Annotated in this window: 60 protein-coding genes, 1 tRNA gene and 1 other RNA gene (1 of these 62 cut by a window edge); 31 read left to right on the plus strand and 31 right to left on the minus strand. The window is 67.8% G+C overall.

All coding sequences use genetic code 11. The annotated features are described in order from the left end of the window. The coding region (locus tag A5624_RS29100) for a hypothetical protein (protein ID WP_232002268.1) at nucleotides 1-85 on the plus strand (85 nt) is incomplete at its 5' end. 67 nt (nucleotides 86-152) lie between these two features. On the opposite strand, the gene A5624_RS16465 is transcribed toward A5624_RS29100, so the two are convergent. Next, nucleotides 153-1,232 carry an ATP-dependent DNA ligase gene (locus A5624_RS16465; RefSeq protein WP_066868247.1) on the minus strand — a complete coding sequence of 360 codons (1,080 nt, stop codon included), beginning with the start codon at nucleotides 1,230-1,232 and terminating at the stop codon, nucleotides 153-155. A gap of 26 nt (nucleotides 1,233-1,258) precedes the next feature. Here A5624_RS16465 and ligD point away from each other — a divergent pair, with 26 nt between their 5' ends. The 3 genes from ligD (at nucleotide 1,259) to A5624_RS16480 (ending at nucleotide 5,362) form a co-directional block, all read left to right on the plus strand. Continuing rightward, entirely contained in the window at nucleotides 1,259-2,290 is a 1,032-nt protein-coding gene (gene ligD / locus A5624_RS16470) for a non-homologous end-joining DNA ligase (RefSeq protein ID WP_066868249.1), read from the plus strand. Between the two features lie 516 nt (nucleotides 2,291-2,806). Beyond that, nucleotides 2,807-2,989 carry a hypothetical protein gene (locus tag A5624_RS16475; RefSeq protein ID WP_156749049.1) on the plus strand — a complete coding sequence of 61 codons (183 nt, stop codon included), beginning with the start codon at nucleotides 2,807-2,809 and terminating at the stop codon, nucleotides 2,987-2,989. A 330-nt stretch (nucleotides 2,990-3,319) separates the two neighbouring features. Further along, nucleotides 3,320-5,362, plus strand: a complete 2,043-nt coding sequence (locus A5624_RS16480; RefSeq protein ID WP_066868253.1) for a glycoside hydrolase family 172 protein — start codon at nucleotides 3,320-3,322, stop codon at nucleotides 5,360-5,362. Here the strand turns inward: A5624_RS16480 and A5624_RS16485 are convergent. The 4 genes from A5624_RS16485 to A5624_RS16500 form a co-directional block, all read right to left on the minus strand. Continuing rightward, complete coding sequence (locus A5624_RS16485) at nucleotides 5,303-6,133, minus strand: rhomboid-like protein (protein WP_082984730.1); 831 nt, start codon at nucleotides 6,131-6,133, stop codon at nucleotides 5,303-5,305. The two genes, A5624_RS16480 and A5624_RS16485, sit on opposite strands and share 60 nt — an antisense overlap. Nucleotides 6,134-6,237: 104 nt before the next feature. Next, nucleotides 6,238-6,897, minus strand: coding sequence for a cysteine hydrolase family protein (locus A5624_RS16490; RefSeq protein WP_066868256.1), 660 nt, complete (start codon nucleotides 6,895-6,897; stop codon nucleotides 6,238-6,240). Further along, complete coding sequence (locus A5624_RS16495) at nucleotides 6,863-7,627, minus strand: SDR family oxidoreductase (RefSeq protein ID WP_066868258.1); 765 nt, start codon at nucleotides 7,625-7,627, stop codon at nucleotides 6,863-6,865. Before A5624_RS16495 ends, A5624_RS16490 begins: the two co-directional genes overlap by 35 nt. Before the next feature lie 15 nt (nucleotides 7,628-7,642). Then, nucleotides 7,643-8,230, minus strand: a complete 588-nt coding sequence (locus tag A5624_RS16500) for a PaaI family thioesterase (RefSeq protein WP_082990591.1) — start codon at nucleotides 8,228-8,230, stop codon at nucleotides 7,643-7,645. A gap of 100 nt (nucleotides 8,231-8,330) precedes the next feature. Here A5624_RS16500 and A5624_RS16505 point away from each other — a divergent pair, with 100 nt between their 5' ends. From A5624_RS16505 to A5624_RS16515, 3 genes are all read left to right on the plus strand, one after another. Continuing rightward, complete coding sequence (locus tag A5624_RS16505; protein WP_066868262.1) at nucleotides 8,331-8,918, plus strand: TetR/AcrR family transcriptional regulator; 588 nt, start codon at nucleotides 8,331-8,333, stop codon at nucleotides 8,916-8,918. An 80-nt stretch (nucleotides 8,919-8,998) separates the two neighbouring features. Then, nucleotides 8,999-9,832, plus strand: a complete 834-nt coding sequence (locus A5624_RS16510) for a mycofactocin-coupled SDR family oxidoreductase (RefSeq protein ID WP_066868264.1) — start codon at nucleotides 8,999-9,001, stop codon at nucleotides 9,830-9,832. Between the two features lie 10 nt (nucleotides 9,833-9,842). Then, nucleotides 9,843-11,045: a cytochrome P450 gene (locus A5624_RS16515; protein ID WP_066868266.1), complete on the plus strand. Its 1,203-nt coding sequence runs from the start codon at nucleotides 9,843-9,845 to the stop codon at nucleotides 11,043-11,045. Between the two features lie 26 nt (nucleotides 11,046-11,071). On the opposite strand, the gene A5624_RS16520 is transcribed toward A5624_RS16515, so the two are convergent. The 5 genes from A5624_RS16520 to A5624_RS16540 form a co-directional block, all read right to left on the minus strand. Next, nucleotides 11,072-11,629 carry a TetR/AcrR family transcriptional regulator gene (locus tag A5624_RS16520; protein WP_066868267.1) on the minus strand — a complete coding sequence of 186 codons (558 nt, stop codon included), beginning with the start codon at nucleotides 11,627-11,629 and terminating at the stop codon, nucleotides 11,072-11,074. 72 nt (nucleotides 11,630-11,701) lie between these two features. Then, nucleotides 11,702-12,028 carry a hypothetical protein gene (locus A5624_RS16525; RefSeq protein ID WP_066868269.1) on the minus strand — a complete coding sequence of 109 codons (327 nt, stop codon included), beginning with the start codon at nucleotides 12,026-12,028 and terminating at the stop codon, nucleotides 11,702-11,704. Then, the gene (locus A5624_RS16530; RefSeq protein ID WP_066868271.1) at nucleotides 12,025-13,341 is read right to left on the minus strand and encodes an aromatic ring-hydroxylating dioxygenase subunit alpha; all 1,317 of its coding nucleotides are present in this window, start codon (nucleotides 13,339-13,341) and stop codon (nucleotides 12,025-12,027) included. The genes A5624_RS16525 and A5624_RS16530 overlap by 4 nt, the downstream gene beginning before the upstream one ends. Beyond that, nucleotides 13,338-14,219, minus strand: coding sequence for an enoyl-CoA hydratase/isomerase family protein (locus tag A5624_RS16535; RefSeq protein WP_066868273.1), 882 nt, complete (start codon nucleotides 14,217-14,219; stop codon nucleotides 13,338-13,340). The genes A5624_RS16530 and A5624_RS16535 overlap by 4 nt, the downstream gene beginning before the upstream one ends. A 102-nt stretch (nucleotides 14,220-14,321) precedes the next feature. Next, on the minus strand, nucleotides 14,322-15,287 hold the full coding sequence (locus tag A5624_RS16540; protein WP_066868275.1) for a TIGR03621 family F420-dependent LLM class oxidoreductase: 966 nt from the start codon (nucleotides 15,285-15,287) through the stop codon (nucleotides 14,322-14,324). Nucleotides 15,288-15,426: 139 nt separating this feature from the next. Between A5624_RS16540 and A5624_RS16545 the strand changes: the two genes are divergently transcribed. Both A5624_RS16545 and A5624_RS16550 read left to right on the plus strand, forming a co-directional pair. Beyond that, on the plus strand, nucleotides 15,427-16,131 hold the full coding sequence (locus A5624_RS16545; protein ID WP_066868278.1) for an SDR family NAD(P)-dependent oxidoreductase: 705 nt from the start codon (nucleotides 15,427-15,429) through the stop codon (nucleotides 16,129-16,131). Between the two features lie 143 nt (nucleotides 16,132-16,274). Then, nucleotides 16,275-16,664, plus strand: a complete 390-nt coding sequence (locus A5624_RS16550; protein ID WP_066868280.1) for a PPOX class F420-dependent oxidoreductase — start codon at nucleotides 16,275-16,277, stop codon at nucleotides 16,662-16,664. Nucleotides 16,665-16,676: 12 nt separating this feature from the next. Here the strand turns inward: A5624_RS16550 and A5624_RS16555 are convergent, their stop codons facing one another. Genes A5624_RS16555 through A5624_RS16565 form a run of 3 tightly spaced genes read right to left on the minus strand, consistent with a single transcriptional unit; the run spans nucleotide 16,677 to nucleotide 18,585 of the window. Then, complete coding sequence (locus tag A5624_RS16555) at nucleotides 16,677-17,663, minus strand: SDR family NAD(P)-dependent oxidoreductase (protein ID WP_066868282.1); 987 nt, start codon at nucleotides 17,661-17,663, stop codon at nucleotides 16,677-16,679. 26 nt (nucleotides 17,664-17,689) lie between these two features. Next, nucleotides 17,690-18,385 (minus strand): cutinase family protein, encoded by a 696-nt coding sequence (locus A5624_RS16560; protein ID WP_066868368.1) that lies wholly within the window; start codon nucleotides 18,383-18,385, stop codon nucleotides 17,690-17,692. Between the two features lie 26 nt (nucleotides 18,386-18,411). Further along, a complete protein-coding gene (locus tag A5624_RS16565) occupies nucleotides 18,412-18,585 on the minus strand; it encodes a CsbD family protein (protein ID WP_066868284.1) in 174 nt (57 codons plus the stop codon). Between the two features lie 61 nt (nucleotides 18,586-18,646). Here A5624_RS16565 and A5624_RS28650 point away from each other — a divergent pair, with 61 nt between their 5' ends. Continuing rightward, entirely contained in the window at nucleotides 18,647-18,811 is a 165-nt protein-coding gene (locus tag A5624_RS28650; protein WP_197498103.1) for a hypothetical protein, read from the plus strand. Nucleotides 18,812-18,826: 15 nt separating this feature from the next. On the opposite strand, the gene A5624_RS16575 is transcribed toward A5624_RS28650, so the two are convergent. After that, the gene (locus tag A5624_RS16575) at nucleotides 18,827-19,846 is read right to left on the minus strand and encodes a phosphotransferase (protein ID WP_066868370.1); all 1,020 of its coding nucleotides are present in this window, start codon (nucleotides 19,844-19,846) and stop codon (nucleotides 18,827-18,829) included. A 188-nt stretch (nucleotides 19,847-20,034) separates the two neighbouring features. Here A5624_RS16575 and A5624_RS16580 point away from each other — a divergent pair, with 188 nt between their 5' ends. Continuing rightward, entirely contained in the window at nucleotides 20,035-20,628 is a 594-nt protein-coding gene (locus A5624_RS16580) for a TetR/AcrR family transcriptional regulator (RefSeq protein WP_066868288.1), read from the plus strand. Between the two features lie 52 nt (nucleotides 20,629-20,680). Here A5624_RS16580 and A5624_RS16585 read toward each other — a convergent pair whose 3' ends face one another. From A5624_RS16585 to A5624_RS16595, 3 genes are read right to left on the minus strand one after another with little or no spacing between them, the layout of a single operon-like run. Beyond that, nucleotides 20,681-21,736 (minus strand): dihydrodipicolinate reductase, encoded by a 1,056-nt coding sequence (locus tag A5624_RS16585; RefSeq protein WP_066868290.1) that lies wholly within the window; start codon nucleotides 21,734-21,736, stop codon nucleotides 20,681-20,683. A 38-nt stretch (nucleotides 21,737-21,774) separates the two neighbouring features. Next, nucleotides 21,775-22,914, minus strand: a complete 1,140-nt coding sequence (locus A5624_RS16590; protein WP_066868292.1) for a hypothetical protein — start codon at nucleotides 22,912-22,914, stop codon at nucleotides 21,775-21,777. Continuing rightward, on the minus strand, nucleotides 22,911-24,239 hold the full coding sequence (locus tag A5624_RS16595) for a hypothetical protein (RefSeq protein ID WP_066868294.1): 1,329 nt from the start codon (nucleotides 24,237-24,239) through the stop codon (nucleotides 22,911-22,913). The genes A5624_RS16590 and A5624_RS16595 overlap by 4 nt, the downstream gene beginning before the upstream one ends. A 44-nt stretch (nucleotides 24,240-24,283) precedes the next feature. Here A5624_RS16595 and A5624_RS16600 point away from each other — a divergent pair, with 44 nt between their 5' ends. Continuing rightward, nucleotides 24,284-24,622: a hypothetical protein gene (locus tag A5624_RS16600; RefSeq protein ID WP_066868296.1), complete on the plus strand. Its 339-nt coding sequence runs from the start codon at nucleotides 24,284-24,286 to the stop codon at nucleotides 24,620-24,622. Between the two features lie 3 nt (nucleotides 24,623-24,625). Here A5624_RS16600 and A5624_RS16605 read toward each other — a convergent pair whose 3' ends face one another. The 3 genes from A5624_RS16605 to A5624_RS16615 all read right to left on the minus strand — a co-directional run bounded on the left by A5624_RS16605 (nucleotide 24,626) and on the right by A5624_RS16615 (nucleotide 28,297). Then, nucleotides 24,626-26,011, minus strand: a complete 1,386-nt coding sequence (locus A5624_RS16605; RefSeq protein ID WP_066868298.1) for a CHAT domain-containing protein — start codon at nucleotides 26,009-26,011, stop codon at nucleotides 24,626-24,628. Further along, entirely contained in the window at nucleotides 26,008-27,741 is a 1,734-nt protein-coding gene (locus A5624_RS16610; RefSeq protein WP_066868300.1) for a hypothetical protein, read from the minus strand. The genes A5624_RS16605 and A5624_RS16610 overlap by 4 nt, the downstream gene beginning before the upstream one ends. A 97-nt stretch (nucleotides 27,742-27,838) precedes the next feature. Continuing rightward, complete coding sequence (locus A5624_RS16615; protein WP_197498105.1) at nucleotides 27,839-28,297, minus strand: lipoprotein LpqH; 459 nt, start codon at nucleotides 28,295-28,297, stop codon at nucleotides 27,839-27,841. 175 nt (nucleotides 28,298-28,472) lie between these two features. Here A5624_RS16615 and A5624_RS16620 point away from each other — a divergent pair, with 175 nt between their 5' ends. Together A5624_RS16620 and A5624_RS16625 are read left to right on the plus strand one after the other, a co-directional pair. After that, nucleotides 28,473-28,853, plus strand: a complete 381-nt coding sequence (locus A5624_RS16620; RefSeq protein WP_066868304.1) for a hypothetical protein — start codon at nucleotides 28,473-28,475, stop codon at nucleotides 28,851-28,853. Nucleotides 28,854-28,861: 8 nt separating this feature from the next. After that, the gene (locus tag A5624_RS16625) at nucleotides 28,862-29,608 is read left to right on the plus strand and encodes an enoyl-CoA hydratase/isomerase family protein (protein ID WP_066868305.1); all 747 of its coding nucleotides are present in this window, start codon (nucleotides 28,862-28,864) and stop codon (nucleotides 29,606-29,608) included. On the opposite strand, the gene A5624_RS16630 is transcribed toward A5624_RS16625, so the two are convergent. Together A5624_RS16630 and A5624_RS16635 are read right to left on the minus strand one after the other, a co-directional pair. Further along, nucleotides 29,609-30,433 (minus strand): hypothetical protein, encoded by an 825-nt coding sequence (locus tag A5624_RS16630; protein WP_066868307.1) that lies wholly within the window; start codon nucleotides 30,431-30,433, stop codon nucleotides 29,609-29,611. Nucleotides 30,434-30,521: 88 nt separating this feature from the next. Next, nucleotides 30,522-30,610, minus strand: a tRNA-Ser gene (locus A5624_RS16635). 76 nt (nucleotides 30,611-30,686) lie between these two features. On the opposite strand from A5624_RS16635, the gene ffs reads away from it, so the two are divergent. From ffs to A5624_RS16650, 3 genes are all read left to right on the plus strand, one after another. Then, an RNA gene (ffs, locus tag A5624_RS16640) (signal recognition particle sRNA small type) lies at nucleotides 30,687-30,783 on the plus strand. Nucleotides 30,784-30,942: 159 nt separating this feature from the next. Next, nucleotides 30,943-32,235, plus strand: a complete 1,293-nt coding sequence (locus A5624_RS16645; protein ID WP_156749051.1) for an aminotransferase class I/II-fold pyridoxal phosphate-dependent enzyme — start codon at nucleotides 30,943-30,945, stop codon at nucleotides 32,233-32,235. A 52-nt stretch (nucleotides 32,236-32,287) separates the two neighbouring features. Further along, entirely contained in the window at nucleotides 32,288-34,162 is a 1,875-nt protein-coding gene (locus A5624_RS16650; RefSeq protein WP_066868309.1) for a DNA polymerase III subunits gamma/tau, read from the plus strand. Between the two features lie 14 nt (nucleotides 34,163-34,176). Here A5624_RS16650 and A5624_RS16655 read toward each other — a convergent pair whose 3' ends face one another. Then, entirely contained in the window at nucleotides 34,177-35,487 is a 1,311-nt protein-coding gene (locus tag A5624_RS16655; protein ID WP_197505187.1) for a class I SAM-dependent methyltransferase, read from the minus strand. Then, nucleotides 35,484-36,875 (minus strand): FAD-binding oxidoreductase, encoded by a 1,392-nt coding sequence (locus A5624_RS16660; protein ID WP_066868374.1) that lies wholly within the window; start codon nucleotides 36,873-36,875, stop codon nucleotides 35,484-35,486. The genes A5624_RS16655 and A5624_RS16660 overlap by 4 nt, the downstream gene beginning before the upstream one ends. A gap of 82 nt (nucleotides 36,876-36,957) precedes the next feature. Between A5624_RS16660 and A5624_RS16665 the strand changes: the two genes are divergently transcribed. After that, on the plus strand, nucleotides 36,958-37,395 hold the full coding sequence (locus A5624_RS16665) for an SRPBCC family protein (RefSeq protein WP_066868313.1): 438 nt from the start codon (nucleotides 36,958-36,960) through the stop codon (nucleotides 37,393-37,395). A gap of 57 nt (nucleotides 37,396-37,452) precedes the next feature. On the opposite strand, the gene A5624_RS16670 is transcribed toward A5624_RS16665, so the two are convergent. Further along, nucleotides 37,453-38,214, minus strand: coding sequence for an Rv3717 family N-acetylmuramoyl-L-alanine amidase (locus A5624_RS16670; protein WP_197498099.1), 762 nt, complete (start codon nucleotides 38,212-38,214; stop codon nucleotides 37,453-37,455). 98 nt (nucleotides 38,215-38,312) lie between these two features. On the opposite strand from A5624_RS16670, the gene A5624_RS16675 reads away from it, so the two are divergent. Next, nucleotides 38,313-38,657, plus strand: coding sequence for a YbaB/EbfC family nucleoid-associated protein (locus tag A5624_RS16675; RefSeq protein WP_066868317.1), 345 nt, complete (start codon nucleotides 38,313-38,315; stop codon nucleotides 38,655-38,657). A gap of 16 nt (nucleotides 38,658-38,673) precedes the next feature. After that, nucleotides 38,674-39,285, plus strand: coding sequence for a recombination mediator RecR (gene recR, locus A5624_RS16680; protein ID WP_008263246.1), 612 nt, complete (start codon nucleotides 38,674-38,676; stop codon nucleotides 39,283-39,285). Between the two features lie 6 nt (nucleotides 39,286-39,291). Here recR and A5624_RS16685 read toward each other — a convergent pair whose 3' ends face one another. Genes A5624_RS16685 through A5624_RS16695 form a run of 3 tightly spaced genes read right to left on the minus strand, consistent with a single transcriptional unit; the run spans nucleotide 39,292 to nucleotide 41,703 of the window. Then, nucleotides 39,292-39,714, minus strand: coding sequence for a hypothetical protein (locus A5624_RS16685; protein ID WP_066868319.1), 423 nt, complete (start codon nucleotides 39,712-39,714; stop codon nucleotides 39,292-39,294). Nucleotides 39,715-39,725: 11 nt separating this feature from the next. Further along, nucleotides 39,726-40,421 carry a type 1 glutamine amidotransferase gene (locus tag A5624_RS16690; protein WP_156749053.1) on the minus strand — a complete coding sequence of 232 codons (696 nt, stop codon included), beginning with the start codon at nucleotides 40,419-40,421 and terminating at the stop codon, nucleotides 39,726-39,728. A gap of 4 nt (nucleotides 40,422-40,425) precedes the next feature. Further along, on the minus strand, nucleotides 40,426-41,703 hold the full coding sequence (locus tag A5624_RS16695) for a Mur ligase family protein (RefSeq protein ID WP_066868323.1): 1,278 nt from the start codon (nucleotides 41,701-41,703) through the stop codon (nucleotides 40,426-40,428). A gap of 78 nt (nucleotides 41,704-41,781) precedes the next feature. On the opposite strand from A5624_RS16695, the gene A5624_RS16700 reads away from it, so the two are divergent. After that, a complete protein-coding gene (locus A5624_RS16700) occupies nucleotides 41,782-42,774 on the plus strand; it encodes a DEDDh family exonuclease (RefSeq protein ID WP_066868325.1) in 993 nt (330 codons plus the stop codon). Between the two features lie 15 nt (nucleotides 42,775-42,789). Here A5624_RS16700 and A5624_RS16705 read toward each other — a convergent pair whose 3' ends face one another. Further along, a complete protein-coding gene (locus A5624_RS16705) occupies nucleotides 42,790-43,464 on the minus strand; it encodes a response regulator transcription factor (RefSeq protein ID WP_066868327.1) in 675 nt (224 codons plus the stop codon). 119 nt (nucleotides 43,465-43,583) lie between these two features. Between A5624_RS16705 and A5624_RS28655 the strand changes: the two genes are divergently transcribed. Next, nucleotides 43,584-43,739: a DUF6131 family protein gene (locus tag A5624_RS28655; protein ID WP_165827896.1), complete on the plus strand. Its 156-nt coding sequence runs from the start codon at nucleotides 43,584-43,586 to the stop codon at nucleotides 43,737-43,739. Nucleotides 43,740-43,879: 140 nt separating this feature from the next. Here A5624_RS28655 and leuA read toward each other — a convergent pair whose 3' ends face one another. Continuing rightward, nucleotides 43,880-45,679 carry a 2-isopropylmalate synthase gene (gene leuA / locus A5624_RS16710; protein WP_066868329.1) on the minus strand — a complete coding sequence of 600 codons (1,800 nt, stop codon included), beginning with the start codon at nucleotides 45,677-45,679 and terminating at the stop codon, nucleotides 43,880-43,882. A gap of 291 nt (nucleotides 45,680-45,970) precedes the next feature. Between leuA and A5624_RS16715 the strand changes: the two genes are divergently transcribed. From A5624_RS16715 to A5624_RS16730, 4 genes are all read left to right on the plus strand, one after another. Continuing rightward, entirely contained in the window at nucleotides 45,971-47,236 is a 1,266-nt protein-coding gene (locus A5624_RS16715; RefSeq protein WP_066868330.1) for an aspartate kinase, read from the plus strand. Further along, entirely contained in the window at nucleotides 47,237-48,271 is a 1,035-nt protein-coding gene (locus A5624_RS16720) for an aspartate-semialdehyde dehydrogenase (RefSeq protein ID WP_066868333.1), read from the plus strand. A gap of 8 nt (nucleotides 48,272-48,279) precedes the next feature. Next, nucleotides 48,280-49,410: a DUF4185 domain-containing protein gene (locus A5624_RS16725; protein ID WP_066878796.1), complete on the plus strand. Its 1,131-nt coding sequence runs from the start codon at nucleotides 48,280-48,282 to the stop codon at nucleotides 49,408-49,410. Nucleotides 49,411-49,611: 201 nt separating this feature from the next. After that, entirely contained in the window at nucleotides 49,612-50,529 is a 918-nt protein-coding gene (locus A5624_RS16730) for a DMT family transporter (RefSeq protein WP_066868336.1), read from the plus strand. Nucleotides 50,530-50,538: 9 nt separating this feature from the next. On the opposite strand, the gene A5624_RS16735 is transcribed toward A5624_RS16730, so the two are convergent. Continuing rightward, nucleotides 50,539-50,826, minus strand: coding sequence for a GlsB/YeaQ/YmgE family stress response membrane protein (locus A5624_RS16735; RefSeq protein ID WP_066868338.1), 288 nt, complete (start codon nucleotides 50,824-50,826; stop codon nucleotides 50,539-50,541). 337 nt (nucleotides 50,827-51,163) lie between these two features. Between A5624_RS16735 and A5624_RS16740 the strand changes: the two genes are divergently transcribed. From A5624_RS16740 to egtA, 5 genes are all read left to right on the plus strand, one after another. Further along, complete coding sequence (locus A5624_RS16740) at nucleotides 51,164-51,598, plus strand: hypothetical protein (RefSeq protein WP_197498043.1); 435 nt, start codon at nucleotides 51,164-51,166, stop codon at nucleotides 51,596-51,598. A gap of 154 nt (nucleotides 51,599-51,752) precedes the next feature. Then, a complete protein-coding gene (locus tag A5624_RS16745) occupies nucleotides 51,753-52,292 on the plus strand; it encodes a hypothetical protein (protein WP_066868342.1) in 540 nt (179 codons plus the stop codon). A gap of 243 nt (nucleotides 52,293-52,535) precedes the next feature. Further along, nucleotides 52,536-53,984: a catalase gene (locus A5624_RS16750; protein WP_066868376.1), complete on the plus strand. Its 1,449-nt coding sequence runs from the start codon at nucleotides 52,536-52,538 to the stop codon at nucleotides 53,982-53,984. A 32-nt stretch (nucleotides 53,985-54,016) separates the two neighbouring features. After that, nucleotides 54,017-54,688, plus strand: a complete 672-nt coding sequence (locus A5624_RS16755; protein WP_066868344.1) for a sensor domain-containing protein — start codon at nucleotides 54,017-54,019, stop codon at nucleotides 54,686-54,688. Between the two features lie 178 nt (nucleotides 54,689-54,866). Continuing rightward, on the plus strand, nucleotides 54,867-55,498 hold the beginning of the coding sequence (egtA, locus tag A5624_RS16760; protein ID WP_066868346.1) for an ergothioneine biosynthesis glutamate--cysteine ligase EgtA. The gene runs 682 nt beyond the window's last position; only the first 632 of its 1,314 coding nucleotides appear in the window; it begins with the start codon at nucleotides 54,867-54,869; its stop codon lies beyond the right edge, outside the window.

A 55,498-nucleotide genomic window follows, 5' to 3' on the forward strand; every position in this document is an offset into this window, starting at 1 on the left:
GCCGTGTCCGGGACCGATCGGCGAACGCGCCGACTGGTGGTGGTACACACCCTTCCAACCCCACCCACCACCGACAATTAACTAGGTGCCCCACCGCCGCCGATCATGACCAGCAACGGCCCCAACCTCAAACAGGTTGGAGCATCAGAGAATCAACGCGGACCGAGTCCCGGCACGATGTCGCCCAGGCTGAACGTCGCCGGCTGTTCGAGCTGTTCGTAGGTGCACGAGCGTGGGTCGCGGTCCGGGCGCCACCGGTTGAACTGCGCGGTATGACGAAACCGCCGGCCTTCCATATGGTCATAGCGGACCTCGACCACCCGTTCGGGCCGCAGCGGCACGAACGACAGATCCTTGCCGGCGTTCCAGCGGGAAAATTCGTTCTTCCGAGGCGTCCGTTCGCCGGCTTCGTGCGCGGCCCAATTCCACGGGTGGCCATCGAAATCGGTGACGAGCGACTGTAATTCGCTGAACAGCCGCCGCCGCTCGGCCATCGGGAACGCACCGATCACCCCGACGGACGCCAGTTGGCCGTCATCTTGATACAGACCCAACAACAACGAACCGATCGCGTCGGCACCGGACTTGTGCACCCGATAACCGGCGACCACACAGTCGGCGGTCCGCTCGTGCTTGATCTTGAACATGATCCGCTTGTCCGGCTGATACGTGATGTCCAGCGGCTTGGCGATCACGCCGTCGAGGCCGGCGCCCTCGAATTCGTTGAACCAGCGCTGCGCGGTGTCCAGATCGGTCGTCGCCGGCGTGACGTGGATCATGCGGCCCGGCCGGGCCGCTGAAGACACAGCGTCGATCAGGGCGGCGCGCCGCTCGGTGAAGGGTCGCCGCGTGTAGTCGTCGTCGCCGAGGGCGAGTAAGTCGAACGCTATGAAGGACGCTGGCGTGGTCTGTGCGAGCATGCGCACCCGCGAATCCGCCGGATGAATCCGTTGTTGCAGCGCCTCGAAATCTAGGCCCCGGTCGGTGGCGATGACGATCTCACCGTCGATCACGCAGCGCTGCGGCAGCTCGGCCCTCACCGCGGCGACCAGCTCGGGGAAGTAGCGGGTCATCGGCCGTTCATTGCGACTGCCCAGCTCGACCTGGTCGTGGTCGCGAAAGCAGATCGACCTGAAGCCGTCCCACTTGGGCTCGTAGGACGCATCGGCGGGAATCGAGCGCACCGACTTCGCCAGCATCGGCGACACCGGCGGCATGACAGGGAGGTCCATAGCCTGATTGTGCTGGAATCGGAGGTATGGCTGCTGCAGAAGAGCTCGACGTCGACGGCATAGCGGTGCGGCTGACCAATCCGGACAAGGTGTATTTCCCCAAACTGGGATCGAAAGGCACCAAGCGGCACCTGGTGGATTACTACCGTGCCGTGGCGGGTGGTCCGATGCTCGACGCGCTGCGCGACCGGCCCACCCACCTGCAGCGGTTCCCGGACGGCGTGGACGGCGAGGAGATCTACCAGAAGCGGATCCCGCAGCACCATCCCGACTACCTGCAGACGTGCCGGGTGACCTTTCCGTCGGGGCGGACCGCCGACGCGCTGAAGGTCACCCATCCGGCGGCTGTCGTGTGGGCGGCGCAGATGGGCACGGTCACCCTGCACCCATGGCAGGTGCGCTGCCCGGACACCGACCACCCCGACGAACTGCGCATCGATCTGGATCCGCAGCCCGGCGTCGCCTTCGACCAGGCGCGCACGGTCGCGGTCGACGTGCTGCGGCCGCTGCTCGACGAACTGGGGCTGGCGGGATACCCGAAGACATCGGGCGGTCGCGGTATCCACGTGTTCCTGAGGATCGCGACCGATTGGGACTTCATCGAGGTACGCCGTGCCGGCATCGCCTTGGCCCGCGAGGTCGAGCGCCGTGCGCCCGATGCCGTCACCACCTCCTGGTGGAAGGAAGAACGTGGCGAGCGCATCTTCATCGACTTCAACCAGAACGCCCGGGACCGCACCATGGCGTCGGCGTATTCGGTGCGACGCACGCCGATCGCGACCGTTTCGATGCCACTGACATGGGACGAGCTGGCCGACGCCGAGCCGGACGATTACACCATGGCGACCGTGCCCGATCTAATCAAGGGCCGGGAAGACCCTTGGGCCGCAATGGATGATGCGGCCCAATCGATCGCTGCCCTATTGGAAATGGCCGACGCCGACGAGGCGCGCGGGCTGGGGGACATGCCGTATCCGCCGAACTACCCGAAAATGCCCGGCGAGCCCAAACGCGTTCAGCCCAGCCGGGATCGAGATCTCAAAAACGAGAAGGACTAGCCGAAACGCGCGGACTTTCCTCGGCCGCGTTTTACCGTCCCGCGCCGCTGCGCCCAAGTGAGGATCTCAACGCTATCACTCGGGGCGTCCACGCAAAAGGCATTGCATTGCGCCGCAGTGGCTTGAGCCGATTTGTCACGGTGACAACTTGGAACTTCAATCCCGTGATGCCAACCGGATTCAAACCGCACGAATTCCCGTACCCGATCCGTCAAGGCGTCGGGGCCAACGGCTTTGAACCTTTTGGCCGAGGAGAATAGTTTACCGCCATCGCGTGCAAAGGCCACCCAAGCAATTCGCGACGAGCGTGCGCGCCCCGAATAGAACCGATGGCGCCGGCAAACCCTTGCGGCCCAGCGTTTTTCGTGCCACCGGGGATCGGCTCATGCTGTCACGTTCCTATCCGCCAGGCCGGCGCGTAGCGGAATTTGACCGTGCGAATGCGGACACCCAATGCCATGGAGAAACTACTCGACAGGCCCAGGAAACGGGCCCTACCACGCAATGGACGCGGGGGTGATCCAGACCCTGCCGGTAGCCCGGCAGACCTACATCGTGCAGGTCAGATTGGGTCCGCAATCGATTGTTATCGGCGTCGTGCAGCCGGAAGCCGTGATGGCGGTGAAGGTGAGGATCAAACCAAGAACAACTTTGTATTTCAGACCAGACATGACCACTCCGTCCGTAGGAGAAATCTGACGCCCGAGAGTAGGAATATTACGCGCCGCGCCCTCGTATGAGTATGGGAATGAGTAATTTTCATTCAATTACTTCACCTGACTGAAAGCCGTCGAGTAGCGGTCGTCAATTTGGGCCGTCTTACGGCGCCAGTTCAGAAAGTTACCGCCAAAGTCGAGTTCTGCTGTGCCGCAAAGGGGTACTTGAATGCCGATCGGCGCCGTGGCGCAAACGTGTTGGCTAAAAACAGGATATAAACTCGTTTTAACGGCAGAAATCGGACTTTCAGTACGGAATTCCTCACGAGGCTCAACTGCGGGTACGAAATCTCGTTCCGTAGGCTCAGGTGCTATGTCGGTGGCAGCTCGGTTATGCACCGTGACATTCGCGTTGCTGCTGTCGACAATTCCCGTCGCCGGCGCGGCCGCCGCGGAGCCGGCCGCGCCGGTGACGAAACAAATCGGCGAAAGATTGGTCGGCTGGGACACCTATCGGCGGCTCGATCGGCTGCCGTATTTGCACCCCGGCTCGCAGACTCTGCAGGTATCCAGCTTCGATCGCAGTGGCGGCGATTACGACATATCGACGGGCAATCGCAACGGCAGCGGCGGGTGCTTGGCGCCGGGAGGCGCCGGCTGCGTCATCGCGGAGGATCACGGTGCCGGAGAGATCGAATCGATCTGGTTGACCCGCGACGGCGGCAATCTTCGCGCACTCGGAAACATCCGCATCGAGCTGGACGGGCAGACCGTGGTCGACACCCCGCTGCAATCGTTGGTCGACGGCAACATGGGGGCACCGTTCGTGTGGCCGCTGGTCGCCAACGCCGCTCAATCGCCGGGAGGCGACTACATCAAGGTGCCGATGCCGTATCGGCGTTCGATGCGGGTCAGCGTCACATCCCATTTGGAGTACTACCACGTCGACTATCGGCAGTTTCCCAACGCCGACGGGGTCGACACCTTTTCACCGACCGACCCCGCGCTCGACGTGCTGGACATGCTGCGAGCCGCCGGTACGGCCGACCCCAAACCGGCCGCCACGGTTGCCGCGCACACCAATCGGGTCATCGAGCTGGCCCCCAGCGCCGGACAAACCATCGCCGAAACGACTGGCCCGGCGACTGTTTCGGCACTGCGGCTGCAGCTGCCCGAGCCGGCGACTGCGCAGCTGACCACCTTGCGGCTACAGATCGAGTTCGACGGCCGGACCATGGTGGACTCCCCATTAGGTGAGTTCTTCGGCGCCGGGCTGGGGGCCAACCCCGTGCGATCGCTGATGTTCGCCACCACTGCGCAGCACGATGGATCACTGCTGCTATGCGCTTGGTGGCCAATGCCTTTCGCGCAGTCAGCGCGCGTAACACTGGTCAACGCGGGCGCGGATGTGGTGTCGGGGATAGACAGCGACGTCGCCACCACTCCCGATGCCCAGTGGGCGCCCGCGCTGAGCAGCGGCCGAGCCGGCTACTTCACCGCGCGCTCGCATGCCGGGCCGACGGCACTCGGCCAGGACTGGTTGTTCGCCGAGGAACAGGGACGCGGCAAATTCGTCGGTGTCAGCCAGACCATCCGCGGCAATCGAACCAAAACGGCGTTCAGTGACGATGCCCCTTACTTTCTCGAGGGTGCCGAGCGGGTCTACACCGACGGCGCCGCGTCCCCGCAGTGGTACGGCACCGGCACCGAGGACCTGTATGAGGGCGGCTGGTACTTCAAGGGCGGCACCCACTTCAGCGACCCCCTCAACGGCCAGCCCGATCAACGCACCGCCGCCGGTGGTTGCGCCGACTATTGCGTCGCCGTCTACCGGATCATGCTGGCCGACGCCATCGGCTATCACTCCGCGATCCGATTCGGCATCGAGCACGGCAAACGGAACATGGTCCAACCCGACTACGGCTCAACGGCATTCCTCTACACACAGCCGGTCGCCGGCGTCACCGGTGGCGACGACGTCAGCCCGACTGATCCCGTCAATCGAGTCCTGCACGGCTACGCCGACTTCGACGCGACCGACCAGCTACTGGTCAGCGAGTACGAAGGCACCCAGGACACCCTGCCGGTCGTCGGTTCGGTCCGTATCGGCAAGGGCGCGATCACTTTTCATGTCCAGATCGATCCGGACAACCACGGCATCCTGCTGCGGCGGACATCGGATCAGGCCATCGGTTTTCAGTCGGCCGACGTTGCGGTTGACGGCACACCCACGGGAAACTGGTTGCAGCCGCGCAGCAACAGCTTCCACCGCTGGCTGGACGATACCTACCTGCTGCCGCGCTCGGTGACGGCGGGTAAGGCGCAGGTGACGATCACCCTGACGCCCACCGCCGACTCACCGCCGTGGACCGCCAGCCGCTATCACGTCGACACGCTGGCGGGGCCCGCCGACTAACGAGCGGTTGGTGGCCAGTCCGATGAGGGCACCGGCCAGCCCGCCGGCGGGCGCCATCAGCGAAGGCCCGGCGAGCAACAGATAGCCGAACGTGACGGCGACCAAGAGCAACGCCTGGTGCAGGGGTGCCCACGAGGCCGCCGACCGCAACCGGAACGACAAGCCGATGCCGAGCAGCAGCGCCACCACGTGGCCGACGGCGGTGAAGTCCGCACCCGCGGCCGCCACCACCGCGGTTCCCAGCCACCAACCCGCCCAGGTCCCGCGCCAGCGGGCCGGGATCGCGGCGGTGAACGCGCCGAGCACGCACATCGCGCCGTAGCTGATTCCCACGTCGCTGGCGCGGGCGACCGAAACCGGCAGCATGCCGGTTTCGATGGCGGCGACCAGGCCGACCGCGACGATCACCGTGGCGCCGATGTGCCCGACCGCGAAGGTGACGAGCAAGCCCCTGCCACACCACATGAGTTCGCCCAGGGCCAGCAGGCAGACCAGCCCGGGCAGCCAGAAGAACAGATCGCCGCCGTCGTTGACGAATGCGCTGCCGATCAAGGTGCCCAGGTGACCGCGCCCGAGGTTGTGAATGTTCGTGCTCATTCGGCTCACGGCGACCTCGTGCGCGTGCGGGCCCAGCGCGGCGAGGATGAGATAGATGGCGAGCAAGACGACCGCGTAGCTCACCGTCACTCGAACCGACGCCGCTCCGGGTATGGCGCGCAGCGGCGCCTGAGCGCAACGCAGGGCGCCGTCGCGGGTAGCGGCGAGCGTCATGCCTCTACCGTGCGGGTTCGCCGGGCGGCGTGCCTCGTTCTTAACGAAGCCTTCACACGCGCGCCGCAAATCTTCACGGATCGCCGCGGCCCCGTGACGTCGGCTTAAAGAGCGGCGATCGCGGCAACAGCCTCGTCGGCCGTCACGAGCGCCGAGGCGTAGTTGGGCATGTTCACCTCGAGGGCGGCGTGCATCTCGCCAGCCGAGTAATCGGCCGTCGCGTCTCGAACCACCGTGACGTCATACCCGAGCTCGGCGGCGAACCGAACCGTTGCCTCGACGCAGGTATGTGCGATCAAGCCCATCACGATGACCCGCTCGATGCCATGGCGCTTGAGCTGCAGGTCGAGGTCGGTGTTGGCGAAGCCGCTGGAACACCAGTGTTCGTGAGCGACGATGTCGCCCGGTTGCGGCTCGAACCCGGGACGGATCTCGCCGCCCCAGGTGCCGTATTCAAAGGTCTTGCGCGACCAGGCTGCTCGTTGCACCGGCGCGATGTACTTCCACGTCTCGTAATCGCCCGGGCGGTAGCGACGATGCAGCGCGTAAAACACGCGCAAACCCGCACCGCGGGCGGCATCGAGCACCTGCTGCATATGGGTGACGCAGTCATTGCTTTCGATGACGCCTTGCAACCGATCCCACACTTTCCCGCCCGGAGAAATGAAATCGTTGTAGGGATCGATCACCAGAAGCCCGGTCGCCGCCTTGTCATTCGCCACCCGACCATCATCTCTCGGCCGCGCCCATGATGAACGGGACATCGTCGGGAGCCGCATGGCGGGCGGTCAACAACGCCCTGGCCGCTCCGCCGATCGGAATGCGCAGCGGCAGTTGCGGTTTCTCGGCGGCATCGACCACCTCGGCCGCGACCTGTTCGGGGGTGATCATTCCGGCGCGGGCCCCGCCACCCCGCAGGATCGCCGCGTAGGGATCGTCGGGGAGCCTGTAGGTGGTCACGTCGTCGAGCGCCCCGGAGCTCACGGCTCCGGGCTCCAACAGGGCGGCCTGAATCCCCAACGGCGCGACCTCGATCGCCAACGCCTCGACGAGGGCTTCCAGCGCCCACTTCGTTGCCGCATACGCCGCCCCGGGCGGCAGCACGACGCGTCCGAGGACGCTGGACATGAACAGCAGTTTCCCGTCACGTCGGGACCTCATCTGCGGCAGGACCGCCTGGGCCACGCGGATCGCGCCGACGGTGTTGAGGTTGAGCAGCCGCTGCAGCTCGGCCAGCGGCGTGGCTTCCACGGCGGCGTAGAAGATCACCCCGGCGTTGGCGACGACGATGTCGATTTCGCCGGCGGCGTCGACGGCCGCGGTGACGCTGGCATCGTCGGTGACGTCGAGGGACAGCCGCAGGGCGACGTCGAGCTCCGCCAGGGTGCGGGGGTCACGGGCGGTGGCGACCACGCGGTGGCCGCGGCCGGCGAACTCGGTGGCGACGGCGCGGCCGATGCCGCGGTTGGCGCCGGTGATCAAAACGGAGGTCATGGCGGTCCGGTCCTTTCAGCGATGCTTGCCGTTGCCGTTGCCGTTGCCGTTGCCGTTGTATTGAGTTGTGCGACTGGGTAATTCGAAGATCAACAGGGTGCTGCTCGCCGTCGCGACGAGCGCTCCGGAGGCATCGGTGGCCTTCGCTTCGGTGAACCCGATGCGCGCGCCCGCCTTGACCACCGTGCCGACCGCGGTCAGTGGTCCGCTGGCCACGGTGACGGCTTTGAGGTAGTTGACCTTGATTTCGACCGACGTGTACCCGAAGCCCGCGGCGAGTGTGGTGTGCAATGCGCAGCCGGTGACGGTGTCCAACAGCGTGCACACGGTGCCGCCGTGCACCGTTCCCAGCGGGTTGTACATGGACCCGTCGGGTGTGCAGCTGAAGGCGATGCGGCCGTTTTCCACCTCGGCGATGCGCATCTGGATGAGCTCACCGATCGGTGGCGGCGGCAACTGCCCGTCGGACACCGCCCGCCAGTAGGACAGGCCGGACATCGACGCGGCGGCGGCCTGGGTGGCGATCGGGTCGTGCCAGCTGATCAGGCGCGACCGGGGCTCGCCCCATCCCGTGACCTCGGCCTCTCGAGCGTCTGAATGCACTATGCGACCCCTCCGGCATAAAACTGATCGGTTTACTTCGTTAGCACCAAGCTAGCGATGCACCGGCTATTTGTAAACCGGACGGTGTACCATCGGTGCCGTGAGCGCAGCCGCAGCACAGTCGCCCCGGGTGGCCGGGCGCGGCGCACGCGAACGCATCGAGCGCGCCGCGGCCCGGCTCTTCTACCGCAACGGCATTCACGCGACCGGAGTCGAACTGATCGCGCAAGAGGCCGGCGTCTCCAAGCGAACGCTTTACCAACATTTCGCCAGCAAGAACGAGCTCATCGACACCTATCTGCGCAACATCGACGCCCGCGGCGGCTCGCCCACCGAACGCCGCCTTGACGAGGGTGACCTGCCCGCCCGCGAGCGCCTGCTGGCCATCTTCGACGTACGTCAATCGGACATCGTGCGCGGCTGCCCTTTTCACAACGCCGCGGTGGAATCGGCCGGATCGCTGGCGACGACGGACGACATCGTGCGAACCCACAAGCGCAACTTCAGTGACCGTCTCATCGCGGTCGCGCGCGAGGCCGGTGCCGCCGATCCTCATCTGCTCGGCCAGCAGCTGGCCGTGCTGTTCGAGGGTGCCACCGCGATGGCGACGTCACTGAATGACACCGCGCCCGTTGTGCATGCGCGCGCCGCCGCGGCAACGCTGATCGAGGCCGCGCTGCGGTCTTGACGGACTCGTCACGATGCTGCTAGACATGGCCTGCGCCACACTTTTGGGCGATCGCCCAAAGTCGATGGGTGGAGGATGCCATGGGTCGGATGGACGGCAAGGTCGCCTTCGTGACCGGTGCGGCACGGGGGCAGGGCAGGAGTCACGCCGTCCGGCTCGCGCAGGAGGGTGCCGACATCATCGCGGTCGACATCTGCCGGGGATTTGAGGGATCGCCGGCTCCCGCCGCGACACCGGAAGACCTCGACGTCACGGCGGGCATGGTCAAGGACGCCGGAGCTCGCGTGGTGACCGCCGAGGTCGACGTCCGCGAGTACGACGCGTTGCGGGCGGCGGTCGACGGCGGTGTCGAACAGCTGGGGCGCCTCGACGTCATCGTCGCGAACGCCGGCATCGGCACGATGACCGGCAAGCTGCACAAGACCGACGAGGCGCTGTGGCAGGAGATGATCGACGTCAACCTCAGCGGTGTGTGGAAGACGGTCAAGGCCGGTGTCCCGCACCTGCTGGAGGGCGACCGCGGCGGTTCGATCATCCTGACCTCGTCGGTCGCCGGCAAGAAGGCCTACCTGCACACCGGGCACTACACGTCGGCCAAGCACGGCGTGATAGGGCTGATGCGCGCGTTCGCAGTCGAATTGGGACACAAGATGATTCGGGTCAATGCCGTGTTGCCGACCCATGTGAACACGCCGCTGCTGATCAACGAGGGCACCTTCCACGCGTTTCGCCCCGATCTGGACAACCCTGGACCCGACGATCTCGCGCCGATCTGCCAGACCTTCCACACGCTGCCGATCCCGTGGGTCACCGCCCAGGACATCAGCAATGCCGTGCTGTTCCTGGCCTCCGACGAGGCCCGCTACATCACCGGGGTCGCGCTCCCGGTGGACGCGGGCAGCTGCCTGAAGTAAGGAAGCATCGATGACGGTCACCAACGACACCGACGTCTACTACGACCCCTACGACGTCGACATCAATGCCAACCCGTACCCGATCTACGCGCGGCTGCGCGAGGAAGCGCCGATCTACTACAACGAGCGCTACGACTTCTGGGCGCTGTCAAGGCATTCCGACGTCGAACGCGGCCTGGCCAACTGGGAGACCTTCTCCAACAGACGAAGCGACATCCTCGAGCTCGTCCAGTCGAAATTCGACATGCCCGGCGGCGTCATGATGTTCCAGGACCCGCCCGAACACTCGAGGCTGCGCGGCCTGATGTCGCGGGTGTTCACCCCCCGCCGGATGGCCGCGCTCGAGGACCAGATCCGGCAATACTGCGTGCGCTGCCTGGACCCGCTGGTCGGCTCCGGGGGTTTCGACATCATCGCCGAGCTGGCATCCATGATGCCGATGCGCGTGATCGGAATGCTGTTGGGGATCCCGGAGTCCGAACAGATCTCAGTGCGCGACGCCAACGACGCCAACCTGCGCACCAAGCCGGGTGCGCCGTTGAAGGTCGCCGACGCCGACTCCATCGCCGACGGCCGCATCTACGCCGACTACGTCGAATGGCGTTCCAAGAACCCCTCGGACGATTTGATGACAACGCTGCTCAACGTCGAATTCGACGACGAGAACGGGGTGCACCGCAAGCTGACCCGCAAGGAGGTGCTGCACTACACGCAGGTGGTCGCCGGGGCCGGAAACGAGACCACCGGCCGGCTGATCGGCTGGCTGGCCAAAGTGCTCGCCGAGCACCCCGACCAGCGCCGCGAGGTCTACCGGGACCGGTCACTGTTGACCCGCACCGTCGACGAGACGCTGCGATTCGAACCCACCGGTCCGCACGTCGCCCGTTGGATGGCAAGGGATTTCGAGTGTTACGGCACGACGGTGCCGGCCGGCAGCGCGATGCTGTTGCTGTTCGGCGCCGCCAATCGCGATCACCGCCGCTACACCGATCCCGACACCTACGACATCCGCCGCGACAACATCTCGCACATCACCTTCGGTAAGGGCGTGCACTACTGTCTGGGTGCCAACCTGGCCCGCCTCGAGGGCCGCGTCGCGCTGGACGAGATCCTCAACCGGTGGCCCGAATGGGACATCGATTACGACACGGCGCAATTGGCGTCGACGTCGACCGTCCGCGGCTGGGAGCGACTGCGGGTCGTGCTGCCCTGAGAACGGCTGGCGCTTAACCGGCCGTGTCAGCTGCCGCGGCGTTTCTTCGGCGTGGGCATCTCGAATCGGTCCAGGAAGCGATTGACCAACGCGATGGCCTCGTCATGGCCGCCGTGGGTACCGAGGCCCTGCTCGAGGATCAGTGTGCGCCCGATGGAGGCGATGACGACCGCCAGGGCCGCGGGCGGGAATTCGTCCGTGTCGAGCTCGTGTTCGCGAACGATGAAGTTCAGCGCGGTGATCTGCTGTTCGCGCCAGCGCTCCGACCATGCCGAGATTTCGGCCCGAATCTCCTTGCGGTGGTTGGCAAGTCCCATGAACTCCAGCAGCAGCCGGGTGTCCTTGGGTTCGATGAGCGTTGCCCAGAAGGCGTGCAGCGGCCGGTCGGAGGACAACGCCTTCTGCTGGCGCTCCAGGTAGATCGCGGCACCGCGGCGAAAGACGGCCAGGTACAGCTCGTCCATGGTGGGGAAGTAGTAGTGCACCAGGGCCGGTTTGACGCCGGCCTTCGCCGCTACCCGCCGTGACGTGGCCGCGGCGTAGCCCTCCTCGAGCATGATCTGACTCGTGGCGGCCACCAGCATGTCGCGCGTGGTCGAGTCACGCGGCTTCGGTCGATGGGATGCGGTCACTGTGTGGTCTTATCACAGGTCCGGTCAGGGAACCGGCTCGGCGACCATGTCGAAGAACGCGGCACCGGAGTCCGGGATGCGGTTCTGTTTGAACACGTTGACGGCGTAGGAGACCAGGATCATCGAATACAGCAGGTGCAGCAGCCTGGTCGCCTCGTCCGGTAACGCGTTGATGTCGAGCCCGTTCAGGTAGGCGATCGCCTCCTCCGCTCGTGGGGCGATGGCGTCGTAGAAGGTGACGAGGTCGTCGTAGGGCTTGGCCAGTCGCGCCTCGTAGCGCTGCGCGCGGGTCGGCAACGCCCAATCGTCGACGAACGGTTCGAGGTCGGTGAAACCGGCAGGCAGCGTCATGACGACTCTCCGGATCGATAGGCATCCACCGTGTCGCGAATGACGGTGTGGAACTGGCGGATGAGCAGTTCCTGGTCGCTGAGGTGAAAGCTGTTCTGCGCGCGGGTTTTCAGGGCAGAATGGGTCGCCTCGATCGTGTTCACGTCCTGCATCGCGAACTCGATCGTGCTGTCGACCACCAGTTCCTGGGCCAGGCGTTCGGCGGCGTTGGCCGGTGGCAGGAAATACATGTCGATCTCGTAAATGTGCGAGTCGACCGTCTCGGGCCAATAGGTGTAGGTGATGTAGTAGCCGCGGGCCCAGATCTGGATCGAGATGTTCGGGAACACCCAGAACTGGTCGTTGCCCCACGAGGCGATGTCGCCGCGGTTGAGGAAATTCGGTTGCGGCGCTCCGAAGCCCAGGTCGGGAACGTCGTCGGGCCCGAACAGCCCGGCGCGGAACAGCTTGTACACCCAGCGCTGGTCCTGGCGGGCCGGTCCCGCGGTGCCGGGCTCGCGCGGTGGCAGCGGTGGCGGCCCGGGCACCGAGGTGAGCATGTGGGGCCGGAACAGTTCGTAGTGGTAAGAGTCGACGGGCGGCACCATCTTCTCGGCCTTGGCGACGTCGGGATCGATGAAGCGGCCGTGCACATACGGCGGGTGATACCACTCGCAGACCGAATCGACGGCCAGCTTCCAGTTCCCGTTGATGCGGGTGGAAAACCCGTAGTGCTGCGTCATCCTCTCGAAGGGATAGGCCTCGATGCCCAGCAATCCGTCGCCGAGGAAGTCACGCAACGGCACCGGTGCCCCTTCTTGTTCGGAGGCGAGGTTGACGAAGATGAAACCCGCCCAGACCTCGCAGTGCACCGGGGGCATGCGCAGTGTGCTCCTGTCGAGGTCGAAGAACTCGCCCTCGTTGGTGATGTGGTTGACCTTGCCGTCCAGGCCGTAGCGCCACCCGTGGTACTTGCACGCGAATGCCCTACAGGTGCCCGACGTTTCGCGGCCCGGGTGCTCCTGCCAGACCACCTTGTTGCCGCGGTGCGCGCACACGTTGTGGAAGGCGTGCACGGTGTCGTCGCGGTCTCGGGCGATCACGATCGAGGCGAGGCGCCCGGGCAGATCGCGAGTGAAGTAGGAGCCCTTACGGGGCAGCCGTTCGATGCGTCCAACGCACAACCAGTTTCGCTCGAAGACGGCCTTGCGTTCGGCGGTGAAGAACTCCTCGGAGATCGAGTCCTCGTAGCTGACCGGCGCAGTCCCCAGCTCGGGATAGTCGGTGGTGAACTTGCCCCGCCCGGTCGACAGGCGCTGCTGGATGCCGGTCATGACGGGGCTCCGCCATTGCTCGGTGTCGACCATGGCTCCGCGTCCCAGGCCCGGTCCAGCGGCGCCATCTCGCCGCCGAACGGGAAGAAGGCGCGCTGCGCGTAGGTCTCCCGGGCCAACCCGTGGCCGAGCTCGTCGATGAAGGCACGCTTGAGCGGATTGGTGAACAGCTGCCGCGAGTAACGCAGCGTCAGTGGTGGGCGCTTGACCAGTTCGCGGGCGAGTTCCCAAGCCCTGTCCAGCAATTGGTCCTTGGGCAGCACCTCGTTGACCACCCCCCACTCCTTGGCCTCCTGGGCGCCGAGCTTCATGCCGGTCAGCAGGAAATAGCGGGCCCGGGTGTGGCCGGCCAGAAAGCTCCAGATGACATGCTGGCCGTCGCCGGGCACCTGGCCGCGCGGAAAGTGCGAGGCGTCCTGAAAGTAGGCGTCTTCGGCGGCCAGCACGATGTCGCCGAGCAGCGGCACCTCGGAGTGCATATTGCACGGCCCGTTCACCGCGCTGATCATCGGCACGTCGACATCGAGCACATTGGTGATCAAATGACGCGCGTACCAGGCTTTTTCGTCGAGCTTCAGCAGGCCGCGGGTGCCCGGCATCAAAAGATAGTCGGGTTTGTCGACTGGGTCGCCGTTGGGCATGCGTCCCCAGTTGGCGTTGTAGTTCTCGCCGGTTCCGGTGTGGATGAGCACCTTGATCTCGCGGTCGCCCGCGATATCGGCGAACACATCCGACATCTCGTCGTGTGCCCGCCAGTCCCACACCAGGCTGCCGCCGTTGGTGTGGCACTGCATCAACAGGATGCCGTCCTCGGAGAGCTCGAGCCGATAATTCGCGTAGCGATCGTGGTATTCGCTGTATCTGGTGCGCTTCGCCATTGGGCCGTCTCATTCCCGACAAATTGTCAGCCAGCTCGTTTGAGCGATCGCCCAAACTCCGATAGCTGCCATGCTTGCACCTGAAGTCGCGGGGGTCAAGGTTCACCGTCCGTGCAGGCGGGCCACCACCGGTGCGAAGGATTCGATCTGTGACTGCTGCACGGTGACGTAGTTGACGCCCAGGCTTTCCCGGCGCGAATGCAGCTTCTCCACAACGTATTCCGCCGAGCCGATCAGGACATTCGGATGGTCCCGTAACAACTCGGCGGTGATGCCCGTCGACGCCGCCAGCCCGGCCAGTACCGCCTCGGGGTCGTCGGTGATCTCGGTGAAGTACGGCGAGCTTTCGACGTCGAGGCGGCCGTAGCGCTCCCCGGCGGCGGCCCGCACGAACCCGATTCGGCGCTCGGCCACCGCCTGTGGGTCCAGCCCGTCGGCGTCGCGCGCCACAAAGGGCACGCTGGAGATGCTGACGATGTCGGCTTCGCGCCCGGCCAGCGTGAGGACGCGCTGTCCGCCGCCGCCGATCATGACCGGCGGATGCGGTTGTTGCACCGGTCGCGGCCGGCCCGCATAGCCGCGTACCCCGACGAACTCGCCCGAGCAGTCGAGTTCCTCGCCCCGCCAATGGGCCTTGATCAGCGAGACCACCTCGGCCAGCTTGGCGATCCGCCGGCCCGGCCGGTCGAATTCGAGGCCCATCGCGGCGTACTCGACGCCGCTCCAGCCGGCGCCGATACCGAATTCGAGCCGGCCCTCGGAGAGCAGGTCGAGCGTCGCCGCCTCCTTGGCCAGCACCGCGGGCACGTGGTAATCGATGCAGAAGACGCGGCAACCGATGCGCAAGGTGTCGGTCCAGGCCGCCGCCGCAGCCATCGCCGCGACCGGTGCCAGGTCCTGGCGCGGGGTGCGCGCCTGGCGCTGCGCGGGCCCCGGCCCCAGGTAGTGGTCGGCGAGGAAAAGCGTTGTGTAGCCGAGGTCTTCGACGCGGCGAACGGTGTCGCGCCACGCGCGCGCGTCGGCGGCATTGGTCGCCTGCACTCCGAACCGAAACGGGGGTCTGCCCATCAACGGACCCTAAGCGGGGCGGCGGAACCGAATCAAGGCGAATCCGAGATGTCGCGTCTTGACCGTCGCGGCGGCCGGGTGATAGGCATGTGGAGCCCATGTTTGGGCGGTCGCTCAGGAAAGCCGAGGTGATGCGCGCGTGAAGACGGCGGTCGTTACCGGCGGCGCCTCGGGGATCGGCCGTGCCGTCGCCGAGCGGTTGCGCAGCGACGGGTTTCAGGTGGCCGTGCTCGATCTGGCTGTCACCGATGACGGGTTCGGTTATGGCGCCGATGTCACGGACCGCGCTCAGGTCGATGCCGCGATAGCGGCCATCCGCAAGGCGTTTGGCCCGATTCTGGTGTTGGTCAATGCGGCAGGCGTGGAAGGGTTCGCGAAGTTCTCGGACATGTCCTTCGAGCAATGGTCGAAGGTGATCGACGTCAACCTGCACGGCGTTTTCCACACCGTCCAGGCCGTGCTGCCCGACATGGTCGAGGCGAAATGGGGGCGCATCGTCAACATCTCGTCGTCCAGCACGCACTCCGGGCAGCCGTTCATGGCTCACTACGTCGCCGCGAAGTCCGCGGTGAACGGGCTGACCAAATCGCTGGCCCTCGAATACGGACCAGTGGGCATCACCGTCAATGCGGTGCCGCCGGGCTTCGTCGATACCCCGATGCTGCGCAGCGCCGAGCGGCGCCACCTGCTCGGTGGGACCGTGGAGGACCACATCCAACGCACCCCGGTGCGTCGCGTGGGCAAGCCGGAGGACATCGCCGCGGCCTGCGCCTTCTTTGTCTCCGAGGAGGCCGGCTACATCACCGGCCAGATACTGGGCGTCAACGGCGGGCGCAACACCTGAACACCAAACACTTGGATTCCCAACGGGATTGATGCGCGAGCGGGATGCTCCGCTGGTCGGCGGCGCCGGGCTGACCATCCCATGATTGGGAAGTTCGAGATCGGGGAATGGGTGGGGCATCCATCCACAGACAAGGAATCCCGGTGGCCACCAGCTTCAAGGACGTCATTCAATCCAAATACCTGCTGTTGACGACATTCACCAAGGACGGGCGTCCGAAACCGACGCCGATCTGGGGCGTGCCCGACGGTGACGACAAATTGTTGGTGATCACCGACGACGGCTCGTGGAAAACCAAGCGAATCAACAACACTCCCAGGGTGACAATCGCCAAGAGCGCGGCGCTGGGCAAACCCAAGAGCGACGAGGTCGAAGCCGTCGCCCGGGTGTTACCGAAATCCGAGACGCGGCGGGTCTACAACGCCGTCCTCAAGCGGTATTGGTATCACGCGTGGTGGTTCTATGCGCACACGATCGTCCGCGGCGGCATCGACAAGGTGCACGTCGGCCTGGAGATCAAGCCCGCGGCCTGACAGCCCGCGCGGCTAGGAGCCCTCGGAGCGAATGGCCTCAAAAGTATCTGCGACCGTCTCCTGCGGATCCCGGTAGGTGATGCCGAGTTCTCGTTCGCTCGGGGAATCGTCGGAGGCCGGCATTTGCGTGTAGTACTGCATTCCGGCCCACGTGAACGGCGTTTCGAAGGGCAGGAAGCGGTTCGCTCGATCCAGCACCGCGCCCGCCACGCGCAGCGCCGTGTCCGGGATGGGGACGGCGACCATCGGCGTCCCCGCGACCTCGCCGAGCAGGTTGGCCAGGTCCGCCGCGGGCACCCGATGACCGCCGGCGGTGTAGCGGCGGGGTCCGTGCCCGGGTTCGAGTAGGGCCGCGTGCAGCGCGGCCAGGTCCCGTACGTCGACGATCAGCCACGCCGCGCTGCGGCCCGGGATCGCGTGCATCTGCAGCGCGGATCGCACACCCTCGCCGGCCTCGCCGAACTGGTCGCCGACCGGCGGGCCGAGCACCATGCCCGGATAGGTGATGTTGACCGGCGCGCCGGCATCCTGCAGGCCCCGGGCGTAGATCTCGACCTGTGCCTTGGAGGTTCCGTATCCATCCGCGCCGCCCACCACCGGCAGGTCCGCCGTCAACGTCTCCAGGTCGGGATGGAACAGCGCGGTGAAGCTGGACACGTGGACGATGGGGTCCAGGCCCAGCTCGACCGACTGCCCCAGGACGTTCTGCGCGCCTTGCATATTGGTGGCGAGCATCTCGGCGGTCTGACGGGGGTCGGTGGCCACCAGTGCGGCGCTGTGCACGACGGCGTCGCAGCCCTGCAACGCCTCCCGCACGGCGACCCGGTCGGTGATGTCGGCGACGGCGAAGTCCGAGACGTCCACGCCCAGCTTGGCGACGGTGGTCTGCAACTTGTCGGGGTTTCGCACCAGGAACCTGACGGAGTGCCCGGCATCGGAGATGGCCTTGGCGGTCCAGCCGCCGACGAATCCGGTACCGCCCGTGATCAGAACCCGCATGGCCTCATTCTGCAAGACCGCCGAATCTACAGGTGGCTCGAGGCGAAGTTCGCCGCTTGGTTCGTCATGCCGTTGATCGGATATGACGTGTGCGCGGCGAAATCGCTGCCGTCGCCCTTGCCGCAGACCGGGTCACCCTGCGCGCACAACTCCAGGGTCTTGGGCTGATACAACGGGCCGATGGTCAGCGGCGGTGCGTTGTACTTCTGCAGGAACTGACCCGACGGCGTTCCGAACAGCGTCACGGCGGCGACGTGCTTGGCGACGTCGGGCGGCATCGGCGGGGGTACCGCGGACGCGGGCACCCCCGGGGGCACGGCGGCCGAGGTGGTGTATCCCGCGACGGCAGCGCCCTGCGAGTAGCCGCCGAGCACCTCTTTGGTGTTGGGACAGTTCGCGGCCATCGACTCGATGTGCGAACTGGCGTCGCGGATACCGTCGATGACGGTCAACGGAAAGTCCGGGCTCGAAAAGTCAGTGCTGGCAGGGTAATTCACCGGATACACGGTCAGTGACCTGCCGCCGACCTGTGAGCGCAACGCGTCTACGAAGGGCTGGCCGATCCCGCCGACGCCGGGCGCCTCGCCCGATCCCCGGGCGAAAACGACCTCGACGTCCGGACACGGCTCGGCCACCGCGGACGGTGCCGGCGCGCCAGCCATCAGCGCACCGCACACCGCCGCCGCGGAAAGCAGACTAATCGACAGTCGGCGCGCCAACATGGCGGCCGACCCATCGCGGCAGTTCATTACTTCTTGAAGGCGTCCTTCACCTTTTCACCGGCGTCCTTCAGGCTGGACTTCGCCTGGTCCGCCCTGCCCTCGTTTTTGGTGTCGTGATCGCCGGTCGCCTTGCCGACTGCCTCCTTGGCCCGGCCGCCGAGGTCCTCGATCTTGTTCTTCAGCTTGTCTTCGTTGCTCATGCCGCTGTGGCTACCCAGCAATGGCGGCTGCCAAAACCCGCGCTGCTGTCATCATGGATTCGTGAGCACCGCAATCGTGGTGGCGGTAGTGGCGGGGTTGATGCTGCTCGGCATCGGCATGGTGATCAATCAGCTGCTGCGCCTGAGGCGCTATTTGGGGGACTCGCCCACCGTGCAACCCCCCGGTACGGATGCTGACCCGCCTCCGGACCCACCGACCCCCTGACGGGGTGCCGCGGGTTCAGCTCGCAATCGCGGCGATCGCGGCCGCGCTCTCCAAGTCGCCGAAGGCGACCGCGTATCGCTGAGCCAGGGCCGCGGCGACTTCGACGCGTTGCCAGAGTCCCCCGCCGGCGCTGGCCGTGCACAGCCACAAAGCCAACCCGTGTGCGACCGACGCGCGATAGCGCAACCAAACCTCTGCCGGGGACGGAATCTCGTTGGCGGACAGCGCGAGCGCATCGCGGTATTCGTCGAGGAGGCTGCGTTCGTGCCTGCGGCGATCATCAACCGTCAGAGCGCCCTGCAGGAAGTAGCCGAGGTCAAGTGACCAGTTTCCCCGGCGCGTCATCTGCCAGTCCAGGAACCCTACTGCGCCGTGTGGCGTGACGTAGGTGTTGCCGATGTGTGGATCGCCGTGCAGCAACGTCTGGGGCGATGAGGTCAGGGTCCGGATGTACGGCTTCCACACTGACTCGACGAGATGGTCGATGGTCAGATTCAGCACCTCGGCGGGAGTGTCGTGATCGAGGAGTTCCAGGGCCGACGGCAGCGGGGCGTATTGCAGGCCGTCGAAGGGCAGGAACGGTTCGAGCCAGACGAGACCCGGATGTCGCAGTACGCGCTCGCCCCAGTATCGGCCGTGCAGTCGGCCCAGGGCGCGCACTCCGGAGGCGGCCTCCTCGACGGTCAGCGGGCGGAGCGAGTCACGCGGATCCGCCGCGCGTGCGTTCAGATCCTCCATGACCATGATGAAGTCGTAGGCGTCTTCATCGATCACAGCGGTGTACACCGCCGGGTGTTCGAGCGGCAGGGGAACACCGGACATGAATAACCGCGGCTCGTGGAACATCCCGCTGGTCATCCGGATCAGCTCTTTGTGAGCCGGATCGGCGGCCTTGACGAATACGGTGGCCGGACCGTCGCCGGCCGAGTAGCTCAGCGCTAGTCGGGCGCGCCGGTTGGTGCCGTCGTCGCGGAGCTCGACGGCCACCTCGTCGACGACGGCATCGGGGTGACTCTCCGCGAGGGCCGCCGACATCCAGGCCGGGGTGATGTCGTCCCAGCTCTGCGGCACCGACAGCGGCAGCGTGCGCACCAGGATCCTCTCGTCGTGGCGGCCGTGGTGTGCCAGTAACGACACGGACCGTGTCGTTACTGGCTAGGAGGGTAAGTTACCGCATGTGGCGCACCCTTTGGAAGGGCTCGGGCTGATCTAAGCTCGCCCTCATGCCTCAGATGAGGGGCGGCAGACCGCGCGACATGCAGCTTGACGATGCGATCCTGGTGGCCACCCGGGATCTGTTGGCGGTGGGCAGTTACGCCGAGTTGTCGATGGAGAAGGTGGCCGCCCACGCCAAAGTGGGCAAGAAGACGTTGTACCGCCGCTGGCCGTCGAAAGCCCCACTCGTCGCAGATGCCGTCCTGGACGCCTACGGTCGAGGCGGCTCGTTCGAGGTCCCCGACACCGGCGACCTACGAGCCGATCTGCGCTCCTGGCTCGTCGAGCACGCGGAATTCATCGCCGACCCGGCGAGCGCAGCGCTCATACGGGCGCTGATTGCCGCCGCGGCCGCAAGCGCGGCGGATAACGAGGCGCTCTACCAACAGCTCAGCATCCCCCAGCACGCCGGGCTGTTGGCCCGCCTGCGCCGCGCCGCCGGCGACGGCCACTTGCAGGCCGACGCGGATCTCGATTCGGTCGCGAACGCGCTGATCGGCACCCTGCTGCTGCGCGTGCTGACCGGCATACCGGCCGGCGGCCCGCCCGCGACCGAGTTCGACGGACTCCTCGACGCGCTTCTCGACGGCGCCGCGCGCTGATCCGCGAAGGCAGCTATCTCAAGCCAGGTCGGCGACGGACGGCGCTTGGGAACTAGATCTTTGCGTTGCCGCGCGGCAGTGTCAGCGGAAGATCGGCGTAGGTGGCGATGCCCGGCGCCGCGGCGACGACTGCGGCGATCCCGTTGATGGCCGGCACGGCCGTCATGATGTGGCCGAGGTCCATGAATTCCTCGAGCGTCGTGGCCTCGAAGTACGGCGGCGGCAGGAAGCCGACCTTGGTGGTGACCGTGGGCTGGCCGTCGATCTGGATGACCCAGCCATCCTGCTCGATCTTCCAGTCGGGTTCCAGGGTCTGGCCCTTTTTCCACCGGACGTTGAGGTCGATCAGCGTCTTGTCGTTGACGACGCCCTGCCAGCTGATGTAGGTGCCCGCGACGTGTCCGGCCGGGATGGTCCAGGACGCCATCACGAGATCCTCGGTGGTCTGGGCGAACTCGGCGACGCAGCGCACCTCGTCGAGCTCGACGCCCAGCGCGTCACCCACCAACCGGACGGCCTCACCGAAAATGGCGGTGCCCTTCGCCGCCATCGCCGGCAGGTCGGGATGGTCGATCGGCTGGCCGAAGCCGACGGGCTTCTCGGTCTCCGGCGAGTCATAGAAGGTGGTGTCGGCGGCCTCGTTGACGGTGACCTTGTCGATCCGGTTGCAGACCATGGCCGAAACGATGGCCAACAGTTCGGCGAAGCCGGGGCTGACGCCGGACCCGAAGATGGTGGAGCCGCCCTTCTCGCAGGCCTCCAAGATGCGGTCGCGACCCTCGCCAAGATTGTGGCCGGTGATGAACGACGCCGTGGTCACCACGTTGACGCCCGCGGACAGAATGCGGACCAGTTCGTCCACGTTGATCCACATCGGGTTGTAGACCACGCAGTCCGGCTTCAGCGCCAGCAGCTCATCGATGTCGTTGGTGGCCGCGATCCCGAGCGGCTCGATCCCGACGAGTTCCCCGGCGTCACGGCCCGCCTTCTCCGGCGACCAGGCGTAGCAGCCCACCAGTTCGAGGGTGGGGTTGGTGACGATCGATTTCAGCGAGCTCTTGCCGACGTTTCCGGTGTTCCACTGAACCACTCGATAGGTGTTTGGCACTCGCTCAGCATAGGGAATGACCGGGGTTCTTAGTAGGCCTAATAGGCAGATTCCGAGGCCAATATTTCGGCGAGGAAGGCGTCGCGCGGCGGCCGATCCAGCCGCGACCGAGCCCAGCGCCGCACCCGCTCCCGGATCTGCGGGGATTCCGTGGTTTCTGCGCCCACCAGAACCGAGGTCGCCGACCAGTCGTGGTCCCAGGCCGCCGACTCCGTCAGGGGGCGCCCCTGGCCGTCGGCGAGCTGGACGGTTGCGCGGCCGGTGGCGTCCAGGGTGCCGCGGCCCTCGATGGCTGCGGAACGCAGCCGCACCGCGATGCCGGTGGCCGGGTCCGACCCGATGACGGCGGCCTGCACCACGGCGACGACCGTCGAGCCGCGGGCCTCGATGCTCCAGTCGACGGTGTTTTCGCCGGCATCGAAGACCGCGGGCGCAACCCCGCTCCAGGCGATGGTGGCGACACCACGGGCTATCGCGCCCGCGCCGCGCGGACCCGCGCCCGCGCCGGCGGCCAGCGCGTAGTCATCGCATCGATCGGTGGGCAATGCCAGAACGAAACTCGAATCATCAAGCGCCGCAGTGAGTTCAGACCATTCGTCGCCACCGACGCCGACCTCTTCGGCGAGGCCGGCGCCGGCCCGGACCAGGTCTACGACGCGTGAATCAGCGCTGCGCAACTGGCTCATCAGCGCGGCGGCGTGCGGCGCAAGCAGCTGTGTCACATCCGAATCCAGCGTGTCGTCGGCGAAGAAGCCCTGCGCGCCGGCGGTCAGCAGCGCAACCTCGACGTCAAGCAGCGCGCGGTCCAGGCCGGCGAGTCCGTCTTGCCTGCTGGCGGGCCACCACCGGCGCAGCCAATGGCCGGTGGCGAGCCTGCGCAGGGGGGCGACCGAGCCCGGCGCTGGGTCGACGCCCACGAGCTCGATCGTGCGCGGTGGACCCGTCTCGCCGCCCACGGCCGACACCAGCGCGACGTGTCCGGCTTCACCGAGGACGCGCCACAACCAGTCCGCGCGCGACACGTCGGTGAACGTGAGGTGCGGCGCCGCGCCGTCGGGGTCGTCCACCGTCCACGACAGCACCGCACCGCTGACCTCCAGCAGGGCGATCAGAGGCGTTGCGGCAGCGGGGTTTACCGGCCCTGTGCTCCAAAGCCCGGAATCGGCAACCAGTCTCATCCGGCCACCTGCAATTCCAGCATCGCTTTGATTCGCTGCCGGTGATCCAGACTCACCGACCGGGCCACCCCGTCCAGCAGCGCGCGCACGTCGTCGACGTCGTCACAGCGTTCCTGCCAGACGTCACGTCCGTGCAGCCGCGCCCACAGCCGGCTCAGGTAGGGCTGCGCGAAGGCCGCGAGATCGTCGACCACTTGCCGTTGCCGTGGATGAATCGGGCCGTTCTCGGCCAGATACCGCCGGGCGTGCAACACGTACGCTTCCTTGCGCAGCCGCGCCTGTATCTGCGTGGCCAGGTCATAGCGGCACGATGCGGACGGGTCCAGCGGAGCCAGCTCGACCGCGACCTCGATGCCGGCCACCAGCGTGGCTTGGTTGTCCTCGGCCAGCAACCCCCATGGCGCGCAGGCCCGGTCGACCTCTTCCTCGCACAACATGGGGATTTCGGGTAACGCGTCACGATCCAGGGCGCGTCGCAGGGTCGCCCGCACCCGGTCCACCACACTGCGATCCAGCGGGCGGTCACCGTCGGCACCCGGTGAAATCGCCGGAGGGCGTTGCGGGGCAACGGAACTCAGTCCCAGCTCGACGATCGACCAGGGCAATTGGCCGGTATCGGTGCGGGCCAGCGCGCCCAGGTTGTACGGGGTGGGGTCGGTGATCATCGCCGACCAGGCGCGCTGACGGGCCGCCGCGGCGCCATGGCCGGCGACCGCACCCAACACCGTGCCGAGCTCGGCCCGCAACGGCTCGATGACGGCTTCTCCCGCCCGGACGTCGCGCCAACTACGTTCCAACTGTTCGGCCAGCGTGGCAACGACATCGGCATCGGCCACGTATCGATGCAGGACCTCGATCGCGGTGCGATCGCGATCCCGGTGGATCTCGCCGAGCACTGCCGCCGCGGTCTCGTAATCCTGCGGCGTCGGTGGGCCTTTCGTCACGGCGAGTTCGAAGCAGACCGGGAAATACAGTTCCTGGGCGTTCCCGGTGCGAATCCGCTGCCTGCGGCGCTCGAGCTTGAGCGCCTCGAACCAGGCTGCGGCCGAACGCAATTCGGAGCCGCAGCCGACGATGAGATCGTGCATGGCCGCCGCCGTCTCGGGCGTGACGACCGGGGCCGAATAGCCGGGATTGGATCGCAGCCGCAGCACCAACGGGTCGAGGATGCGTTTGACGGTCCGGCTCAACGGGCCGCCGTCATCACCGCTGAGCACCTCCACGCCGGGGCCGATGGCCCGCCACGCCGCCTCGATCACCGAGCGCCGCGGATGGCCCGCCGCCTCGCCCGCCGCGGCGGGCGCTACCTGCGGGTCGGCGCTCATCTGCACAGAATAGGGCCATCGCAAACTTTGCGGCAGCCATAAAGTTGGGTTCGGTAGCCGGTGCGCGGCGGGACGCTGATCGCATGAACACACTGTTGCCGCTGGCCGACTGGCTCCGGTCGCGCCGCCGTCGCGACGCCGGAAATCGCACCGTGGGGGTCGGCACCGTGCGCAAGGTCAAGCGCCAGGTCTTCATCGAGGTGGTCGCCGTTTCGGGCGAGACGTTCATCGGCAAGCTGGCGCGATGCGACGGTGGCCCGGACCTGTCCGTGCTGCGGCCGGGCCTGGTCGTGCTGGTGGCCTTCGATCCGACGGCCCGCGAGGAGCTTTCGCTGCCCGACGACGTGCTGGCCGTACACGCGGCCTGGGTGGCCTCGCTGTGAGCGCTACCGCGCGCCGTCCACGGCGAACGTGACCAAGGCCGCCCAATACAGCGGGCTGGCCTCGACATCACCGTCGCGCCAGCGCCGCATCCGCTCCCGCTGCCACCGATTCACCGCGCATCCCGCCTCCTCGGCGGTGTCGTGGGCGGTGTCCACGGCAGCCACCAGATCGGCCATCGGATCGCCCGGCTGGTCGCCGACAGTGTCGGTCGACCCGGTGAATTGCCGGTGGGCGGCGGTCGTCGGCAGCGACCACAACGTCGCGGTCACCAGCTGCGCGCCGTTCAGGATCATCGCCGCCACCAGCCCGGTGGCCTCGTCGAACTGATAGTCACCGCCCGATCCGCAGGCCAGCAGCGCTACCCGGGGCGGCATCGGCAACCGCAGGGTCATCAGGTCCGAGGCGGTCAGTGGGCGATGGTCGCCGATCGCGTCGGCATCGCCGGGGATGTCCGCCGTATCGGCCAAATGCAGGGCCGCCCGGTCCGCCCGGGTCGGGTGATCGTGCTGGTCGTCCGCCGAACTCGCATGCCCGACGTAGAGCAGTCGGCACGGGTGCTGACCGAGCAGGTCGGCGAGCCACCCGCGGTCGGCGTCCTGGCGGCGGAACAGGTCGACGCTGGTGTCGGCGTGTGGCAGCACGGGCCGGCGCCGCATGACGGCGGCGAAGTGCTGCGCCACCGGCGTGTCCGGCGCGGGCCGACCCAACACCGATCCGAGGGCGGAATCGGGCCGTTGACCAGGCACCCGAGGATCCAGAATCAGCAGCGGTGGCCCATCACGCCGGGCCTCCCAGTCGCCCGGCGTGCGCGGCGAGTGCACGATGTTGGGTGGCACCGCCATCAGCACGTCGACCAGTTCCATCAACCGATGGCCGTCGGTCAATTCCGCGATTTCGGCTAGCCGCCAGGGGATTTGGGCCGCGGTGCGGCCGCTGGAGGTGATCGCATCCTGGCGCGCACGCACCAGTTCTTCCTTGCTCGGACCCGATTTCGGGATCGCCAGCAGCCCCCACGGCACCCGGGCCAGCCGTGCGCTGGGCGAGACGAACAGCACCGCCCGCGGCGAGGCCGCGCATTCGGCCAGCAGCTGCCACCCCGCCGTGCCGATGAGCAACACCCCGAGGATGTAGGCGACTGTGAGTTCGGTGTCCGGCGTGGCGAACGGTCCCGTGGTCAGCGCGCGCCCGATGGCGTCGCGGCGGCTTTCGGCGCCGTGCGGCTCGGGCAGGGCAGCGGTGAGTTCCTGCAGCGCGGCCAGCAGCAGCGGTTCTTCCAGCACCCAGGTGACGGTTCTGGACGGCTGGCCGACGATCCGCAGACTGGCGTAGGTGGCGATGCCGAGGTCGGCGTAGCGCAGCACCAGGGTCAGCCGGTCGGGCTCACTCATGGGAACGTCGACCAGGCGGGCTCGGCCGCGGTGACCTCGCGCCCGTAGCGCTGCAAAGCCAGCGCCCGATAGTGACTCAGGATCGGCGCCGCCCCCGGTTGCATTTGCAACGGCGGCAACGGGCCCAGCCTGGTCAGCGACGCGCCACCCGCAATCGGCGGGCCCGCGGCGGCCAGCGCGGCGGGCTCCGTTTCCGCCTCGACGGGAACCGATGCGACGGCCGTCGAAGCCCATTCGCCGATCCGCGGTCGCTGCAGCCCCTCGAAAGCGCCTCGCGCGCTGTGATATTCGACCAGCTCGCTGATCAGCGCGGTGTTCTCCCACTCCCAGGCGACCGCGAAGGCACCGGCCAGGATGGGCGCCGAGATGCCGGTGGCCCAGCGTGCCCGCGCATCGGCGTCGGCGATCGAATAACGCACCGAGTCGACCGCCAGGGCGGCCGGCACCTTGAGCTCGGCTGCCTGTTCGAGCTTGGACATTCCGCGCCAGTACTCCGGCGTGCCGACCTCGCCGCGCAGGATGCCGAGCCCCTCGGCCTGGCGCGCCTCGGTTTCCTGCAGCGTCTCGTCGGGGTCGCCCGAGCTGTCAAAACCCAGGTCGGCCAAAGCGTCGGCGCGCCAGACCGTTCCGAGATGATTGTCCAGCTGGGCGTACTGCAGCCAGCTGCTGCGTGGCGAGGAGTCCAGCAATTCGCGGGCCTGCGCGATGAGCTCGACGGCGTCGGAAAAGCGGCTCCAGAAGATGGCGATCCAGCTGCGCTGCAACAGGATCCGATGCAGGGGCAGCGGCTTTCCCAGTTCGCGCCAGTGCCGTTCGGCATGTCCCCAGCATTCGTCGGCGGCTTCCAGGGCACCGGATCCCAGCCGGGTGAGTCCCAGGTACAGCCAGCACCGGGCGACGTCGTTGGCCCGGTCGTGGCGGGCGATGACGGGGTAGGCCTGACCGACAAGTTCCTCGGTGCCGGCATGGTCGTTGGCCGCCCAGCGCGCCGCCGCGCGCTCCAATTGCGCTCCGGCTGTGGCCAGTTCCCAACCCTTGGCCGCCGCCCGCGCTTCGGCGCGGCGCAGCCACGGCTCGGCCTCCTTCAACCGCCCCGTCTCCACGCAGAACCTGCCGTACCCGGTGGCGCCGGTGATCCACAGGTGGTCGGCGCGCTCACCACCATCGCCGGCTTGACCGATGTTGTCAAGAACCTGTTCCCACAACGGAACTGACCGCACATGCAGGTCGTCGTCGCACAACGCGGTGGCACACCGGATCCGCGCGTGGGTGCACAGGTACCGGTGTTCGCCGGCGAGGTCGGGGTGGTCTTCTCCGGAGTCGTTGGCGCACAACGACTCCAGCCCGGCCGCCGCGGCCTCGTGATCGCCCAGCGCGGCGGCCAACCCGGTGCGCAGGAACTGCGCCCGTCGCGAGTACCGGCGGGTCATCCGCGCGATCTCACCGTCGGACAGTCGCACCCGCTCGGCCGCATCCGGCATCGTGCCCGCGGCGATAGCGGCGTAGATCGCCAGGCAGTCTTCGATGCGCCGGACGGATTCGCGGACCCCGTCGTACGCCCCGCGCGCCAGGTAGATCTCGCCAAGCTGCCCAAGGGCTTCCAGCATGAGGTCATCCCGGTCGTCGCGTTCGATCCGCGGAATCAGCGACAGCAGCAGTTCGCGGGCACCGGACTCATCGGCGGCGAACGCCAAACGACGCGCCTTGTCCAATTCGTCCGGGATCGACACGGCTGCATCATAAGTCCGCGAGTGCTGCCTGGTTGGCCAAACCGCGAGCGGCGGACGCGTGAGTGAGGCACGTCCGCCGCTCGAGGGCCGCAACCGATCAGCCGCAGGACACCTTGATGTTGAAGTCCTTGGTGATCATTCCCGCCATCGGGTTCTTCATGTCGGCGCCCTGCGCCTGACCGGTGATGGTGTAGGTCTTGCCGTCCACCGCGACGTTGGCCGAACCCACCTTCGCGCCCATGTTGTCGCTGACCGCCAGGGCGTTGCCGTCGACAACCAGGGCCAGCGACTGCACCTTCGGGTTGGCCTCGTCGGTGAGCACCACGGCCAGCGCCTGCTGGGCGCCGCCAGTGGAGCCGCTGCCGATGTTGATCTTGCCGCCGGTCCGCACGCAGGTCACCGACGCGGGGTTCACGCCCGCGAGGTCGGTACCGCCCACCTTGACCTGCGCGCTGGTGCCCGTGGAGGCGCTGGGCGCCGTGCTCGACGCCGGTGCGGCCGAGTGGCCGCCGCTCGAGCACCCCACCAGGGCCACTGAAGCCGCGGCGCAGCCCAGGGTCCCAATCGCAGCTGCGAGAAGACGTTTCACTTGTGGTTCCTTCCTTCGTGCGCCGCCCCGATGGCGTCGTCCTGGCGTCAGTACAGACCGCGACAGCCGCTACCGATCCCAAATTTCGGCCGGCCCGGCGGTAGGCTGCGTCGGTGTCGGAGCCGGCGAAGGGAGTACCGCAATGCTCAGCGTGAAATGGCTGGAAAAGCCTGAGGCCCATGACTTTCCGGCCGCAGCGGACTACCTCAGCATGCTTGCGGGCGCACAAACCGTGAAAAAGGCGATCAAAAAGCTCAAGTCCGGGACGGTGACACACCGCAAGGCCAAGGACATTCTGCGGGCGGCGCGGCTGGGCCTGCTGCCGGTGGACAATCCGCACGTCGCCGCGGACCTGACCAAGATCGAGAAGGGCCTGCCGCTGTCACCCATCCTGCTGGTGCGCGGTGACTTCCGCACCGGGGTTCCGGTGCAGATCGCCGACGGGTACCACCGCGTCTGTGCGAGTTATCACACCGACGAGAACACGGACATTCCCGTGGTCCTCGCGGCCATCGGCGGCTGAACGAAGGGATGATCGTGATCGACATCGACACCGTGGGATCCGTGCAGGTGCTGACCCTGTCGTCGGGTCCGGTCAACGCCCAGGATGTCGAGCTGCTCGAAGAGCTGGCTTCGGCGGTGAACGAGCTGGCGCGTTCGGACGCCGGTGCGCTGGTCGTCACCGGTGCCGGCCGCGCCTTCAGCGCCGGCGTCGACCTCAACCGAGTGGTGCAGGGCGGCGCCGGCTACACCGATCGGCTGGTCCCCGCGCTGTCCGCGGCCTTCGAGGCGATGTTCGGCTATCCGGGACCCACCGTCGCCGCGATCAACGGCGCCGCCATCGCGGGCGGCTGCGTCCTCGCGTGCGCCTGCGACCGCCGCCTGATCAGCCCGCAGGCGCAGATCGGCGCGGCCGAGGTGCGCGTCGGGGTCCCGTTCCCCGTCGCCGCGCTGGAGGTCATGCGTTACGCGTGCGGGGTGCACGCCGACGAGGTGCTGCTGGGCGGCCGCAACTATCGGGGCGCGGAGGCGGTGGCCCGCGGACTGGCCCACCGCGTCGTCGACGACGAGCTCCTCGAGGCGGCGCTGGCGGAGGCGTCGGACCTGGGCAGCATCCCGCCCGACGCCTACCGGCAGACCAAGACCCAGTTGCATGCCCCGACGACGGCGCGGATCCAGGAGGCCCGCGGTGTGGATGACGAGGTCCGCCGGATGTGGGGCACGGACGAGACGCTGGGACGGATCGCCGCCTATGTGGAGCGGCTGCGGCGCCGCTGACTAGTTCTCGTCGACGGTTTCGTCCAGGGCGACACCGGTCGGCGTGCGCCTGCGCCGCATTCGGTGCGACCCCTTGCCGGTCGGGCGCCGGTTACGCAACTTGGCCCGCGACTCGTCGGGCTCGTCGCCCTCGGCCGCTTCGGCGTCCTCGATCGGTGTTGCCTCGGTTGCCGGCTCCGGCTTGGGCTCGGTGGCCACGGCGGGTTCCGCGGCCGGCTCAGCCTGGTCGGCGTCCGCGGTCTCTTCGACTTCCCCGGCGGCGGTCTCCTCCTCGTCCGCCTCGTCGGCTTCGTCCGCCTCGGCCTCGTCGGCGGCCGTCTCGGTGTCGGCCTCCTCGCCCTTCTTGCGCCGCACGCGACGCTTCTTGGGCTTCTTCGCCTTGATCGGTTTGGGCGGCGGCGGGGGCAGCTCGGCGACGAAGGAGAGGTAGAAGGCGAAAAAGCCGAGCAACGCGATCGCGGCGGCGGCGCCGTAGATGCCGAACAGCCACCGCCCGGCGGCGTCCAGGCTCAGCCAGATCTCGCTGATCGCCGTCCCGATGATCAGCACACCGGCCAGCACGTGGGCCACGATCGACCAGATCCTGATGGACAAGGCCAGCTGCGGCGTCCCCAGCTCGGGCTTGCGGGTGCGCAGCTGGGTAAACACCACCGGCAGCGCCGCGAGCGCAATGAGGGCGCCCGTCACAATGCGCAGCGCCATCCCCAGCGTGCGTGAGGTGTCGCCCATTAGCTCCGGCCAGCGGGGCAACACGAAGAAGAAGTAGAGGGCGCCGGCAGCGAGGGCGAACACCAGGTGCCATGGCACGGCGATCTTGCGCCCCATACCCCTCCTCGTGCTGGTGAATTCACGCCAGCCTAAGGCGGCCGACCCGAATCCATATCAATTCGTACCTGTCCGCTAGGCGGACAAATGGCGGAGGATGCGGGATTTGAACCCGCGAGGGCTGTTAACCCAACCCGCGTTCCAGGCGAGCGCCATAGGCCACTAGGCGAATCCTCCGTGGCCATGGTAACCGAGGGCCCAACGGCCGCCGCCAGTTGCTCGTCGTCCACCCCGGGGCAGGTATTAGACTCATCGCTGGACCCCGCGCGGCGTCTATCCTGTGAACTCCCCCAGGGCCGGAAGGCAGCAAGGGTCAATGGGCTCTGTCGGGTGCGCGGGGTCCCCTAGGTCAAATGGGTGCCGACCCGCTGCGCGCGGGGCTGCCGCGCTTGCGATCGCCGCTGTGCATCATCAGTGACGACCCGCCGCGCCCGGTCCCCCGCAAGCGGGAGGTACCCCCGGCGCCGCGCTTGCGGCCGCCACCAATGCCGACAGCGAAAGGGTTCACGGTGTCGCTGGAGTCCCTCACCCCGGCCGAGCTCGCGGCCGCAAACGCCCGCCACCAGCAGGATTACGCGGCCCTGCAGGCCAAGAAGCTTTCTCTGGACCTGACCCGCGGGAAACCGGCCCCCGCCCAGCTGGACCTGTCCAACCAGCTGCTGAGCCTGCCCGGCGACGACTACCGCGACAGCGAGGGGACCGACACCCGCAACTACGGCGGCCTGCACGGCCTGCCCGAACTGCGGGCCATCTTCGGCGAGCTGCTCGGCATCCCGGTGCAGAACCTGATCGCGGGCAACAACTCCAGCCTGGAACTGATGCACGACCTCGTCGCCTTCTCGATGCTGTACGGCGGCGTGGACTCGCAGCGGCCCTGGAAGGACGAACCGACCGTCAAGTTCCTGTGCCCCGTCCCCGGCTACGACCGGCACTTCGCCATCACCGAGACGATGGGCATCGAGATGATCCCCGTCCCGGTGCTGTCCGACGGGCCCGACGTCGACCTGATCGAAGAGCTGGTCGCCGCCGACCCGGCCATCAAGGGCATGTGGACGGTGCCGGTGTTCGGCAACCCGACCGGGGTCACCTACTCCTGGGACACCGTCCTGCGGCTGGTCCAGATGCGGACGGCGGCGCCGGACTTCCGGCTGTTCTGGGACAACGCCTATGCGGTGCACACTCTGACGCACGACTTCATCCGGCAGGTCGACGTGCTCGGGCTGGCGGCCGCCGCCGGCAACCCCCATCGCCCGTACGTGTTCGCATCCACCTCCAAGATCACCTTCGCCGGCGCCGGCGTGAGCTTCTTGGGCGGATCGCTGGGCAACATCGCGTGGTACCTGCAGTACGCGTCGAAGAAATCGATCGGACCCGACAAGGTCAACCAGCTGCGGCACCTGCGCTTCTTCCGCGACGCCGACGGCGTGCGCCTGCACATGCTGCGGCACCAGCAGATCCTGGCGCCCAAGTTCGCCCTGGCCGCCGAGATCCTGGATCAGCGGCTCAGCGACTCCAAAATCGCGTCCTGGACCGACCCGAAGGGCGGCTACTTCATCAGCCTCGACGTGCTGCCCGGCACGGCCAAGCGGACCGTCGCGCTGGCCAAGGACGCCGGTATCGCGGTGACCGAGGCCGGTGCGTCGTTCCCCTATCGGAAAGATCCGAAGGACACCAACATTCGGATCGCGCCGACCTTCCCGTCGCTGCCGGACCTGCGCGAGGCCGTCGACGGCCTGGCCACCTGCGCCTTGCTCGCGGCGTCGGAGTCGCTGCTGGCGTCGTCCGCCTCGAGTGTGAACTAGCCGACCCCGCCGGGCCGCATCGTCGTCGGCGGACGCCGGTAACCTGCTGACCGTGGCCCTCTACCGCAAATACCGACCGGCAACCTTCGCCGAAGTGGTGGGTCAGGAGCACGTCACCGAACCGCTGTCGATCGCCCTGGAAGCCGGCCGGATCAACCACGCGTATCTGTTCTCCGGGCCACGCGGCTGCGGGAAGACCTCCTCGGCGCGCATTCTGGCCCGCTCGCTGAACTGCGCGCAGGGGCCGACGGCCACCCCCTGCGGGGTCTGCGATTCCTGCCAGGCGCTGGCGCCCAACGCCCCCGGCAGCATCGACGTGGTCGAACTCGACGCCGCCAGCCACGGCGGTGTGGACGACACCCGCGAGCTGCGCGACCGCGCGTTCTACGCGCCGGCCCAGTCGCGCTACCGCGTGTTCATCGTCGACGAGGCGCACATGGTGACCACGGCGGGATTCAACGCGCTGCTCAAGATCGTCGAGGAGCCCCCCGAGCACCTGATCTTCATCTTCGCCACCACCGAACCGGAGAAGGTGCTGCCGACCATCCGGTCGCGCACCCATCACTACCCGTTCCGGCTGCTGCCGCCGAAGACCATGCGCGCGTTGATCGCTCGGATCTGCGAACAGGAGGGCGTCGCCGTCGACGACGCCGTCTACCCGCTGGTGATCCGCGCCGGCGGCGGCTCGCCCCGCGACACCCTTTCGGTGCTGGATCAGCTGGTGGCCGGCGCCGAAGGCGCCCACGTGACCTATCAGCGGGCGCTGGGCCTCCTCGGCGCCACCGACATGGCCCTGATCGACGACGCCGTGGACGCGCTCGCCGCCGCCGACGCCGCGGCGCTGTTCGGTGCGGTGGAGTCGGTGATCGATGCCGGCCACGACCCACGGCGTTTCGCCACCGATCTGCTGGAGCGGTTCCGCGACCTGATCCTGCTGCAGGCCGTCCCGGACGCGGCGAGCCGCGGCGTGGTGGACGCGCCGGAGGATGTGCTGGAGCGCATGCGTGAGCAGGCCACCCGGATCGGGCCGGCAACGCTGACCCGCTACGCCGAGGTGGTGCAGGCCGGGCTGGGGGAGATGCGCGGAGCCACCGCGCCGCGCCTGCTGCTCGAGGTCGTGTGCGCGCGACTGCTGCTGCCCTCGGCCAGTGACACCGAATCCGCCCTGCTGCAACGCGTCGAGCGCATCGAGACCCGGCTGGACATGTCCATTCCCGGCTCCGAGGCCACCGCCGCTGCGCCGCGCAGCGCGCCGGCGGCGGCCGAACCGGAGGCACCCGCCCGGTTCACCCGGCGGTCCGCGGCGGGCGCCGCCAAGCCCGAGCCGAAACCCGAGGCCAAGCCGGTCCCGGTCGCCGAACCGACCCCCGAGCCGCCCCCGGCGCCCGCGCCCGAACCGGCCGCGGCCCCGCCGCCGGCGGCCGAATCAGCCTCTGCGCCAGGCGAACTCAACACCGCCGCGGTGCGCAGCATGTGGCCGACGGTGCGCGAAAAGGTCCGTCAGCGCAGCCGCACCACCGAGGTGATGCTGGCCGGTGCGACCGTCCGGGCCCTCGAGGGCAACACGCTGGTGCTGAGCCATGAGTCGGCGCCGCTGGCCAAGAGGCTCTGCGAACAGCGCAACGCCGACGTCATCGCCGAAGCGCTCAAAGACGCGCTCGGCGTCAACTGGCGGGTGCGGTGTGAGGCGGGCGCGCCGGCCGCCGCGCCGACGGCCCCGCCCGCCGGCGGCGGAAGCGGCCCGGCCGTGCCCAGCGCGCCGGAGCCCGCACCCGACCCGGATTCCGCGCGGCGCGACGAAGAAGAGGAACACATGCTCGCCGAAGCGGTCCGCGACGAGCCGTCGGCGCCGCGCCGCGACCCCGAAGAGGTCGCGCTGGAATTGCTACAGAACGAGTTGGGCGCCCGCCGCATCGACAACGGCTAGCCGAGGCGGGCGGGTCAGGGCGTCCACCACGGCCGCAGCGGCAGGTCGTCGTCGCCGCGCGGGTCGACCTTGGCGGCCAGCACGTGATGCAGCTGAAGGTTGTTCTGTTCGAACGCCACCCGCGATGCCGCCATGTACAGACCCCACACCTTGGCGGTCGGCAAGCCGACCTCGGCGACGGCCGCGTCCCAGTGCTCGACCAGATTGCGGCACCAGTCGCGCAGCGTCATCGCGTAGTGATGGCGGAAGTTCTCCGCGTGCAACACCTCGAAGCCCGCATCCTGGATGTCGCTGGTGATGCGGCCCGAGCCGGTCAGCTCCCCGTCCGGGAAGACGTAGCGATCGGTGAACCCGCCGGCGAACGAGGTCGAGGTGTTGTCGTGGCGGGTGATGCAGTGGTTGAGCAGCAGCCCGCCGGTGCGCAGCTTCGACTTCAGGAAGCCGAAGTAGGCGGGGTAGTTCTTGACGCCGATGTGCTCGGTCAGCCCGATCGAGGACACGGCGTCGAACCGGGTCTCGCCGACGTCGCGGTAGTCGGTGTGCCGCACCTCGGCCAGCTCGGTGAGGCCTTCGTCGGCGATCGCCCGCTGCGCCCACTTCGCCTGCTCGGCCGACAGGGTGGCGCCGATGGCCCGCACGCCGCGGCGCGCGGCGTAGCGCACCATCCCGCCCCAACCGCAGCCGACGTCGAGCAGCCGGTCGCCCGGCTGCAGCCGCAACTTCTCGAAGATCAGCCGGTACTTGTTCTGCTGGGCGTCTTCCAGCGTCGCCTCGGCGTCGGGATACACCGCGCAGGTATAGGTCATCGATGGGCCCAGCACCAGTTCGTAGAAGGTGTTGGAGACGTCGTAGTGGTGGTGGATGGCCTCGGCGTCGCGGGTCTTGCTGTGCATCAACCCTTCGGTGACCCGGCGCCACCGCGGCCGGGTTTCCTGGGGTGGCGGTGACACCGGCAGCAACCGCTCGAAGCCCATCGAACGGACGACATTGGCCAGCACCCGTGCCGGTGGCCGCTTGAATTCGACCCGATCGGTCAGCGTCTTGAGCAGTTGGTAAGGATCACCCGGATGCACGCCGTATGCCTGCAGGTCGCCCGCCACATAGGCGCGGGCCAGGCCGAGCTCGCCGGGCGCGGTGGCCAGGTAGGTGGCGCCGCGGGGGGTCCGAAGGTCCAGGCCCAGTTCGGCGTCCTCGCTTCCGGCGGTACTGCCGTCGTAGGCGGTGAACTTCAGCGGATGTCGGCCGGTCGCGGCGAAGACCTCCAGGATCTCGGCCATGCTGAGTTTGCCCGTCGACGAGCGGTGCGGTTCTTTTGTCGTCGTCATCGCCGTTGCACCGCCTTTGCGTAGAGGTCGAGTAAACGAGAATCGGGGTCATAGGTTTTCTTGACGGTGTTGTAGGCCTCGCCGCCGTACAACTCGTCGAAGTCCTCACGGGAGTAGAAGGACTCGGAGTACAGCGACTTGTGGCCGCCGAGCTCGCCCACCTTCGCTTCGATCATCCGATTGGTGGCGCCCTCGGTGGCGCCGGCCGGCACCGAGGACCAAAAGCCGACATTGACGTACGTGTGATCCGGCCGCATCGGGTACAGCGGCCAGCCCTGGTGGTCGCGCAGACGCAAGGGGCACAACCAGATTGGCGTGATGGGGACGGTATCGAGGAACCACTCCAAAAACTCGCAGGTCCGTTCGACCGGCACCTCGACGTCTTGCACCACCCGTTCGCGCGGTGGTCGGCCGTTGCGCTTCTCGATCCGGTCGGCGATGCCGAACCGCTGATCCAGCGCGATGAGCTTCCAGTAGAAGCTGCTGCGCCGGTAGCGGCGCGGCCACCAGCGGCGCAGCCGCGGGTCCTGGACGCCGAACGCGCGCGAGCACCAGAACCAATCGGTGTCCCAGCGCCAGAAGTAGTCGTTGATGGTCAGCCGGTCATCCTTGGTGGCTTCGACGCCCGCGGAGTCGTGCCGGATGGACTGGTAGTAGATGTCGCGGCCGGTATAGTCGCTGACCGGGCCGGGAGTGGTGGTCCGCCGGCCCACACACAGGTAGCTTTCGTCGGCGCTGAAGACCACGCCGTCGAGGTAGTCCACCGGCGTCCCGCCCTGCCCGCCGGTGTCGATGATGCGTTCCATCGCCGCGACCAGATCCGGCAGCGAGCGGAATCGGACGTGACGCAGCGCCACGAACGGCGCGACCGGTTCCAGCTCGATCCGAAGCCGTGTCGAATAACCAAGCGTCCCATAGGAATTCGGGAAGGCACGGAAGAGGTCGGCGTGCTGGGTGCGCGACGCGGTGAGCAAATCGCCAGCGCCGGTGAGGATGTCCATCTCCAGCACGGATTCATGCGGGAGGCCGTTACGAAACGACGACGACTCGATGCCCAGTCCGCTCACCGCGCCGCCGAGGGTGATGGTCTTGAGCTGGGGGACGACCAGTGGCGCAAGGCCGTACGGCAGCGTGGCGGCGACCAGGTCCGCGTACGTGCACATGCCGGCCACGTCGGCGGTGCGGGTTTCGGGATCCACGCTCAAAACCCCGGTCAGTCCCGACGTGTCCAGGCCGGGCGCATCGCGTTTGGTGCGGGCGCGGAACAGATTTGACGTCGGCTTGGCCAGCCGGACGGCAGACGTTGCCGGGATGGATCGATAACTTGCCATCATCCGGTCGACGCCGGACTTGTGGGCCGAGAGTGCAGATCCAAGGACAGGCACCAGATATACCCTAGTCTTCGACAACAGCCCGTGCACCCGTCGCGAGCGGGCGGTACCGGGGAAATCAGCATGAGGAGGGGTCGCCTTGGGACAGGTGAGCGCAGAGAGCACCATCTTGATCAACGCGGAGCCCGCGGCAACCCTTGCCGCCGTCGCGGACTACCAGAACGTCCGCCCGAAGATTCTGTCGCCGCAGTACAGCGACTACCAGGTGGTGCAGGGCGGTCAGGGCGCGGGCACGATCGCCAAGTGGAAGCTGCAGGCCACCAAGTCACGCGTGCGCGACGTGCAGGCCGACGTCGACGTGGCCGGGCACACCGTCATCGAAAAGGACGCGAACTCGTCCATGATCATCAACTGGACGGTGGCCCCCGCCGGGCCCGGCTCCAGCGTCACCGTGAAGACCACCTGGACCGGCGCTGGCGGCGTGAAGGGCTTCTTCGAAAAGACCTTTGCGCCGTTGGGGCTGAAGAGGATTCAGGGCGAGGTGCTGGCCAACCTGAAGAAGGAACTGGAGAGCTGACCTAGCGGGGCGACGATGGCGGCCGGAACGGCCGGTTGAGGAGCCCCGCAATCAAGCTCAGCGCGCCTGGCCCTGCGAGGCCAAAAACCCCGCGACGCCGCGGACCAGTGCGTCGGCGTACTTCTGCCGGCCCTCGGCGGATTCCATCAGCGCCGAGTCTGCGGGGTTCTTCATGTTGCCGCACTCGACGAGGATCGACGGGTACTGCGCCAGGTTCAGGCCGGTCAGATCCGAGCGGCCGTAAAGACCGTTCTGGCCGATGTAATTGGCCGGCGGGATCCCCGAGCCCTGCATCTGGTCGCGCATGATCCGCGCGTACTGCACCGACGGGCCCGCCTGCACCTGGTTGAGCGGCGGCGCCGAGTAGTTGACGTGGAATCCCCGCCCGGACGGCGGACCGCCGTCGGCGTGAATGGACAGGACCGCGTTGGGATGCAGCGCGTTGGCCGCGTTCGCGCGTTCGTCGACGCACGGCCCCAGGCCGGTGTCGTTGGCGCGGGACAGCGCGGTCCGCACGCCGAGGGCGCTCAGTTCGGCGCGCACCCGCAGCGCGGTGTCCCAGGTGAAGCTGTGCTCCATGTAGCCGGTGTTGGTCGCGGTTCCGCTGGTCTGACAGTCCTTCGTGCCGCCACGGCCGGTGGGCACCTGACGGTTGATGGAGCCGTCGTTGGAGCCGTTATGGCCCGGGTCGATGAAAACCACCATGCCGGCGATGTTGGACGGGACCGCCCCCGCGGTCGGCATGATCGCCGTCGAAGCGGCGACGAGCACACCGACCGCCAATTTGATCCCGACACGTCTGCTCAGTCGTAGGTCCACGGCGCAAAGCTAACGCCGAGCGGTCTACGCTGGGGGTTTCGAATCGCCGGAGACTCACGAGCGAAACCAACTCGAGACCAAGATGCGAGGGGATTGTCATGCAACCCGGAGGCGACATGTCGGCGCTGCTCGCCCAGGCGCAGCAGATGCAGCAAAAGCTCATGGAAGCCCAGCAACAACTGGCGAACGCCGAGGTGCATGGTCAGGCCGGCGGGGGTTTGGTGCAGGTCGTCGTCAAGGGCAGCGGCGAGGTGATCGCGGTGAAAATCGACCCGTCCGTCGTCGACCCATCGGACATCGAGACCCTGCAGGATTTGATCGTCGGCGCGATGGGGGACGCGTCCAAGCAGGTCACCCGGATGGCCCAGGAGCGGTTGGGGTCGCTGGCCGGCGGCTTCGGTCCCCCGCCGGGGCAGCCGCCCGCGCCGGCGCAGGGGCTCTAGGCTCTCCGCCACCGTCATGTTCGAAGGACCCGTCCAGGATTTGATCGACGAGCTCGGCAAGCTGCCGGGCATCGGGCCCAAGAGCGCCCAGCGCATCGCGTTCCACCTGTTGTCGGTGGAACCGCCGGACATCGACCGGCTGACCGCGGTGCTGGCCAAGGTTCGCGACGGCGTGCGGTTCTGTGCGGTGTGCGGCAACGTCTCCGACAACGAGCGGTGCCGGATCTGCGCGGATCCCCGCCGGGACGGCTCGCAGGTGTGCGTGGTCGAAGAGCCCAAGGACGTCCAGGCCGTCGAGCGCACCCGCGAGTTCCGCGGCCGCTACCACGTTTTGGGCGGTGCGCTCGATCCGCTGTCCGGGGTGGGGCCCGATCAGCTGCGGATCCGCGAGCTGTTGAGCCGGATCGGCGAGCGGGTCGACGACGTCGACATCACCGAGGTGATCATCGCCACCGACCCGAACACCGAGGGCGAGGCGACGGCCACCTACCTGGTGCGGATGCTGCGCGACATCCCCGGCCTGACCGTGACCCGGATCGCGTCGGGGCTGCCGATGGGCGGGGACCTGGAATTCGCCGACGAGTTGACGCTCGGCCGTGCGCTGGCCGGCCGCCGGGCGATGGTCTGACGAGCCTCACGCCTTGCTCAGCTGGAACGACCGGGTGACGGTCCGCCCAGGCTCTCCGCCACACGCGTCCGTCGTCGTCTGCTGGCCTTCGCCGGCGAGCGACACGGCATCGAAGCTGTAGTCGACGGTCACCGGAGCGATTACGCCGTTCGGGCACTGCGCCTGGGCCGTGCCGCTGTGCGTCCATCGCCCGTTGGCGAGGTGGAACTCCCAGCTGGTGACCAACGTCCCGCCATCTTGGGAGGTCGCCCGGGTGCAGTCCGATCCGCACGGGACGAAAAGCCAGGCGGTCGGTTTGTCGTTGTCCGTGTAGAGCACGTTGTACCGGCCGTTCAGCACTTCGGGGTTGGCGTGCGCCGGTGCCGACGACGCGAGAAACGCGGCGGTCAACGCGGCGCCGGCGGCAAGTCTGTGGCTGATCTTCGTCATCTCGTTTCGTCCTAGCGGGCCGCCAGCCGCTCGCGGCGCAGCAAGTCGACCTCCGGCATCGGCAGCGGCGCCAGCTCGCCGACCACCGTGCCGAGCAGCAGGTCGGCCAGCTGCGGGTTGCGGGCCAGGCATGGGCCGTGCATGTAGGTCGCGATCACGCTGCCCTGCACTGCGCCGTCGAAGCCGTCACCGGACCGGTTGCCCGCGCCCTTGACCACCGCGCCCAGCGGCGACGCCGCCGGCCCCAGCACGGTGCCGCCGCGGTGGTTCTCGAATCCGGTGAGGCGCTCGGTCAGGCCCGCCAGCAGCGGCTTGGTCGCCAGCTCGCCGATGGTGCGCACCTGTTGCGGCGACGTCGTCGCGTCCAGCATGCCCACGCCGTCGACGCGTTCCCCGGCCGACGTTTCATACCAGTGCCCGAGCACCTGAACGGCCGCGCAGATCGCCAGCACCGGAGCGCCCCGGTCCGCGGCGCGCTGCAGGCCCGGGTATTTGATCAGGTGCCGGGTGGCCAGGCGCTGCGCGTAGTCCTCCGCGCCGCCCAGCGTGTAGAGATCCAGCGACTCGGGAACCGGGTCGGCCAGCGTGATCTCGACGATCTCGGCGGCGATGCCGCGCAGCCGGAGCCGTTGCCGCAGCACCAGCGCGTTGCCGCCGTCGCCGTAGGTGCCCATCACGTCGGGCAGCACCAGCCCGATCCGTACCACCGAGTCAGCCATGGCGCGCCAATGCCCGTTGCAGCTGCAGGAACGCCGTGTAGTTGGCGACGACCTCCACCCGTCCGGGCGGGCACGACGCGATCGCGGCGACGGTGTCGTGCACCAGGGTGTGCTCGACGCCCGCATAGCCGAGCCGCACCGCCAGGTCGGTGCCGCGCTCCCCGGCGGCCACCACCGCGGTCTCCTCGCGCTGCTGAAGCTCGCCGGATTCACCTCGTGCACGAGGCTCACCGGCGAGAAGCTCGAACCGCACGTCCCAGAGCCACGACAGGTCCTCCCCGTCGGGCACCTGGCCGTTGACCGAGATGACCACCCCGGCCGCGTGCTTGTCCACCATCGACAGCGCCTCCTGCCAGCCGGCCGGGTTCTTCGCCAGGAGGATGCGCACCTCGTGCGCGCCGACCCGGACCGTCCGATAGCGCCCGGCGACCTCGTCGACGGTCGAGACGGCCGCCACCGCCTTGCCGGGATCGGCGCCCAACGCCACGGCGGCCGCGACGGCCTGGGCGGCGTTGCCCCGGTTGACCGCGCCGGGCAACGCCAGCCGCATCGGCAGCGAGAGGCCGTCCGGCCCGTAGAGGCTCTCGTCGTCGAACCACCACTGCGGGCTAGGGCGTTTGAAGTCCGCGCCCGTGGAATACCAGTGGCCCCGGTCGCGGACGATGACCTCGCCGCTGCGCGGGCAGCTGACCGAGTCGTTCGACCACGACCCACCCGCGGCCACCCACACCACGTTCGGGCTGTCGTAGGCGGCCGAGGTCATCAACACGTCGTCGCAGTTGGCCACGACGACCGCCCCCGGGTGCCGGGCCAGGCCCGCGCGCAGGGTCCGTTCGATGACGTTGATCTCGCCGACCCGGTCCAGCTGGTCGCGCGACAGGTTGAGCAGCACGACGACGCCGGGGTCGACGGCGTCGGACACGTGCGGGACGTGCATTTCGTCGACTTCCAGGGCCGCCAGCGGCGCACCCCGGTTGGCGGCGAGCGCGGCGATCAGGCCGGCGTCCATGTTGGCGCCCTCGGCGTTGGTGGCCACCGAACCGAGCGTCGCCAGCGCGGCCGACGTCATGCGGGTGGTGGTGGATTTGCCGTTGGTGCCGGTGACGATGACGGTGCGCCGTCCCGCGGCGAGTTGCCGGAGCACCGAGCGGTCCAGCGTCATCGCGATCAGGCCGCCGATCATCGCCCCGGCGCCGCGGCCGGTCACCCGCGACGCCCAGCGCGCGCTCGCCCCGGCGGCGAGGGCCAGACGGGCACGGGTGGTAACCACCCCGGAAGTTTAAATGTGCCACCCCGACACGGCGTCTTTCGACCGGGTGATGTCGGTCGGCCGTGCCATCCTCAGTGCATGAGCGGGGTGCCCTGGGGTCGGCCGGCCAGCGAGCCGGACGCGGGCTGGGCCGTCGTTGACGTCGAGACCTCGGGCTTCCGGCCGGGCCAGGCGCGGATCATCAGCGTGGCCGCGCTCGGTCTGGACGCCGACGGCAACGTCGAGCACTCGGTGGTGAGCCTGCTCAACCCCGGCGTGGACCCGGGCCCCACCCATGTGCACGGCCTGACCGCCGCCATGCTGGAAGACCAGCCGCAATTCGCCGACATCGTCGGCGACGTGGCCGAGGTGCTGCGTGGGCGCACCCTGGTCGCCCACAACGTGGCGTTCGATTACGCGTTTCTCGCTGCCGAAGCCGAACTGGCCGAGACCGAACTGCCCGTCGACAGCGTCATGTGCACTGTGGAGCTGGCCCGGCGGCTGGACCTCGGCATCGACAACTTGCGGCTGGAGACGCTCGCGGCGCACTGGGGCGTCACCCAGGAGCGGCCGCACGACGCCTTCGACGACGCGATGGTGCTGACCGGCGTGCTGGCTTCGGCGCTCAAGCTCGCCCGCGAGGGCGACATCTGGTTGCCGATCCACCCGGTGACCCGGCGCCGCTGGCCGAACGGCCGCGTCACCCACGACGAGCTGCGCCCGCTGAAGGTGCTGGCCTCCCGGATGCCCTGCCCGTATCTGAACCCGGGTCCCTACGTCGGCGGCCGACCGCTGGTGCAGGGCATGCGTGTGGCGCTGGCCGCCGAGGTCGGCCGCACCCACGAGGAACTCGTGGAACGGATCCTGCATGCCGGGCTGGCCTACAGCGACGCGGTCGACCGGGAGACCTCGCTGGTGGTCTGTAACGACCCCGCCCCCGAGCAGGGCAAGGGCTACCTCGCGCGGCAGCTGGGGGTGCCGGTGCTCTCCGACGCGGAGTTCATAGCCGGCATCGGCGCGGTGATCGGCGGCACCAGCATGGACGAATTCACCGACGTCCGGGCGCTGGATCAGCAGCTCGCGCTGTTCTGACAGCTGCTTTGCCCGTCAGGGGCCGCCGTGCCAGTGTTCGATGCGGTGATGGTCGGGAGCGAATCCGTGCTCGACGCCCCACAACACTGCCTGGGTGCGACTGCCGAGGCCGAGCTTGCGATAGATCGTCCGAATGTAGGACTTCACGGTGTTAGGACTCAGGTAGGTCAACCGCGCCACGTCCGCGTTGCTCTTGCCCTGGGTGATCAGCGCAAGGATCTCCGCTTCGCGATCGCTGAGTCCTTCACCGCGACCCGGCCAGTCCAGCCCGGGCGCGCTGCGCGCCCGGCCGGCCACCGGACTGATGACCACTTCACCGGAATGCACGGCCTCTAAAGCGGCAACCAGCTCGCGCGCCGGAAGAGTCTTGGAGAGATAGCCTCGCGCGCCGCGCTGCCGTGCGCTGGCGATGAGATCGGGGTGAAAGTTCCACGTATATACGACGACTCGGCGCGCTCGCGGGTTGGCAACCAGAATTCCGATCTCTTCGTGATCGGATTCGGGTTGGGCGAATGAGTCGTACAGCACGATATCGACCGCGTCATCGACGGGCATGGTGGAGTCGAGTTCTGCGATGACGACGCGGTCTCGGTACGGGTCCAACATGTTGGCTACGCCCTTGACGACAACGTCGTAGTCGTCGACGAGCGCGATGGTGATCGGCGTTCGGGATCGCGACTCGGGTGGCATGCCGACGAGATTACCTACCTAAGGGTGTATTGGTACCCCCCTTAAGGGTGGTCGACTGAGCTCAGCGTCGGGCAACCGGCCGAACCAAGCAGTCAGGCATTTCAAGGGGAAGGCGCACCATGATCATTCTCGGTATCGTCCTGCTGATCGCGGGATTTCTGCTCAAGATGTCCATCTTGTGGACCCTCGGGATCATCCTCGTTGTGATCGGAGCAATCCTGGCGGTCCTGGGAAGCACCGGCCGGGCGGTCGGCGGCCGACGGCATTACTTCTGAGACGGCCGCCGCGCATCGCCTGGGACGCACTGCCGCGAGTTCTCGAGTGGCTGCTCGCCGTTTAGCGTTCAGGGCCCATCAGCGGGGGACTCGCCGCCACGGCGCCGGGGCGGCGAGTCCCCCGCTTTAGCGCTGTTTGATCACCCGCGAGCGGCGCGGTTGACCGCCGACACGACCGCGCGCAGCGACGCCGAGGTGATGGACGGCGCGATGCCGACGCCCCACACCGTCTGACCGCCGACCGACGCCTCCACGTAGGCCGCGGCCTGCGCGTCGTCACCGGCGCTCATGGCGTGTTCGGAGTAGTCCAGGACGGCCACGTCGAAGCCGACACCGCCGAGCGCGTGCACGAACGCGGCCAGCGGGCCGTTGCCCTGCCCGCTGATCTCGGTCTCCACCCCGTTGATCTTGACCGTCGCGGTGATGCGGGTGACCCCGCTGTCGTCCTCCGCCGCGTCGACGCGCTGCTTGATCCGCTCCAGCGGCAGGACCGGGGCCAGATACTCCTCGGAGAAGGCATCCCACATCTCCTTGGGGCTGACCTCGCCGCCTTCCCCCTCGCTGATCTTCTGCACCACCTGGGAGAACTCGATCTGCAGCCGGCGCGGCAGGGCCAGGCCGTGATCGGCCTTCATGATGTAGGCCACCCCGCCCTTGCCCGACTGCGAGTTGACCCGGATCACCGCCTCGTAGGTGCGCCCGACGTCCTTGGGGTCGATCGGCAGGTACGGCACCTGCCAGAGCATGTCCTCGACGTCCGCGCCGGCCTCATCAGCGTCGACCTTCATCTGGTCCAGGCCCTTGTTGATCGCGTCCTGGTGGCTGCCGGAGAACGCGGTGTAGACCAGGTCGCCGCCGTACGGGTGCCGTTCGTGCACCGGCAGCTGGTTGCAGTACTCCACGGTGCGGCGGATCTCGTCGATGTTCGAGAAGTCGATCTGCGGGTCCACGCCGCGGGAGAACAGGTTCAGCCCCAGTGTCACCAGGCACACGTTGCCGGTGCGCTCGCCGTTGCCGAACAGGCAACCCTCGATGCGGTCGGCCCCGGCCTGATAGCCCAATTCGGCTGCGGCGACGGCGGTTCCGCGGTCGTTGTGCGGGTGCAGGCTCAGGATGACCGATTCGCGGTTGGCCAGGTTGCGGCTCATCCACTCGATCGAATCGGCGTAGACGTTGGGCGTGGCCATCTCGACGGTGGCGGGCAGGTTGAAGATGATCGGGTTGTCCGGGGTCGGTGCGATGATCTCGCCGACGGCGTCGCATACCTGTTTCGCGTATTCCAGCTCGGTGCCGGTGTAGGACTCCGGCGAGTACTCGAACCGCCACCGGGTGCCGGGGTATTTGGCGGCTTCCTCGACGCACTTGCGGGCGCCTTCAGTCGCGATGGCCTGCACCGCGGCGCGGTCGGCGCGGAACACGACGCGGCGTTGCAGGATCGACGTCGAGTTGTAGAAGTGCACGATGGCCTGCGGCGCGCCGTCGCACGCCTCGAAGGTGCGCTCGATCAGCTCCGGCCGGCACTGGGTCAGCACCTGGATGGTGACGTCGTCGGGGATGGCGCCGTCGCTGATGATTTCGCGGACGAAGTCGTAGTCGGTCTGGCTGGCCGACGGGAATCCGACTTCGATTTCCTTGTAGCCCATGCGAACCAACAGATCGAACATGCGGCGCTTGCGTGCCGGGCTCATCGGGTCGATCAGCGCCTGATTGCCGTCACGCAGGTCCACCGCGCACCACAGCGGCGCATGAGCGATGACCCGGTCCGGCCAGGTCCGGTCGGGCAGCCGGATGGGCTCGACCTCTTCGGCGAAGGGCCGGTACCGGTTAACCGGCATGGACGAGCCGCGCTGCGGGTTCCAGGTGGGCTGCCCGGGCGCTGGTGGGCCCGCGGGCGAGACGATGGTGCGTGTCGAACTGAATGCGTCGGGATTGGAAGTCACGGTGATTGCTCCGGGGTATCAGAAGGGAACTTCAGACCGGCGCATCGCGAACACCCGCGACGGGAAGCCGGTCTGGATCAGACCCCGTCGCGGCGTCCGAGGAGGAGCACCCGCTGCACGTCCTGCACTTTACCGCTTATGGCGCCTTGTTAAAAATGCCGCCGAGACGGTAGCGAATGCGCGGGCCGGGGAACCAGGTATCGCGACGTAAATCACCATGCGGTGGCACGTATTCTGTTGTGGACTTATACGCGAATTTTCGATGTCCAGGGCCGGAGAGGCGGGAAAACCGTGGCGCTCGTCGTGCAGAAGTACGGCGGATCCTCAGTGGCGAACGCCGATCGGATCCGCCGCGTGGCCGAGCGCATCGTCGCGACCAAGAAACAGGGCAACGACGTGGTCGTCGTCGTCTCCGCCATGGGCGACACCACCGACGACCTGATGGACCTGGCCCAGCAGGTGTGTCCGGCGCCGCCGCCGCGCGAACTGGACATGCTGCTGACCGCCGGTGAGCGCATCTCCAATGCCCTGGTCGCGATGGCGATCGAATCGCTGGGCGCGCAGGCGCGCTCGTTCACCGGCTCGCAGGCGGGCGTGATCACCACGGGCACCCACGGCAACGCCAAGATCATCGACGTCACGCCGGGACGCCTGCAGGCCGCGCTCGACGAGGGGCGCATCGTGCTGGTGGCCGGTTTCCAGGGCGTCAGCCAGGACACCCGGGACGTGACCACGCTGGGCCGCGGCGGGTCGGACACCACCGCGGTGGCGCTGGCCGCGGCGCTGCGCGCCGACGTGTGCGAGATCTACACCGACGTCGACGGCATCTTCAGCGCCGACCCCAGGATCGTGCACAACGCCCGCAAGCTGGACACCGTCACCTTCGAGGAGATGCTCGAGATGGCGGCGTGCGGCGCCAAGGTCTTGATGCTGCGCTGCGTCGAATACGCGCGCCGCTACAACATTCCGGTGCACGTCCGATCCTCTTATTCGGAAGACCCGGGCACCACCGTCGTCGGATCGATCAAGGACATAGCCATGGAAGACCCCATCCTGACCGGAGTCGCGCACGACCGCAGCGAGGCCAAGGTGACCGTCGTCGGCATTCCCGACATCCCCGGATATGCCGCCCGCGTCTTCCGGGCGCTCGCCGATGCCGACGTGAACATCGACATGGTGTTGCAGAACGTCTCCAAGGTCGAGGACGGCAAGACCGACATCACCTTCACCTGCTCACGGGACAGCGGGCCCACCGCGGTGGCCAAACTCGATGCGCTCAAGGACGAGATCGGGTTCAGCCAACTGCTCTACGACGACCACGTCGGCAAGGTGTCGCTGATCGGGGCGGGCATGCGCAGCCACCCGGGCGTCACCGCCACCTTCTGTGAGGCCCTGGCCGAGGTGGGTGTCAACATCGAGCTGATCTCCACCTCGGAGATCCGGATCTCGGTGCTGTGCCGCGACACCGAACTAGACAAGGCCGTCGTGGCGTTGCACGAGGCGTTCGAGCTCGGCGGCGAGGAGTCGGCGACGGTGTATGCGGGGACGGGTAGATAAATGGTTGCTATCGGAGTTGTTGGCGCCACCGGCCAGGTCGGCCAGGTGATGCGCCGGTTGCTCGACGAGCGGGACTTCCCCGCGACGACGGTGCGGTTCTTCGCCTCGGCGCGCTCGCAGGGCCGCAAGCTGGAATTCCGCGGCCAGGAGATCGAGGTCGAAGACGCCGCGACGGCGGACCCGAGCGGGCTGGACATCGCGTTGTTCTCCGCCGGCAAGACGATGTCACTGGTGCAGGCGCCGCGGTTCGCCGCGGCCGGGGTAACGGTGATCGACAACTCGTCGGCCTGGCGCAAGGACCCGGACGTGCCCCTGGTGGTGTCCGAGGTGAACTTCTCCCGCGATGCCGGCAACCGACCCAAGGGCATCATCGCCAACCCGAACTGCACCACCATGGCCGCGATGCCGGTGCTCAAGGTGCTGCACGAGGAAGCGGGGCTGCAACGCCTGGTGGTGTCGAGCTATCAGGCGGTATCGGGCAGCGGCATCGCCGGGGTCGAGGAGCTGGCGACCCAGGCACGCGCGGTCATCGACGGCGCCGAGCAGCTGGTGCACGACGGCAACGCCGTAGCGTTTCCGGCGCCCGAAACCTACGTCGCGCCGATCGCCTTCAACGTGATCCCGTTGGCCGGCTCCCTGGTGGACGACGGCTCCGGTGAGACCGACGAGGACCAGAAGCTGCGCCACGAGAGCCGCAAGATCCTCGGCATCCCCGAGCTGGCGGTCAGCGGCACCTGCGTGCGGGTGCCGGTGTTCACCGGGCACTCGCTGTCGATCAACGCCGAATTCGAACGACCGCTGTCGCCGGAGCGGGCCCGCGAACTGCTCGACGGCGCGCCCGGGGTCACGGTGGTCGACGTGCCGACCCCGTTGGCGGCCGCCGGTGTCGACGAGTCGCTGGTCGGCCGGATCCGGCGCGATCCCGGGGTGCCCGACGGCCGCGGCCTGGCGCTGTTCATCTCCGGTGACAACCTGCGCAAGGGGGCGGCGCTGAACACCATCCAGATCGCCGAGTTACTCGCCGCCGAGTTGTGAATCCGCGGGTGAGTTCCGCGACGCGGTTCTCGCTTCTTGCGGCGTCATTGCTTGTGCCGCAATGCTTTTGGATAGCGCATGCCGACCCGCCCGCTCCGGCGCCCGAGCCGGTGCTGCAGCCGTTGGCGCCCGGTCAGGTGCTGCGGATCGGCCCCACCGCCGGAACCGGCACGCCGACAGGGGATTACGGCATCGGCGCGACCGATCTGTGTGAGTTCGTCGAGTTTCCAGCCGAATTGCTCCAAGTGTGCGGCGACAGCTTCGCGGGTCAGGGCGTCGGCTTCGGCGGTTGGTACGCGCCCGTCGCGTTGCGCGTCGACACGTCCTCCGTCGACGATCCCGGCGGGGTGCGCTACACCGGGGTCACCGGCATCAGCAATCCGCTGCTGGCCGATCCCGCCCCGCCGGGGGCCTCGCAGTTACCCGCCGGGGTGGTGCAGATCAACCGGCGCAACTACCTGATGGTGACGACGACCAAAAACCTCGAACCGCAGACCTCCCGGCTGGTGACGGCCGAACCGGCGCGCGCGGGCTGGCAGACGATCCCCGGGTCCAAGCGGCCCGCCTCGTATCAGGGTGGCTCGCAGACGCAGATCAGCGGCTACTACGACCCGATCCCCACCCCGGAGTCACCCAGTGGGTGGGTGTACATCGTGGCCGACAGTTTCACCCGCCGGGACCCGGTGGTGCTCTACCGGGCCACACCGCAGACGTTCACCGACCGGTCCCGGTGGCAGGGTTGGGCGGCGGGTCCGCAAGGGGGCTGGGGCAAGCCGCCGACGCCGCTGTGGCCTGACGCGGTGGGTGAGATGTGCATCCGGCAGATCGACGGCAAGGCGGTGCTGTCCTATTTCAACGCCGTCACCGGCAACATGGAGGTCCGGGTGGCCGACGACCCGACGTCGCTCGGCGACGCGCCGGTCACCACGGTGGTGCAGCACGACGAGTGGCCGGACCCGGCGGAAAGCCTGCCGCCGCCCTACGACAATCGGCTGGCGCAGCCCTACGGCGGCTACATCTCACCCGGCTCGACGCTCGACGAGCTCCGAATCTTTGTCAGTCAGTGGGACACCCGTGCCCGGGTGGCCGCGCCGTACCGGGTGATCCAGTTCGCGGTCAATCCGCTGCGGCCCGAATAGCAGCCTTTAACGGCTCCCAGCCGCACAAGTTGCGGGCGCCGTCGCGATCGACTCCCCGATGACCCCATCGGGAGCGCGACAAGCCAGATGGTTGGCCGGGCGTCCTCGGGTTGGGTTAGTGCGTCGTCAGGTAGGAAACCCCGTCATTCGTATACATCCGCAGCGGTGTGCATCGGATCGAACATTGCAAAGGAGTCAGCTATGTCAAACGCCGGTATCGCGCTGGTGCTCGCCCTATGCGCGGCACTGGCATCGGCGTTTGGGAATGTGATTCGTCAGCGCTCCGCGCAAGAGATCACCGACGAACCAGTCGGCCACCTCGCCCTGTTCCGCAAATCGTTGGGCGACACTCGGTGGTGGTTGGGCAGCGCGGGGGCTGTCGCCAATTACGCCCTGCTGGCCGCGGCGTTGGGCATTGGGTCGGTAATGCTGGTGACGGCGCTGCAGGTGACGGCACTGCTGTTCGCTTTGCCGATCTATGCGCGGCTGACGCATCACCGGATAACCCGCTGGGAATGGGCCTGGGCGGCGCTGCTGGCAGTCGCGTTGGTCGCGTTCATCATGATCGGTCAGCCGGAGGCGGGCCAATCGCGGGGATCGCTGACAAGCTGGACCGTCGTCGTCATGGTGATAGCCCCGCTGTCGGCGTTGTGTGTCTTGGGCGCGCGGATGTGGCCGGGTCGTCCGCCCGCGGCGGTGCTGCTGGCGGTGGTGGCGGGTTTGTCGCTGGCGGTGTTCGCGGTGCTGACCAAGGGCGTCGTCGATGCGCTGGGAGGCGGCTTCGGCGCCCTGCTCCGCGCGCCCGAGCTGTATGTCTGGATACCGACCGCACTGGCCGGGATGATCTTTCAGCAATCGTCATTCCGGGCCGGCGCATTGACAGCCTCGATGCCAACGGTGATCGTGGCCGAGCCGATCGTGGCATCGGCGCTTGGGGTAATCGTGCTGGGCGAGACCCTCCACGCCTCGGGCCCCAGGGCTTTCGCCCTGGTAGTCGCAGTGCTGGTGGTCATCGTCGCGACCTGGGCCTTGGCCCGCGGCAAGGCCGCCTCAATGGCCGCTCGCGCCGGAAGCGACACGAACACGACGGCCGAGCCTGAGCCGCCGTCGGACCGCTAGGCGGAGGCGCTACCGTCGTCCCGCCCGATTGGTGATGCGACGCCCGGTGACGCCGAGGTAGATGCTTATGAGGATGCACGCGAAGACGATGCCAACCAGGAAGGGAATGATCTTGAATCCGCCATTTTGGTTGGAGTAGCCCAATTTGTAGGACACCCAGGTTCCAAGGAATGAGCCGAGTGCGCCCAATACCACAGTCATCACGACGCCGATGTTCTGCTTGCCGGGCATGATGAGCCTGGCCAGTCCACCCACGACGAGTCCGACGAAGATGGCGCCGATAATTGTCCCGATCACTTGAAACTCCTCTGGTAGCACAGGTCATCGCTTTGATGTGGAGAGAGAGATACCCGTTTCTTGGCCTGTTGAGCCCGCTAATCCCCGCAGGCGTCGAGGGCGATGCAGCCACATAGGGCTTACTTCGCGATCCGAGTCGACGACATCGACGCCGTGGCTTGCGGTCCAACGCGCGGAGGTAACAGTTCGCGGCCAACTTGCTGCGGCCCGAATAGCGCGTTTTCACCCGCTGACCGGGGGCTTTACTTCACAGCTGCTACATAAGTAGCGCATAGCCGCCACTACTGTTAACGGCTTCATCATTTGTCTCATGAGTGAAACATCTGAATCCCCCACTGTGCGGCACTCCACCGCCACTGCACCGGTCGCCGCCGAAGCGGCGGCGGCCTACCGGGCCCCGCGGGTCTTCCAACTCGCCGCGTGGGTCGCCATCGTCGCCGGCATCGTGTTCATCGTCGCGGTCATCTTCTTCACCGGCTTCATCCTCGGCCACCGCGGCGGCCATCACGGACACCACCACAAGCACCACCACGCGATGGTGCACCACCGTGGCCCCGGCGGCCCCGGCAACTTCGGCGGCCCGGGCGCACCGGGCGCACCGGGCGGTCAGGGTGGTCAGGGCGGCCAGACCGGGCCGGGAGCCACCAGCACCGCGCCGGCTCCCTCGGGCGTGCGTCCCAGCGGCATGGCCCCGGGCCAGCTCCCGCCGTCGGTCCTGCACTCGGCGGCCGCGCTGGGACAGACCCCGAGCGTCATCGTGCTGACCAACTGAAAACCCCTCGCCAACCGGTGGCCCGGCGCTCCACTCGAGCGCCGGGCCACCTGTCTTTGGCGGTAACCGGCCCCTAACCGCCGCATCTCGATTCACCACAATTTTGTCGGCGGGGCCTGTTAGGGACCGGGTATGCGCGGCAATATGGCAAGGCATGAGCGAGACACCCGAAGAACGAGTTGAGCCCACCGTCGAGCCGGCCCCGGCCGCACCGGTCACCGCGCCACCGCCGCCACCCCCGGACCGGGTGCAGCCGCCGCGCCTCTACACGGCGGCGGCCTGGGTGGTGATCGTCGCCGGCATCGTGTTCATCCTCTCGTCGCTGTTCTTCGTCGGTGCCTTCATCTGGAAGCACCAGCACCCCTGCCACCATCACCACGGCATGTTTCACCCCGGTGGCCCCGGACCGGGCAATGGGCCCTGGGGACCCGCTGGTCCCGGGCCGGGCAACGGACCTGGGCAGTACGGCGGTCCCGGCGGCGGCTACGGCCCGTGGTACGGCGGACCCGGTGGCCCGGGTGGACCCGACAACGGGCCCTGGGGATACGGCCCCGGGGGTCCCGGCTTGATCGTTCCGATGCCCCCGAGCGGTCCGGGCGGTCCCGGCGGGCCGCATGGCGGCCCGGGTGTCAGCGGCCCCGGACAACCGCCGGCCGTCAGCGCGCCCCCCGGTGCGCCGGCGCCGCGCCCGTGACGGCGCCCGCTGCACTCACGGCCTATTTCCAGCCCCAAATGGGTAAGGACCCGTAGTGGGCAACCGACGGTGTTGCTCAAAATTTTCTTGACCGGATCAAGAAAAGGGGAATACTCGGTTGCAGGCCGGAAGGCCCGGGTCGCGGACAGCCACGCCGAACCTGCTTGATGAGCAAGCGAATTCGGTGTCGCCGTGCGCGATCCGGGGCTGTGCGGCCTTCCGCCCGGTGACGAGGAGAGCGTAATGACGGAGCGTTTCACGACCAATGACGCCGGTATCGCTGCGCCGAGCGACGATCAGTCGCTGACGATCGGCCCAGACGGCCCGATTCTGCTGCAGGACCACTACCTGATCGAGCAGATGGCGATGTTCAACCGCGAGCGCATCCCGGAGCGCCAGCCACACGCCAAAGGCGGTGGCGCGTTTGGTCATTTCGAGGTGACCAACGACGTCAGCAAGTACACCAGGGCCGCGGTGTTCCAGCCCGGCACCAAAACCGACATGCTGGCCCGGTTTTCGACGGTCGCCGGTGAGCGCGGCAGCCCAGACACCTGGCGGGACCCGCGTGGCTTCGCGCTGAAGTTCTACACCACCGAAGGCAACTTCGATCTCGTCGGCAACAACACGCCGGTCTTCTTCATGCGCGACCCGTTGAAGTTCCAGCACTTCATCCGGTCCCAGAAGCGCTTGCAGGCAAGCAATGTGCGCGACCACAACATGCAGTGGGACTTCTGGAGCCTGTCCCCGGAATCGGCGCACCAGGTGACCTGGCTGATGGGCGACCGGGGGATCCCCAAGACCTGGCGCAACATGAACGGCTACAGCAGCCACACGTACAGCTGGATCAACGCCGCCGGCGAGATCTTCTGGGTGAAGTACCACTTCATCACCGATCAGGGCATCGAGTTCCTGACCCAGGAGGACGCCGACCGGCTGGCCGGTGAGGACGGCGACTACCACCAGCGCGACCTGTTCGAGTCGATCGAGCGCGGGGACTACCCGAGCTGGACGCTGAAGATGCAGATCATGCCGTACGAGGAAGCCAAGGACTATCGGTTCAACCCGTTCGATCTGACCAAGGTGTGGCCGCACGGCGACTACCCGTTGATCGACGTCGGCAAGATGACGCTGAACCGCAACGTCACCGACTACCACGCCGAGATCGAGCAAGCGGCCTTCGAGCCGAACAACACCGTGCCCGGCACGGGGCTGAGCCCGGACAAAATGCTGCAGGCGCGCGGCTTTTCGTACTCGGACGCGCATCGGGCCCGGCTGGGGACCAACTACCGGCAGATCCCGGTCAACACCCCCAGAGTCGAGGTGAACAGCTATTCCAAAGACGGCGCCATGCGGATTAACAACGTGTCCGACCCCGTGTATGCGCCCAATTCCTACGGTGGTCCGCACGCCGATCCGGCCCGCGCCGCCGAGGTGCGCTGGCATGCCGACGGCGACATGGTCCGCTCGGCCTACACGCTGCACGCCGAGGACGACGACTGGGGACAGGCCGGCACCATGGTCCGCGAAGTTCTCGATGACGCGGCCAGGGAACGCTTGGCGCACAACATCATTGGTCACGTCTCCCAAGGCGTGAAGGAACCGGTGCTGTCGCGGGTGTTCGAGTACTGGCGCAATGTCGACCCCGACCTCGGCAAGAAGGTCGAGGAAGGCGTGCGGGGCAACGGGGGCTGACCGCTCGTCGGGTCGCCTGGCATGATCGCTGCATGACCACGCGGGTTACGCAGGTTGCCCAGAGGCGCGGGGCCGCGGTCGTCGTCGGCCTGGCCTTGGCGGGCACCATCGCGGTTCCGGTCGCCGCCGCGCACCCGTCGGAGCCCGGCGTGGTGAATTACGCCGTCCTGGGCAGGGGGTCGGTCGGCAACATCGTCGGCGGACCCATGGGGTGGGAGTCGGTGTTCACCCAGCCCGGGCAAGGCGACTGGGTCGACCTTCCCGAGTGCAACAACTGGGCCGACATCGGCCTGCCCGAGGTGTACAACGATCCCGACCTGGCCTCGTTCAACGGGGCCGTCACCCAGACGTCGGCCACCGACCAGACGCACCTGGTGAAACAGGCCGTCGGGGTGTTCGCCACCAATGAGGCGGCGGCCCGGGCGTTTCATCGCGTGGTGGATCGAACCGTGGGCTGCTCGGGGCAGACCACCGCGATCCACCTGGACAACGGCAGCACCCAGGTGTGGTCGTTCGACGGCGGCCCGGCCGGCCCGGCCGACGAGAACTGGACCAAGCAGGAGGCGGGCACCGATCGCCGGTGCTTCGATCAAACCAGGCTGCGCGAAAACGTGTTGCTGCAGGCAAAGGTGTGCCAATCCGGCAATGCCGGACCCGCGGTCAACGTGCTAGCTGGGGCGATGCAGAACGCGCTGGGTCAATAATCGAGCGATTGGGTAACCGTCTTCCCCGAGCACGTCAAAGTGCGCAGAAGGGAATATGTCGGGGGCGTCTGATAGATGAAGCACTAGACGAAGTAGTGCCGATTATCGTTCGATTAGCTGCGCAGGGAAGCGGTCCGCAGGTGCGTGTTCAGGCTGCGGGGCCCGAAGGGATCGTGATATGACGTTCGCGCCGATCACCGCCGCGGCTTCGCGACCGGAGTCGCGGGCGGCCGGTGCCGACCCCGCCCCCGACCTGAGCATCGCCGAGCCGGCCGACTCGGCGGCCGTCGCGCAATACATCGCCGAAGGCTGTCTGGTGGACGCCCCGCTGGGCCGGGTGGGTCTGGAACTGGAGGCCCACTGCCACGACCCGGCCGACCCGCACCGCCGGCCGAGCTGGGATGAAATCGCCGACGTGCTCGCCGCGCTGCCCGCGATGCCGGGCGGTAGCAGGATCACCGTGGAACCGGGCGGCGCCGTCGAACTGTCCGGGCCGCCGGCCGACGGCGTGGCACCCGCCATCGACGCCATGCGCCGGGACCAGGCCGTGCTGCGGCCGGCGTTTGCTGAGGCCGGGCTGGGCCTGGTGTTCCTCGGCGCCGACCCGCTGCGGCCGCCCCAGCGCATCAATCCCGGCGCCCGGTACCGCGCCATGGAACGGTTCTTCGCTACCAGCCGCTCCGGGGAGGCGGGCGCGGCGATGATGACGTCCACCGCCTCGATCCAGGTCAACGTGGACGCCGGCCCGCGCGAGGGCTGGGCTGCGCGGGTGCGCCTGGCGCATGCCCTGGGGCCAACCATGATCGCGAT

It is taken from the genome of Mycobacterium sp. 1482292.6 (assembly GCF_001672995.1).
Taxonomy (GTDB): domain Bacteria; phylum Actinomycetota; class Actinomycetes; order Mycobacteriales; family Mycobacteriaceae; genus Mycobacterium; species Mycobacterium europaeum_A.

Coding starts and splice junctions, on each gene's coding strand:
- A5624_RS16465 (WP_066868247.1), bottom strand. CDS start 1,232: ATGGACCTCCCTGTCATGCCGCCGGTGTCGCCGATGCTGGCGAAGTCG.
- ligD (WP_066868249.1), top strand. CDS start 1,259: ATGGCTGCTGCAGAAGAGCTCGACGTCGACGGCATAGCGGTGCGGCTG.
- A5624_RS16480 (WP_066868253.1), top strand. CDS start 3,320: ATGTCGGTGGCAGCTCGGTTATGCACCGTGACATTCGCGTTGCTGCTG.
- A5624_RS16485 (WP_082984730.1), bottom strand. CDS start 6,133: ATGACGCTCGCCGCTACCCGCGACGGCGCCCTGCGTTGCGCTCAGGCG.
- A5624_RS16490 (WP_066868256.1), bottom strand. CDS start 6,897: ATGTCCCGTTCATCATGGGCGCGGCCGAGAGATGATGGTCGGGTGGCG.
- A5624_RS16495 (WP_066868258.1), bottom strand. CDS start 7,627: ATGACCTCCGTTTTGATCACCGGCGCCAACCGCGGCATCGGCCGCGCC.
- A5624_RS16510 (WP_066868264.1), top strand. CDS start 8,999: ATGGGTCGGATGGACGGCAAGGTCGCCTTCGTGACCGGTGCGGCACGG.
- A5624_RS16515 (WP_066868266.1), top strand. CDS start 9,843: ATGACGGTCACCAACGACACCGACGTCTACTACGACCCCTACGACGTC.
- A5624_RS16520 (WP_066868267.1), bottom strand. CDS start 11,629: ATGCTGGTGGCCGCCACGAGTCAGATCATGCTCGAGGAGGGCTACGCC.
- A5624_RS16525 (WP_066868269.1), bottom strand. CDS start 12,028: ATGACGCTGCCTGCCGGTTTCACCGACCTCGAACCGTTCGTCGACGAT.
- A5624_RS16530 (WP_066868271.1), bottom strand. CDS start 13,341: ATGACCGGCATCCAGCAGCGCCTGTCGACCGGGCGGGGCAAGTTCACC.
- A5624_RS16535 (WP_066868273.1), bottom strand. CDS start 14,219: ATGGCGAAGCGCACCAGATACAGCGAATACCACGATCGCTACGCGAAT.
- A5624_RS16540 (WP_066868275.1), bottom strand. CDS start 15,287: ATGGGCAGACCCCCGTTTCGGTTCGGAGTGCAGGCGACCAATGCCGCC.
- A5624_RS16555 (WP_066868282.1), bottom strand. CDS start 17,663: ATGCGGGTTCTGATCACGGGCGGTACCGGATTCGTCGGCGGCTGGACC.
- A5624_RS16560 (WP_066868368.1), bottom strand. CDS start 18,385: ATGTTGGCGCGCCGACTGTCGATTAGTCTGCTTTCCGCGGCGGCGGTG.
- A5624_RS16565 (WP_066868284.1), bottom strand. CDS start 18,585: ATGAGCAACGAAGACAAGCTGAAGAACAAGATCGAGGACCTCGGCGGC.
- A5624_RS16575 (WP_066868370.1), bottom strand. CDS start 19,846: ATGTCGGCGGCCCTCGCGGAGAGTCACCCCGATGCCGTCGTCGACGAG.
- A5624_RS16580 (WP_066868288.1), top strand. CDS start 20,035: ATGCCTCAGATGAGGGGCGGCAGACCGCGCGACATGCAGCTTGACGAT.
- A5624_RS16590 (WP_066868292.1), bottom strand. CDS start 22,914: ATGAGACTGGTTGCCGATTCCGGGCTTTGGAGCACAGGGCCGGTAAAC.
- A5624_RS16595 (WP_066868294.1), bottom strand. CDS start 24,239: ATGAGCGCCGACCCGCAGGTAGCGCCCGCCGCGGCGGGCGAGGCGGCG.
- A5624_RS16605 (WP_066868298.1), bottom strand. CDS start 26,011: ATGAGTGAGCCCGACCGGCTGACCCTGGTGCTGCGCTACGCCGACCTC.
- A5624_RS16620 (WP_066868304.1), top strand. CDS start 28,473: ATGCTCAGCGTGAAATGGCTGGAAAAGCCTGAGGCCCATGACTTTCCG.
- A5624_RS16625 (WP_066868305.1), top strand. CDS start 28,862: ATGATCGTGATCGACATCGACACCGTGGGATCCGTGCAGGTGCTGACC.
- A5624_RS16630 (WP_066868307.1), bottom strand. CDS start 30,433: ATGGGGCGCAAGATCGCCGTGCCATGGCACCTGGTGTTCGCCCTCGCT.
- A5624_RS16655 (WP_197505187.1), bottom strand. CDS start 35,487: ATGACGACGACAAAAGAACCGCACCGCTCGTCGACGGGCAAACTCAGC.
- A5624_RS16675 (WP_066868317.1), top strand. CDS start 38,313: ATGCAACCCGGAGGCGACATGTCGGCGCTGCTCGCCCAGGCGCAGCAG.
- recR (WP_008263246.1), top strand. CDS start 38,674: ATGTTCGAAGGACCCGTCCAGGATTTGATCGACGAGCTCGGCAAGCTG.
- A5624_RS16685 (WP_066868319.1), bottom strand. CDS start 39,714: ATGACGAAGATCAGCCACAGACTTGCCGCCGGCGCCGCGTTGACCGCC.
- A5624_RS16700 (WP_066868325.1), top strand. CDS start 41,782: ATGAGCGGGGTGCCCTGGGGTCGGCCGGCCAGCGAGCCGGACGCGGGC.
- A5624_RS16705 (WP_066868327.1), bottom strand. CDS start 43,464: ATGCCACCCGAGTCGCGATCCCGAACGCCGATCACCATCGCGCTCGTC.
- A5624_RS28655 (WP_165827896.1), top strand. CDS start 43,584: ATGATCATTCTCGGTATCGTCCTGCTGATCGCGGGATTTCTGCTCAAG.
- A5624_RS16720 (WP_066868333.1), top strand. CDS start 47,237: ATGGTTGCTATCGGAGTTGTTGGCGCCACCGGCCAGGTCGGCCAGGTG.
- A5624_RS16730 (WP_066868336.1), top strand. CDS start 49,612: ATGTCAAACGCCGGTATCGCGCTGGTGCTCGCCCTATGCGCGGCACTG.
- A5624_RS16745 (WP_066868342.1), top strand. CDS start 51,753: ATGAGCGAGACACCCGAAGAACGAGTTGAGCCCACCGTCGAGCCGGCC.
- A5624_RS16750 (WP_066868376.1), top strand. CDS start 52,536: ATGACGGAGCGTTTCACGACCAATGACGCCGGTATCGCTGCGCCGAGC.
- A5624_RS16755 (WP_066868344.1), top strand. CDS start 54,017: ATGACCACGCGGGTTACGCAGGTTGCCCAGAGGCGCGGGGCCGCGGTC.